This is a genomic window from Pedobacter boryungensis, assembly GCF_013204825.1.
Classification (GTDB): domain Bacteria; phylum Bacteroidota; class Bacteroidia; order Sphingobacteriales; family Sphingobacteriaceae; genus Pedobacter; species Pedobacter boryungensis.
Genome location: NZ_JABMKV010000002.1, coordinates 1,151,594 through 1,209,264 on the forward strand (window position 1 = coordinate 1,151,594; position 57,671 = coordinate 1,209,264).

General features: G+C 33.6%; 54 protein-coding genes (2 of these 54 running past the window's edge). 28 read left to right on the forward strand and 26 right to left on the reverse strand.

Annotated elements, in window-relative coordinates; all coding sequences use genetic code 11:
* The 3 genes in view from guaA to HQN85_RS11850 are tightly spaced (at most 9 nt apart) and all read left to right on the forward strand, a layout consistent with a single transcriptional unit that may run on beyond the window.
* On the forward strand, positions 1-1,505 hold the 3' portion of the coding sequence (gene guaA / locus HQN85_RS11840) for a glutamine-hydrolyzing GMP synthase (RefSeq protein WP_173272388.1). 22 nt of this gene lie to the left of the window's left edge; 1,505 of the gene's 1,527 nt are visible here — the last part of the coding sequence; its start codon lies off the left edge, out of view; the stop codon is at positions 1,503-1,505.
* The gene (locus HQN85_RS11845) at positions 1,462-2,700 is read left to right on the forward strand and encodes an ABC transporter substrate-binding protein (RefSeq protein ID WP_173272390.1); all 1,239 of its coding nucleotides are present in this window, start codon (positions 1,462-1,464) and stop codon (positions 2,698-2,700) included. The genes guaA and HQN85_RS11845 overlap by 44 nt, the downstream gene beginning before the upstream one ends.
* Positions 2,701-2,709: 9 nt before the next feature.
* Complete coding sequence (locus HQN85_RS11850) at positions 2,710-3,873, forward strand: RsmB/NOP family class I SAM-dependent RNA methyltransferase (protein WP_173272392.1); 1,164 nt, start codon at positions 2,710-2,712, stop codon at positions 3,871-3,873.
* Between the two features lie 511 nt (positions 3,874-4,384).
* Here HQN85_RS11850 and HQN85_RS11855 read toward each other — a convergent pair.
* The 3 genes from HQN85_RS11855 to HQN85_RS11865 all read right to left on the reverse strand — a co-directional run bounded on the left by HQN85_RS11855 (position 4,385) and on the right by HQN85_RS11865 (position 9,363).
* Positions 4,385-4,960, reverse strand: coding sequence for a MarC family protein (locus HQN85_RS11855; protein ID WP_173272394.1), 576 nt, complete (start codon positions 4,958-4,960; stop codon positions 4,385-4,387).
* Positions 4,961-5,209: 249 nt separating this feature from the next.
* Positions 5,210-6,934, reverse strand: a complete 1,725-nt coding sequence (locus tag HQN85_RS11860) for an amino acid permease (RefSeq protein WP_173272396.1) — start codon at positions 6,932-6,934, stop codon at positions 5,210-5,212.
* A gap of 137 nt (positions 6,935-7,071) precedes the next feature.
* Positions 7,072-9,363 carry a sodium-translocating pyrophosphatase gene (locus tag HQN85_RS11865; protein WP_173272397.1) on the reverse strand — a complete coding sequence of 764 codons (2,292 nt, stop codon included), beginning with the start codon at positions 9,361-9,363 and terminating at the stop codon, positions 7,072-7,074.
* 315 nt (positions 9,364-9,678) lie between these two features.
* Here HQN85_RS11865 and HQN85_RS11870 point away from each other — a divergent pair, with 315 nt between their 5' ends.
* The 5 genes from HQN85_RS11870 (at position 9,679) to HQN85_RS15930 (ending at position 14,362) form a co-directional block, all read left to right on the forward strand.
* Positions 9,679-11,094: an APC family permease gene (locus HQN85_RS11870; RefSeq protein ID WP_173272399.1), complete on the forward strand. Its 1,416-nt coding sequence runs from the start codon at positions 9,679-9,681 to the stop codon at positions 11,092-11,094.
* A 390-nt stretch (positions 11,095-11,484) separates the two neighbouring features.
* Positions 11,485-11,964: a hypothetical protein gene (locus HQN85_RS11875; protein WP_173272401.1), complete on the forward strand. Its 480-nt coding sequence runs from the start codon at positions 11,485-11,487 to the stop codon at positions 11,962-11,964.
* 147 nt (positions 11,965-12,111) lie between these two features.
* Positions 12,112-12,984 carry an AraC family transcriptional regulator gene (locus HQN85_RS11880; protein WP_173272403.1) on the forward strand — a complete coding sequence of 291 codons (873 nt, stop codon included), beginning with the start codon at positions 12,112-12,114 and terminating at the stop codon, positions 12,982-12,984.
* Between the two features lie 69 nt (positions 12,985-13,053).
* On the forward strand, positions 13,054-13,776 hold the full coding sequence (locus HQN85_RS11885; RefSeq protein WP_173272405.1) for an SDR family oxidoreductase: 723 nt from the start codon (positions 13,054-13,056) through the stop codon (positions 13,774-13,776).
* A 280-nt stretch (positions 13,777-14,056) separates the two neighbouring features.
* The gene (locus HQN85_RS15930) at positions 14,057-14,362 is read left to right on the forward strand and encodes a DUF5763 domain-containing protein (protein ID WP_394353092.1); all 306 of its coding nucleotides are present in this window, start codon (positions 14,057-14,059) and stop codon (positions 14,360-14,362) included.
* 229 nt (positions 14,363-14,591) lie between these two features.
* Here HQN85_RS15930 and HQN85_RS11890 read toward each other — a convergent pair whose 3' ends face one another.
* The 10 genes from HQN85_RS11890 to HQN85_RS11935 form a co-directional block, all read right to left on the reverse strand.
* Complete coding sequence (locus tag HQN85_RS11890) at positions 14,592-15,191, reverse strand: hypothetical protein (protein ID WP_173272407.1); 600 nt, start codon at positions 15,189-15,191, stop codon at positions 14,592-14,594.
* A 310-nt stretch (positions 15,192-15,501) separates the two neighbouring features.
* Entirely contained in the window at positions 15,502-16,272 is a 771-nt protein-coding gene (locus tag HQN85_RS11895; protein ID WP_173272409.1) for a hypothetical protein, read from the reverse strand.
* A gap of 268 nt (positions 16,273-16,540) precedes the next feature.
* On the reverse strand, positions 16,541-16,813 hold the full coding sequence (locus HQN85_RS11900) for a hypothetical protein (RefSeq protein ID WP_173272411.1): 273 nt from the start codon (positions 16,811-16,813) through the stop codon (positions 16,541-16,543).
* A gap of 5 nt (positions 16,814-16,818) precedes the next feature.
* On the reverse strand, positions 16,819-17,004 hold the full coding sequence (locus HQN85_RS11905) for a hypothetical protein (RefSeq protein WP_173272413.1): 186 nt from the start codon (positions 17,002-17,004) through the stop codon (positions 16,819-16,821).
* Between the two features lie 128 nt (positions 17,005-17,132).
* Entirely contained in the window at positions 17,133-17,588 is a 456-nt protein-coding gene (locus tag HQN85_RS11910; protein WP_173272416.1) for a hypothetical protein, read from the reverse strand.
* 4 nt (positions 17,589-17,592) lie between these two features.
* Positions 17,593-19,245 carry a hypothetical protein gene (locus HQN85_RS11915; RefSeq protein ID WP_173272418.1) on the reverse strand — a complete coding sequence of 551 codons (1,653 nt, stop codon included), beginning with the start codon at positions 19,243-19,245 and terminating at the stop codon, positions 17,593-17,595.
* Complete coding sequence (locus tag HQN85_RS11920) at positions 19,238-20,473, reverse strand: O-antigen ligase family protein (protein WP_173272420.1); 1,236 nt, start codon at positions 20,471-20,473, stop codon at positions 19,238-19,240. The genes HQN85_RS11915 and HQN85_RS11920 overlap by 8 nt, the downstream gene beginning before the upstream one ends.
* The gene (locus tag HQN85_RS11925) at positions 20,473-21,027 is read right to left on the reverse strand and encodes a M23 family metallopeptidase (RefSeq protein ID WP_173272422.1); all 555 of its coding nucleotides are present in this window, start codon (positions 21,025-21,027) and stop codon (positions 20,473-20,475) included. The genes HQN85_RS11920 and HQN85_RS11925 overlap by 1 nt, the downstream gene beginning before the upstream one ends.
* A 439-nt stretch (positions 21,028-21,466) precedes the next feature.
* The gene (locus tag HQN85_RS11930) at positions 21,467-22,087 is read right to left on the reverse strand and encodes a hypothetical protein (protein ID WP_173272424.1); all 621 of its coding nucleotides are present in this window, start codon (positions 22,085-22,087) and stop codon (positions 21,467-21,469) included.
* Between the two features lie 564 nt (positions 22,088-22,651).
* Complete coding sequence (locus HQN85_RS11935; protein WP_173272426.1) at positions 22,652-22,861, reverse strand: hypothetical protein; 210 nt, start codon at positions 22,859-22,861, stop codon at positions 22,652-22,654.
* Positions 22,862-23,133: 272 nt separating this feature from the next.
* Here HQN85_RS11935 and HQN85_RS11940 point away from each other — a divergent pair, with 272 nt between their 5' ends.
* The 10 genes from HQN85_RS11940 (at position 23,134) to HQN85_RS11985 (ending at position 30,037) form a co-directional block, all read left to right on the forward strand.
* Complete coding sequence (locus HQN85_RS11940; RefSeq protein ID WP_173272428.1) at positions 23,134-23,553, forward strand: hypothetical protein; 420 nt, start codon at positions 23,134-23,136, stop codon at positions 23,551-23,553.
* 94 nt (positions 23,554-23,647) lie between these two features.
* Entirely contained in the window at positions 23,648-24,277 is a 630-nt protein-coding gene (locus HQN85_RS11945; protein WP_173272430.1) for a class I SAM-dependent methyltransferase, read from the forward strand.
* A 23-nt stretch (positions 24,278-24,300) separates the two neighbouring features.
* Positions 24,301-25,218 (forward strand): AraC family transcriptional regulator, encoded by a 918-nt coding sequence (locus HQN85_RS11950; RefSeq protein ID WP_216847269.1) that lies wholly within the window; start codon positions 24,301-24,303, stop codon positions 25,216-25,218.
* A 29-nt stretch (positions 25,219-25,247) separates the two neighbouring features.
* Complete coding sequence (locus HQN85_RS11955) at positions 25,248-25,760, forward strand: hypothetical protein (protein ID WP_173272432.1); 513 nt, start codon at positions 25,248-25,250, stop codon at positions 25,758-25,760.
* Between the two features lie 108 nt (positions 25,761-25,868).
* Complete coding sequence (locus HQN85_RS11960; RefSeq protein ID WP_173272434.1) at positions 25,869-26,471, forward strand: DNA alkylation repair protein; 603 nt, start codon at positions 25,869-25,871, stop codon at positions 26,469-26,471.
* A gap of 137 nt (positions 26,472-26,608) precedes the next feature.
* A complete protein-coding gene (locus HQN85_RS11965) occupies positions 26,609-27,034 on the forward strand; it encodes an SMI1/KNR4 family protein (protein WP_173272436.1) in 426 nt (141 codons plus the stop codon).
* Positions 27,035-27,053: 19 nt separating this feature from the next.
* On the forward strand, positions 27,054-27,425 hold the full coding sequence (locus HQN85_RS11970) for a hypothetical protein (protein ID WP_173272438.1): 372 nt from the start codon (positions 27,054-27,056) through the stop codon (positions 27,423-27,425).
* Between the two features lie 80 nt (positions 27,426-27,505).
* On the forward strand, positions 27,506-27,964 hold the full coding sequence (locus HQN85_RS11975; protein WP_173272440.1) for a hypothetical protein: 459 nt from the start codon (positions 27,506-27,508) through the stop codon (positions 27,962-27,964).
* A 158-nt stretch (positions 27,965-28,122) separates the two neighbouring features.
* The gene (locus tag HQN85_RS11980) at positions 28,123-28,740 is read left to right on the forward strand and encodes an NADAR family protein (protein WP_173272442.1); all 618 of its coding nucleotides are present in this window, start codon (positions 28,123-28,125) and stop codon (positions 28,738-28,740) included.
* A 343-nt stretch (positions 28,741-29,083) separates the two neighbouring features.
* Positions 29,084-30,037, forward strand: a complete 954-nt coding sequence (locus tag HQN85_RS11985) for a TIGR01212 family radical SAM protein (protein WP_173272444.1) — start codon at positions 29,084-29,086, stop codon at positions 30,035-30,037.
* Positions 30,038-30,371: 334 nt separating this feature from the next.
* Here HQN85_RS11985 and HQN85_RS11990 read toward each other — a convergent pair whose 3' ends face one another.
* Positions 30,372-30,734, reverse strand: a complete 363-nt coding sequence (locus HQN85_RS11990; RefSeq protein WP_246249732.1) for an SRPBCC family protein — start codon at positions 30,732-30,734, stop codon at positions 30,372-30,374.
* A gap of 422 nt (positions 30,735-31,156) precedes the next feature.
* On the opposite strand from HQN85_RS11990, the gene HQN85_RS11995 reads away from it, so the two are divergent.
* The 3 genes from HQN85_RS11995 (at position 31,157) to HQN85_RS12005 (ending at position 34,512) form a co-directional block, all read left to right on the forward strand.
* The gene (locus HQN85_RS11995; RefSeq protein WP_173272448.1) at positions 31,157-32,515 is read left to right on the forward strand and encodes an ammonium transporter; all 1,359 of its coding nucleotides are present in this window, start codon (positions 31,157-31,159) and stop codon (positions 32,513-32,515) included.
* 118 nt (positions 32,516-32,633) lie between these two features.
* Positions 32,634-33,677 (forward strand): porin, encoded by a 1,044-nt coding sequence (locus tag HQN85_RS12000; protein ID WP_173272450.1) that lies wholly within the window; start codon positions 32,634-32,636, stop codon positions 33,675-33,677.
* A 250-nt stretch (positions 33,678-33,927) separates the two neighbouring features.
* The gene (locus tag HQN85_RS12005; RefSeq protein WP_173272452.1) at positions 33,928-34,512 is read left to right on the forward strand and encodes a DUF4468 domain-containing protein; all 585 of its coding nucleotides are present in this window, start codon (positions 33,928-33,930) and stop codon (positions 34,510-34,512) included.
* On the opposite strand, the gene HQN85_RS12010 is transcribed toward HQN85_RS12005, so the two are convergent.
* Together HQN85_RS12010 and HQN85_RS12015 are read right to left on the reverse strand one after the other, a co-directional pair.
* Positions 34,513-35,040 carry a TlpA family protein disulfide reductase gene (locus tag HQN85_RS12010; protein WP_173272454.1) on the reverse strand — a complete coding sequence of 176 codons (528 nt, stop codon included), beginning with the start codon at positions 35,038-35,040 and terminating at the stop codon, positions 34,513-34,515.
* 48 nt (positions 35,041-35,088) lie between these two features.
* On the reverse strand, positions 35,089-35,562 hold the full coding sequence (locus tag HQN85_RS12015) for a ribonuclease H-like YkuK family protein (RefSeq protein WP_173272456.1): 474 nt from the start codon (positions 35,560-35,562) through the stop codon (positions 35,089-35,091).
* Positions 35,563-35,788: 226 nt separating this feature from the next.
* Between HQN85_RS12015 and HQN85_RS12020 the strand changes: the two genes are divergently transcribed.
* Positions 35,789-37,096: a DEAD/DEAH box helicase gene (locus HQN85_RS12020; protein ID WP_173272458.1), complete on the forward strand. Its 1,308-nt coding sequence runs from the start codon at positions 35,789-35,791 to the stop codon at positions 37,094-37,096.
* 86 nt (positions 37,097-37,182) lie between these two features.
* Positions 37,183-37,413: a DUF1456 family protein gene (locus tag HQN85_RS12025; protein ID WP_173272460.1), complete on the forward strand. Its 231-nt coding sequence runs from the start codon at positions 37,183-37,185 to the stop codon at positions 37,411-37,413.
* Between the two features lie 3 nt (positions 37,414-37,416).
* Here the strand turns inward: HQN85_RS12025 and HQN85_RS12030 are convergent, their stop codons facing one another.
* Entirely contained in the window at positions 37,417-37,806 is a 390-nt protein-coding gene (locus tag HQN85_RS12030) for a response regulator (RefSeq protein ID WP_173272463.1), read from the reverse strand.
* Between the two features lie 110 nt (positions 37,807-37,916).
* On the opposite strand from HQN85_RS12030, the gene HQN85_RS12035 reads away from it, so the two are divergent.
* Positions 37,917-39,713: a M61 family metallopeptidase gene (locus tag HQN85_RS12035; RefSeq protein WP_173272465.1), complete on the forward strand. Its 1,797-nt coding sequence runs from the start codon at positions 37,917-37,919 to the stop codon at positions 39,711-39,713.
* A gap of 47 nt (positions 39,714-39,760) precedes the next feature.
* Here HQN85_RS12035 and ettA read toward each other — a convergent pair whose 3' ends face one another.
* Positions 39,761-41,440, reverse strand: a complete 1,680-nt coding sequence (ettA, locus tag HQN85_RS12040) for an energy-dependent translational throttle protein EttA (RefSeq protein WP_173272467.1) — start codon at positions 41,438-41,440, stop codon at positions 39,761-39,763.
* A 274-nt stretch (positions 41,441-41,714) separates the two neighbouring features.
* On the opposite strand from ettA, the gene HQN85_RS12045 reads away from it, so the two are divergent.
* The 4 genes from HQN85_RS12045 to HQN85_RS12060 all read left to right on the forward strand — a co-directional run bounded on the left by HQN85_RS12045 (position 41,715) and on the right by HQN85_RS12060 (position 46,429).
* Positions 41,715-42,545 (forward strand): hypothetical protein, encoded by an 831-nt coding sequence (locus HQN85_RS12045; RefSeq protein WP_173272470.1) that lies wholly within the window; start codon positions 41,715-41,717, stop codon positions 42,543-42,545.
* Positions 42,546-42,814: 269 nt separating this feature from the next.
* Complete coding sequence (locus HQN85_RS12050; RefSeq protein ID WP_173272472.1) at positions 42,815-45,352, forward strand: ATP-dependent Clp protease ATP-binding subunit; 2,538 nt, start codon at positions 42,815-42,817, stop codon at positions 45,350-45,352.
* A gap of 334 nt (positions 45,353-45,686) precedes the next feature.
* Entirely contained in the window at positions 45,687-46,016 is a 330-nt protein-coding gene (locus HQN85_RS12055; RefSeq protein ID WP_173272474.1) for a hypothetical protein, read from the forward strand.
* Positions 46,017-46,093: 77 nt separating this feature from the next.
* A complete protein-coding gene (locus HQN85_RS12060; protein ID WP_173272476.1) occupies positions 46,094-46,429 on the forward strand; it encodes a hypothetical protein in 336 nt (111 codons plus the stop codon).
* Here the strand turns inward: HQN85_RS12060 and HQN85_RS12065 are convergent.
* The 8 genes from HQN85_RS12065 to HQN85_RS12100 all read right to left on the reverse strand — a co-directional run.
* Positions 46,421-47,293, reverse strand: a complete 873-nt coding sequence (locus HQN85_RS12065; RefSeq protein WP_173272478.1) for an ATP-grasp domain-containing protein — start codon at positions 47,291-47,293, stop codon at positions 46,421-46,423. The two genes, HQN85_RS12060 and HQN85_RS12065, sit on opposite strands and share 9 nt — an antisense overlap.
* A gap of 44 nt (positions 47,294-47,337) precedes the next feature.
* On the reverse strand, positions 47,338-48,411 hold the full coding sequence (locus HQN85_RS12070; protein WP_173272480.1) for a PA0069 family radical SAM protein: 1,074 nt from the start codon (positions 48,409-48,411) through the stop codon (positions 47,338-47,340).
* Positions 48,412-48,470: 59 nt separating this feature from the next.
* Complete coding sequence (locus HQN85_RS12075) at positions 48,471-50,891, reverse strand: TonB-dependent receptor domain-containing protein (protein ID WP_173272482.1); 2,421 nt, start codon at positions 50,889-50,891, stop codon at positions 48,471-48,473.
* Between the two features lie 78 nt (positions 50,892-50,969).
* Positions 50,970-52,208, reverse strand: a complete 1,239-nt coding sequence (locus HQN85_RS12080) for a carboxypeptidase-like regulatory domain-containing protein (protein WP_173272484.1) — start codon at positions 52,206-52,208, stop codon at positions 50,970-50,972.
* Between the two features lie 70 nt (positions 52,209-52,278).
* Positions 52,279-53,505 carry a carboxypeptidase-like regulatory domain-containing protein gene (locus HQN85_RS12085; protein ID WP_173272486.1) on the reverse strand — a complete coding sequence of 409 codons (1,227 nt, stop codon included), beginning with the start codon at positions 53,503-53,505 and terminating at the stop codon, positions 52,279-52,281.
* A gap of 67 nt (positions 53,506-53,572) precedes the next feature.
* Positions 53,573-55,225 (reverse strand): DNA repair protein RecN, encoded by a 1,653-nt coding sequence (recN, locus tag HQN85_RS12090; protein WP_173272488.1) that lies wholly within the window; start codon positions 55,223-55,225, stop codon positions 53,573-53,575.
* A gap of 115 nt (positions 55,226-55,340) precedes the next feature.
* The gene (locus tag HQN85_RS12095) at positions 55,341-57,344 is read right to left on the reverse strand and encodes a M56 family metallopeptidase (RefSeq protein WP_173272490.1); all 2,004 of its coding nucleotides are present in this window, start codon (positions 57,342-57,344) and stop codon (positions 55,341-55,343) included.
* Between the two features lie 2 nt (positions 57,345-57,346).
* Positions 57,347-57,671, reverse strand: partial view of a BlaI/MecI/CopY family transcriptional regulator gene (locus HQN85_RS12100; RefSeq protein ID WP_173272492.1) — the 3' portion only. The gene runs 53 nt beyond the window's last position; 325 of the gene's 378 nt are visible here — the last part of the coding sequence; its start codon lies beyond the right edge, outside the window; its stop codon occupies positions 57,347-57,349.

A 57,671-nucleotide genomic window follows, 5' to 3' on the forward strand; every position in this document is an offset into this window, starting at 1 on the left:
TCGATTTTGGATCTCAGTTTACACAGCTTATAGCACGTCGCGTTCGCGAACTTAATGTATACTGCGAAATCCATCCATTTAATCATATTCCTGAGTTAGATTCTACTGTAAAAGGAGTTATTTTATCAGGTAGCCCTTATTCTGTTCGTCAAGAAGATGCACCATTTGTTGATTTATCTACATTTACAGTCTATCCATTGTTAGCAGTTTGTTATGGCGCTCAGTTTATAGCACAACAAAGTGGAGGAGATGTTCAAGCATCAAATACAAGAGAATATGGTAGAGCAAATTTGAGCTTTGTAAATAATGCCAACAAGTTATTTAAAGGTATTAACATCGATTCTCAAGTTTGGATGAGTCATGGCGACACGATTAAAAATGTACCTGAGAATTTCGAAATTATTGCTAGTACATCAGAAGTAGAAGTAGCGGGTTATCAAGTAAAAGGTACTAATACCTATGCTATCCAATTTCACCCAGAAGTTACACACAGTACAGATGGTAAGGTATTATTAGAGAATTTCTTAGTAGATATTTGTGGTTGCTCACAAGATTGGACAGCAGATGCATTTGTTGAAACAACCATTGCAGAACTTAAAGCCAAATTGGGTAATGATAAAGTAGTTTTGGGTTTATCTGGCGGAGTTGATTCGAGTGTTGCCGCGATATTACTTCATAAAGCAATTGGTAAAAACTTGCACTGTATTTTTGTAGATAATGGCTTATTGAGAAAAGATGAGTTTGAGAGTGTGTTAGAGCAATACAAACACATGGGCTTAAACATTAAAGGCATTGACGCGAAAGACAGATTTTTAAGTCAGTTAGCGGGAGTAAAAGATCCAGAATTAAAACGTAAAGCGATTGGTCGAGTATTTATAGAGGTATTTGATGATGCGGCACACGAAGTACAAGATGTAGTTTGGTTAGCACAAGGAACAATTTATCCAGATATTATTGAATCAGTTTCTGTAAAAGGGCCATCAGCCACCATTAAATCTCACCATAATGTGGGTGGTTTGCCTGATTTTATGAAATTAAAGGTAGTCGAACCATTAAACACCTTGTTTAAAGACGAAGTAAGAAGAGTAGGAAAGACCTTAGGTATTGAAGGATTTATTTTAGGCCGTCATCCTTTCCCTGGTCCAGGCTTAGCAATTAGAATTTTAGGAGATGTAACTCCAGAGAAAGTTGCAATTTTGCAAGAAGCAGATGCTATTTATATAAACAATTTAAAGGAAGCTGGGTTATATGATAAAGTATGGCAAGCCGGTGCTATTTTCCTTCCAGTGCAATCTGTTGGAGTAATGGGCGATGAGCGAACCTACGAAAATGTAATCTGTCTTCGTGCAGTAGAATCGGTAGATGGAATGACTGCAGATTGGTGCCATTTACCTTATAACGTGCTCGCAAAGATTTCTAATGAAATTATTAATAAAGTAAAAGGAATTAACCGAGTTGTATATGATATTAGTTCGAAACCGCCAGCAACTATTGAGTGGGAATAAAATTTGGTTGATCATCTTTAGTGTTTGCCTAATCGCCTCTTGTTCACCAAAAGTAAACACTAGTGTAAGTAAACCAAATAAAGAGACCCCACCAGTTGTAAAAGTTGAAAAACCGGTAAAGAGATTTACTGAAGCCGATATATCGGTATTAATTCCTTTCAAGCTAAATCAAATTAATTTAGGGACAGCTACGAAAGCTCAAGTGCAAAGAGCTGATATGGCTATCGATTTTTATCAAGGTTTGAAGCTTGGAATAGATTCTGCTGCGGCTTTAGGCCTCAATTTTAAATTGAATGTTTTTGATACAAGAGATGATAATAGTCAATTATCCATTCTTCAAAAAAAGGGAAGTCTAAAAAATAGTAACCTTCTTATTGGTCCGGTTTTCCCAGAGGGAGTAAAGTACATGACCAACTATGCAATTGCAAATGATTTAGCAATCGTTTCGCCATTAGCAGCTTCAAAACCGAGCGACTTTGCCAATCCAAAACTGATTTCCATTGTAAATAATATAGATCAACATGGGGCTAAGATAGCCGACTATATAGCAGATCATTACCAAAGCAGCAATTCGATTGTGGTTTTAATTAATCCAAAGAAAACAACTGATGAACAGTTTGCTACACCCATCAAAAATCAGTTTAAATCGAAGTATCCATCATTTATTGTGCAAGAATTTACATCAGCTTATGCCTTTGAAACTAGAATGATTAAAGGGAAGCGATATGCTGTAGTAGTTTGCTCATCAGAAATGTCTTTTGTAAAACCCAGCATTGATAAATTGTATAAGTTAAAGAACCTAAAAACGGTTGGCTATGATATTAGCCTTTTTGGTCATCCAAATTGGATAAAACAAACATATAACTTAGATCAATTACAAGGCTTAAATACCATCATCAGTACCTCTTATAAGATCGATTATAAAAGTTCGGCAGTAATTAATTTCATTAAGAAGTATCGTGCTCAATTTAACTTCGAACCAAGTGAATATTCTTTTAAAGGATTTGATATAGGATTTTATTTTGGCAAGCTATTAGCAAAACATGGCGCAGATTACCTTGACTATTTAACTAAAGAAAAATATAAGGGTTTGCATAATTCATTCGAGTTTGGTTTTAATCCGCAGTATGGATATGTTAACAAAGATTTAATGCTAGTGCAGTATAAAAATCTTAATTTGAACATAGTTGAATAATAAACAAATATGAGGGTAGAACATCAGGTAAGGGCATTTGAACAGGTGTTAAAAAGTTACGATGGGGTATTGCCACTGCATCGACACTTATTTACCTATTTTAAGCAAAACAAGCAAATGGGCTCCTCTGATAGGAGATGGGCAGCTCGTTATGTGTATAGCTTTTTTAGATTGGGCAAGGCATTAAGTAAACTCAATGATTTAGAAAGGTTAGCTATTGCTGATTTTTTATGTCACTATACCACAAGCCTGGTTGTTTCAACCTACCTTCCAAACCTAGAAGAATTCATTTCTAAATCGGTTAACGACAAAATAGCCTTAATTCAAAAGCATTACCCGGCATTTAAGTTAGAAGACGTTTTCCCTTTTAAGGCTGAACTTTCAAAAGGAATTAATAAAGATGACTTTTATCCAGCGTTTTTTGTACAGCCAGATTTATTTATCAGGGTTAAGGAAACGCACATTCAAGCTGTGGTTAATCAATTAACAACGAATGATGTTCCAGTTAAAGAGATTTCTTCAACAACTTTAGCTTTACCTAACGGAACAAAACTAGAGCAGGTAATTAACGATCCTAGATTATACCAAATTCAAGATTTATCATCACAACAAACAGGTGCGTATTATGAGCCTAAGAAATATGATTACTGGTGGGATTGCTGTGCTGCATCTGGCGGAAAATCATTGCTATTGCATAGCTTAGAACCTAATTTAGAACTTTTAGTAAGTGATGTAAGAGAGAATAGTTTGGCAAACCTGCAAGAACGTTTCCAGCTCTCTGGAATTAAAAAATACCATTTAAAAGTTATTGACTTGTTGCAAAATAACGATCAGATTTTACACCATTACGAGTTTGATGGCATTTTGTTAGATGCTCCTTGTTCGGGTTCTGGAACTTGGAGGCGTACACCAGAAATGTTGTATTACTTCGAAAACTATAAAATCGAGAATTATGTAAAGCTGCAGAAAGCAATTGCAGCAAATATAGTAAAGTATCTTAAAAAAGATAAGCCCTTAATTTATATGACCTGCTCTGTCTTTAAGGCAGAAAATGAAGATGTAGTTAAGTATCTAGTAGAGAATCTTGATTTGAAACTAGAGAAAATGGAATTACTAAAAGGCTATACAGATAATGCGGATAGTATGTTTGTTGCTCGATTGATAAAGCAGTAATAAACAATTAGCTAGTGATGCCAATGTTTAAGCTTCTCTTTCAAATGCCTTATGGCTTCAAAAAGAATGGCTATTGCGCCAATGATAACCGTAAATTGCTCAAAACTGTTCATTACAAATGCACTACTACTATAAGACTAATATACTAAATATTTGTTACAAACCCAAATAGTTCTAGGTAAACATAATTATAACTTTTCTCGTCAACCTGAATTCGTTAGTCTCATTTTTTTTTGAGAATATGCAATTCAGTGAAATACTTTTTTACTAAAAAACATTTGGCTTTATCGTCCTTTCGAGCGTAGCCGAGAACCACGTTGTGCTCAGCGAAGCTAAATCTTTTAACTTTTCAATAAATATAGGTTCAAAGGTTTCTCCATTTCGCTGTGCTCCAGTCGAAAGGACGGATTGTTATTTACGTTTGATAGAAAGGGTTCATTTCTTCTAATCCAGCATCGCTCTATTATAAAGACCCAAAAATGAATTTGGAGTGACGAGAAAAGTTTAATAATTACAAACCTGTATTAGTTCTAAATAATTTGATGGCAATAGCCAATAGAATAATGCCAAAAGCCTTCCTAAGGATGTTTAATCCGGTTTTGCCGAAAAGCTTTTCTAATTTATCTGTATTCTTTAATACAAAGTAAACGAAGATCATATTTAAGATAATACCTACAATAATATTCTGAGTGGCATACTCTGTTTTCAGGGAAAGTAAAGTAGTCATGGTTCCTGCACCTGCAATTAATGGGAAAGCGAGAGGCACAATAGATACCGTTTCTGGGGCTTCTTCTTTAAAGATAGTTAAGCCTAAAACCATTTCCATAGCTAGGGCAAAAATTACAAAAGATCCCGCAATCGCAAAAGATTGAACATCTACACCAATAATGCTTAATAGGGTTTTGCCCGCAAATAAGAAGACAATCATTAATGCTGTAGCTACAATAGCCGCCTTTTCAGATTGAATATGTCCAGCCTTTTTACGCAATTCAATTACAATAGGAATAGATCCTAAAATATCGATAATGGCAAAAAGTACCATTGTAGTAGATAGAATTTGACTGAAATCGAATTGTAAATGTTCCATAATCGTGATGGTTTGAAACAAATGTAAGAGTTATGTTTAGATATTAATCTGAGTTGGATTATAATAATTGTTTTTATTGGAGTTGCCGTCATTGCGAGGCACGAAGCAATGACGATTTAGCGATGCAATAACCTACAAAACAATCATTTTTTATCAAAAAAATAGTTGAAGGTTAATGTATGAATTGTATAAAAACAAAAAAAGCCACCTCAATTTAATGAGATGGCTCCAATAAGGATTAGCTATTTTTTATCTCGCTTGGATATTTTTCGCAGTGGCAATTCTATAGCCGTAAATTAATACATGCACTACCGCAAAAACTAAAGAGAAGTAGTATAAACCTACATCAGCTTTAACCGTTGCATCCGTTTCCATTGCTTGCAATGATAAATGGTGGTGTAACACTGCTACAATAATTAATAATGCAGCTAAAATTAAACCTACATAAGATACTACTTTATTGCTTTTTACTAAGGTTGCAACTTTATTATCAGATAATGCACTGTTTTTGATACCGTAGAATAAGTAGATGTTAATACCAATAATCATCCATACCAATAAACGTACCCAAGTATCTAATGGTAAGAATACCATCATACCTAAACATACCAATACACCTAAAATTGGAATAAGTGGTACCAAAGGAACTTTAAATGCTCTAGGCAATTCTGGCATACGTTTTCTTAAAATTACCACACCAATACATACTAAGATAAATGCGAATAAGGTACCAATACTTGTCATTTCACCAACCACACGAGCCGGAACAAAAGCAGCGAACAAACTCACAAATACCATAAACAATAAATTGCTTTTTGATGGTGTGCCGAATTTATTATGTACGCTAGAGAATACTTTAGGAATTAATCCATCTTTACTCATTGAGAAGAATACTCTTGATTGACCCATTAACATTACCATGATTACTGAAGCATAACCACCTAGAATAGCTAGAATAATTGCTTTGTTTAACCAAGGATATGCAGGAGTTACAACACCAGCAGCATTTTTCATACCCATGTTATCAATTGCAACCGCAACTGGAGCAATACCATCCTGACCTTTAAATAAGTCGTAGTTAGCAACACCCGTCATTACGTGAGCAAATAAGATATAAAGAATAGTACAAATGAATAGAGAAACTAAAATACCAATTGGCATATCTTTTTTAGGATTTTTAGCTTCCTGCGCTGCAGTAGAAACGGCATCAAAACCGATATAAGCAAAAAATACAATTGCAGCAGCTCTAATTACACCACCCCATCCATTAGTGAAGAACCCTTCATGACCAGGTTTATCAGCAGGAATAAAGTAAGGAGAATAGTTATCTGCATTGATATATTTCCATCCTAAGAAGATGAAAATTAATACAATTACAACTTTAACACCTACAATTAAGCCGTTGATCATTGCAGATTCTTTAGTTCCTTTAATTAGGATTAAAGACATTAATACCACAATAAATACAGCTGGTAGGTTAAACATACCTGATACCGTTGTGCCGTCAGCCAATACTGCAGTGTCAAATGGCGACATTACGACCTGTGCGGGTAGATGTACATTAAAGTAATCGAGGAATTTGACAAGATACCTGCTCCAGCTAATCGCAACTGTAGCGGCACCAACAGCATATTCAAGTACCAAATCCCATCCAATAATCCAAGCGATAAATTCGCCCATGGTAGCATAAGAGTACGTATACGCACTACCAGCAACTGGGATCATTGATGCGAACTCTGCATAGCATAAACCAGCAAAAGCACAACCAATAGCTGCAATAACAAATGAAATGGTAATTGCAGGACCAGCATTATTTGCTGCCGCAGAACCAGTAATAGAGAATAAACCAGCACCAATAATAGCACCAATACCCAAAGCTACCAGATTTACCGGGCCAAGGGTCCGCTTCAGTGTGCCTTCTCCGCTCTCTTCTGCTTCTTTTGTAAGTAAGTCAATCGACTTTCTAAAATTCATAGTTTAAGGTTTAGTTAAAGTGTTTCGATAAAGTTTTCAGTTTTATTAAAATTAGTTTCAAACCTAAATAAAAATTAGGTAAAAATAAAGGGGATTTTTATTCAAACCCCCTTTATTTGGTAACAATTATGCGTAAACTAAGGACGACTTAGTGTATCAATGTTATTTTTTAAGGTATCTACTTTTATATTACCCAAAGAATCCACCGTTTTTCTTACTTGAATTTCTTTTCTAATTTCCATTGGTGCTGCGCTTGATGCGTTGATTGCGATATAAGGTGCAATTACCAAAGAAACGATAGACATTAATTTGATCAAGATATTCATTGATGGACCTGAAGTATCTTTAAATGGATCACCAACTGTATCACCAGTTACAGAAGCCTTGTGTGGCTCTGATTTTTTGTAATGCATTTCGCCATTAATTGATACTCCTTTTTCGAATGATTTTTTTGCATTGTCCCAAGCACCACCAGCGTTTGATTGGAAGATACCCATCAACACACCTGATACCGTAACACCAGCTAATAAACCACCTAATATCTCAGCAGAGCTGACCGCAGGGAAAACACCTTTAAATCCAAAACCAACCAATATTGGAACCAATAAAGCAATTGCTCCTGGTAACATCATTTCTCTGATGGATGCTTTGGTAGAAATCGCAACGCATTTTTCATATTCTGGTTTCGCTTTGTACTCCATAATACCTGGAATTTCACGGAATTGACGACGAACCTCTTGTACCATATCCATTGCGGCTTTACCTACTGCTGCAATACACAATGCCGAGAAGATGAAAGGAATCATAGCACCAACAAACAAACCAGCTAATACCGGCGCTTTGTAAATATCGATTGCTGAAATACCAGCAACACCCACAAAAGCAGCAAATAAAGCTAAGGAAGTTAAAGCAGCAGAAGCAATCGCAAATCCTTTACCTGTTGCTGCGGTTGTATTACCCACTGCATCTAAGTTATCAGTACGTTCACGTACTTCTGGAGGTAACTGACTCATTTCAGCAATACCACCTGCATTATCTGCAATCGGACCAAATGCATCAATTGCTAACTGCATTGCAGTCGTGGCCATCATACCCGCTGCGGCAATTGCCACTCCATATAATCCCGCAAATGAATAGGAACAAATAATACCACCTGCTAACACCAAAATTGGCGCAACCGTAGATTTCATTCCTACCGATAAACCACCAATAATATTGGTAGCGTGACCAGTACCTGATTGTTGAATAATTGAATTAACCGGACCTTTACCCATTGCAGTATAGTATTCGGTAATGATGCTCATTAAAGTACCTACTACTAAACCCACAATAATTGCCCAAAATACATCGATGCTACTAAAATCTACACCTCTTAAATGTAAGGTAGCTGGCAACATTGCTTTCACAATAAAGAAAGAAGCAATACCTGTTAATACAATAGAACCCCAGTTACCTAAGTTTAAAGCAGTTTGTACATTAGAATTTTCGCCTTTAATGCGAACAAACCAAGTACCTACAATAGAAAATATAATTCCCAATCCGCAAATTACCATTGGCAATAAAACAGGAGAGAAACCACCTAAACCATCTGTATAGATTCCATTTAATTTTTCAACAACAATCTCTTGTCCCAAAACCATGGTAGCTAAAATAGTAGCTACATAAGAACCAAATAAATCGGCACCCATACCAGCCACATCACCCACGTTATCACCCACGTTATCTGCAATTGTTGCAGGGTTACGCACATCATCTTCTGGAATACCAGCCTCAACTTTACCCACTAAGTCAGCGCCTACATCGGCAGCTTTAGTATAAATACCCCCGCCTACACGAGCAAATAAAGCGATAGATTCAGCACCTAAAGAGAAACCTGTTAACACTTCAATGGCAGTTTTCATTTCAACGCTGTTAGGTGCAATTACATGGAAGATCTGTAAGAAAACAATAAATAAACCACCTAAACCCAATACTGCTAAACCAGCAACACCAAGTCCCATTACTGTACCACCTGTAAAACTTACTTTTAGCGCTTGTTTTAAACTGGTTCTAGCCGCTTGTGTAGTACGCACGTTTGCTTTTGTAGCGGCTTTCATGCCAATGTATCCTGCAGTTGCAGAAAAAACGGCACCTATAATAAAAGCAACAGCAATAATCCAGCTAGAGTGCATGGCTACACCATTTACTTCATGTATAGTACCCGAGTACGCTAAAATAACAGCAGTAAAAGCAACAAAGATGCTTAATACTTTCCATTCTGCTTTTAAAAAGGCCATTGCACCATCGGCAATGTAGCCAGCAAGTTCTTGCATATTTGCCTCACCTGCATCTTGTTTGTTTACCCACGCACTTTTCACAGCCATAACCAGAATACCGATTAGGCCCAATAGAGGGATGGAATAAATTAAATTGTTTTGTAGAAAATCCATAGTTAAATTTTATATGTTGGTTGTTTAGTTAAGATTCTTTGTCCTTATCTCACTTGTTAAAAATAAATAAACAGATGAAATAAAAATAATACATGGTTTGCAAAAATAAGCGTGTTTAGCTAATAACCAAATTTTTATGAAAATGATTGTTAACATTTTTTCTTTTTAAGCAATAATGTCAAGTCATCATCGTTCCTCACTATTTTTATTCTATTTTATTTCATATATATTAGCCCTAACTAAACCAAACTTATAAACTAGTGGAACTTATCATGAAGTTATTCGCTCATGATCCCATTTAAAAACTAAAAACTAATGGACAACCAAAAAGAAGAAGGATCTTTTAAGAGGGAACTCGGCCTATTTGACGGCACAATGCTTGTGGTAGGCTCAATGATTGGCTCAGGGATATTTATTGTAAGCTCAGAAATGACCCGCTATGTAGGGTCTGCAGGCTGGTTAATTTTAATTTGGGTATTAACCGCTGTCATCACCATGATTGCAGCCGTAAGTTATGGCGAATTAAGCGCTATGTTTCCAAAAGCTGGTGGTCAGTATGTGTATTTAAAAGAAGCCTACAATAAACTAATTGCGTTTTTATACGGATGGAGCTTCTTCGCCGTGATCCAAACCGGAACAATTGCAGCAGTAGGGGTGGCCTTTTCTAAATTCGCCGCCTATTTGTACGAACCCTTAAGCGATAAAAATATCCTATACGAGGTAGGCTCATTTCAATTAAATGCAGCACAATTGGTTTCGATCGTTACCATTGTAATTTTAACCTTTATTAATAGTAGAGGAGTGAAAAATGGCAAGATGTTGCAAACCTTCTTAACTATTATTAAAATACTTTCACTATTTGGCTTAATAATATTTGGTTTTGCTTTGGCAGCTAAAGCAGAGATTTGGAATGCTAATTGGGCCAATGCTTGGGATTCTAAAATGTTCAATGCAGATTCAAATGCTTGGGTAAGTATTAGTGGAGGAGCTTTAATGTCGGGCATTGTGGCTGCTATGGTAGGTTCTCTATTTAGTAGCGATGCCTGGAATGGTGTAACCTTTATTGCTGGTGAAATTAGAAACCCACAACGTAATGTAGGTTTAAGTTTATTCTTAGGAACGCTGATTGTAAGTATCATTTACATTTTAGCCAACTTAATGTATGTAGCTGTTGTACCTATCGACGAAATTGCACATGCGCCATCAGATCGTGTTGCTATTGTTGCCGCACAATATATTTTTGGTAATACGGGTACCATTATTATTGCTGTAATGATTATGGTGTCTACATTTGCTTGTAACAACGGTTTAATTATGGCAGGTGCAAGGGTATATTACACCATGGCAAAAGATGGTCTGTTCTTTCAAAAAGCAAGTCACTTAAACAAATTTAATGTGCCAGCATGGGCTTTATGGGCGCAGGGGATTTGGGCATCGTTATTATGTTTGACAGGCAAATATGGTGCCTTGCTAGATTTTGTGATCATCATTGTATTGATATTTTATATCCTAACCATTTATGGAATCTTTATCTTAAGAAAGAAAATGCCAAATGCAGAACGTCCTTACAAAGCTTTCGGATATCCAGTATTACCATTCTTATATATTCTGGCAGCATCAGCTATCTCTATCGGACTATTAATTACCAAAACAAGCACTTGCGGTTGGGGCGTAGTAATCATGTTAATCGGGATCCCAGTATATTACTTTACAAAAAACAAAACGGATTAGGATTAAATGATTAAAACATTAGTTTGATTAAGTCATATCGTTACAAAGGAGCAATTATTTGCTCCTTTTTCATGTTCTAAATAATTCGAAAAGCAAGTACAGTAAAGTAAGCCCTGATATACTGTCCAATCTTTTTGTGCTTCGACAAGCTCAGCATGATAAAAAGTATCATTTCCTTTCGTATTGATAGTACGAATAACAACTTATTCCATCGGTTATCAATGGATGATGCAAGCTTGAGTACTGGTTCTAAAATTATTATATCTTGCATGTTATTAAACCAAACCTAAAAGCAGATAACTTTTCAAGATAAACAAGACAAGATATGCCTCATACAGACTGATATTCGGTGCGAGATATAATTCTACCACTATATAGAATAAATAAAGAATGATTACTTATAAACGAACCAAGATTTTAGACAAGTACTTTGCCATTGACATTTTTGAATGTCCCATTGCTATTATACAATTTGCAGCAACTTTGGGTGCTAAGCATGTAACCATAGAGAATTACAGACATTATAGAAACCCAAATTCATTAAAAATTCTAATGAAGAACAATGATGGAATAATTGAACCAAAACTGAAGCAGTTTTTAGCGGATTTTCAAATTAGCAATGCAGACTTTATTTCATTACTAAATATTTGGGACACACAAGGTTGTTATGCGATTTTTCATGAAGGGGACAGCATCAAATTTAAAGCAACAGACCTAAACGAATTTTCAAGATATAAGGCGCTTGATAATTTTAAGTGGACATTAGAAATGGCTATCCCTGATAGTGCGTCTGACGGTTGGGGACAACTTGTATCACCGAATGTGGATATAATAGACAAAATTGAAAACTATATACAAGCACTAAGCTAAAAAGCAGTTTTTCTACTAAACAAATACATAGATATTTGTCCCTCAAAAACATTTAGCGTCTTATAGAACGAAGTTAAGCACACTACAAAGTTAACTCTAATAACTAGCACAAAAGATGGCAGTAATTGGTAAAAGATACACTGTAAAATGACAAATACGAAAGATATACTTCAAAGCCTAACTCAGCACCACCAATTGGCAATTAGAGTGAGTACGAATACTAGTGGGCAATTGCCAGAGGAAGTTTATCAACAACTGCTAAAACCGCACAGAAAAGCGCATTATTTTTTCATGTTTATTACCAAAGGACAAGCCACCCATTCGATTGACTTGCAGGAAACAACTATTGAAGGCGGGCAATTGCTTTTTGTTTTACCACACCAAATTCATGTATTACCAACAAAGCAAACCGATGTAGAATGCTTTAAATTAAGTTTTGATAAAACCTGCTTATCATTGCTGCCAAAACCATTCTTGTTTTTAATCAACCCACTCAATACACAGATTATCAAAGTTAACCAAGAAGCAAAACAACGAGTAGAAACCATTTTCGAAATGTTGTCGCAACTTCTTCAACTAAAAAATAACAATACCGATTTGGTACTTGCAAACCTTAATACATTGCTAACCGAATTTAATCAAGCATATTTTGAAAACACCAAACAAGATAGTTCAACAAAAAGTAGTATTTCAAAGTTTGTTCAATTTAAATCCATCGTTGAAACCGAACTAACCGCACATTATAGTATTCAGGCAATTGCCGAAAAATTAGCCTTAACAAGCAACAGTTTATACTACATCGTAAAAAATTACGCTGGCGTATCACCCAAAGAATTTATCACCAATCGTTTAGTTTTAGAAGCACAAAGGAAGTTATACTATTCAGAAACATCGGTAAAAGAATTAGCTTATGAACTAGGTTTTTCAGATCCGGATTATTTTTCAAAACTCTTTAAAAAGAATACCGGAAAAAGCATTACCGAATTTGTAGAACAGGTTAAGGATTTGTCGGGCAATTAAAGAGAATTGACCAACTCATTTAAAAATAGGATAGCGACTTTTGGTTCACCACTTAAAAAAATTAGAACTATGAAGATCGCTTTAGTTACAGGAGCAAATAGAGGTATTGGTTTTGAAACTGCAAAACAGTTAGCACAGCTCGGACACTTTGTGTACATAGGTTGTAGAGACAAAATTTTAGGCCAACGAGCTGTTATTCAACTTCACGAATTGGGGCTAACAAAAACGGCAGTGCTAGAAATAGACGTGACCAAAATAGACACTATTGTAGAAGCTAAAAAACTGATTGAAACAACATCAGATAGACTTGATATTTTAGTAAATAATGCAGGTATTTTGGGAATAGTTCCACAACCGGCGGCTACAACTTCGGTTGACGAGCTTAGGCGAATTTTCGACACGAATTTTTTCGGAACGATACAAGTAACTCAAGAATTTATTCCTTTATTAGAAAGATCCGAAGGAGGAAGAATAGTCAATGTTACAAGCGATCTTTCATCGCTCACACTTCATAATGACCCCGCTTGGAAATTTTACCATTTTAAATCGGCAGGTTATAGCATTTCTAAAACAGCACTAAATGGCTATACTATTATGTTAGCCTACGTACTTAAAGAAACGAATATAAAAGTAAACACAGTAAACCCAGGGCACACTGCTACAGATTTTAATCAATATCGTGGCGAAAAAACACCAGATCAATCTGCAAAGGTAATTGTAAAATATGCAACCATTGATAATGAAGAAGAAAGTGGTAAATTCTTTAGTGAAGATGGAGAAATGCCTTGGTAAAAACAACAAACTGTTAATTATCAGTTTCCATCAGAAGATTTACCTGCACTGGTTGAAACTTAAGTTAACCTTTGTATCCATCAAGATTAAAGGAAAAATCAATAAGGGTTAATCTACACTCGGCTATCAAGAGGTAAGGAAAGCTGTAGTATAGAGAAATAAACATACAATTATTTTTACTCGTTGTAAATCAACAAATTAAATCGTAAGTTTAAACAAATTAACCCTCAAAAACCAAATATTGAAAACGTTTCTCCTCCTCTGCATCAGTAGCTTGCTATTGTTTAGTGCACCACCAAGCAAAACCAGTACCCTCCATTTTAGCGGAACAGTAGCTACCTGTTATGGAAACTCACCATGCAAAGCCTGTTCTAATTGTTCGGGTTGTAAATACTGTAACAACGGTGGCACTTGTGGCATTTGTGCCAAGGCTAAAACAACGAAGCCAAATACCTTAACTTCCGACAAAAGTTCCGCAAATAAAACAAGTGTCTATGTTGGACAATGTAAAGCACTCACCAAAAAAGGAGCGAGGTGTAAAAGAAGCGCTAACAGTAATGGGTATTGCTGGCAACATGGGAAGTAGAAATGGGTGTTAGAAGTAGTAAATACTATTAACAAGAAAGTGCTTACATCTTATAAAAGACATATGAAAATTGCTAGTTTATGTGGACAAAAACACTTGCAAAAAAGACCTAGGTATTAGTTTTTTCATGTTGTTTAAACTGAAAGACACTCAAATTAATTGTATCCTTATGTAATCTAAAATAACTCCACTCAAATACAGTGGAGTTACTAAAATAAAGAGTTTAAGTTTATTTTTTAGACTTAGTATTATTAATTCTCTCCTTCTCAACAATAAACCTGTCGAATAACTTTAAGAAAGCATCAGAATCCTTTGGATTTAATCTTTCAATCTTCCAGTATGTTTCTCTTCTCTGCCGATCAGGAGACTTAATTGCACTTTTTGGAGTTGAATAATGAATTACTCCAATTTTATATAGCTTACTGTGTGCCTTTGCATCAAATTCAGGATTGAAAGAAAAATTAATATCAGAAATTTCTTTGCTATAATAGCGATAAAGAGAGTCGGGTTCTTGTTCTCCTTTAAGTTTGTTTTCAAATTTCTCGATTTCAATTTCTTTTGTTTTTGGATTTATCTCTATTTTATCTGGTTTCCCTAAATCTAGTTTAAAGAAAGCGTAATCATTGAAGTTTAATCCATTAAACTTTAGAAAATCATCATGGTTGAAAACTTTCCACTTGTTGGATGTGGATAGCATCAAGCCATCGTTTTCTCCTTTTTTAAAAAAATAATACTGATATGATTTAACTCCAGTTGTATCATCAAGATATATGTCAGTATTTAGAGAAGTGCCTTCTGCGTTGCTCGTTATAACTGTAGTTTTATACATTATATGATCCTTATAATAAGCAATATCAATGCTATTTTTACTTCGAAAATTTTACCAGATTCAAAAGAGAAGCCGTATGATGTAAAATTTATTACAGAAACTCTACTAATTTCTTTAACATTTGGCTTTTGTGAATAAGTTCCTATTGAACATAAAGTAAACATTAAAAGTATGATTAGTTTTTTCATTGTTATACTAAGTAAAGCCACTCTATCTGAGTGGCTTTATTGGGTATATTATTTGAACTTTATCTGAGATATAAACTTAACATCACTAATCTATCTAATTAAAGAGATGCTGTCGGTTTGCTCTATAATTTTGAATCAAGCACCTCTTTTTCATATTTGTTAAATATTTTCTCATATTTCTCTACATTTTTATCCTTTACTTTATTTATTTCATAAAATATTTCTGTTCTTGGTATTTCAGGGTTGGAAATGCCTGAACCTTTAGAAATGGAGTTAAAAACAAATATGGTTTTAAATAGTTTACTTTTCTTCTGCTCATCTAATCTTTTGGAAAATGAAAAGTCAAAGTCCATTAGGTCACTATCATAGTAACGATAAATGGTATCGAGATTGGATTGATGTACAGCAAATGCTTCCACTATCACCTTTCCTTTTTTTTGCACATAAGTAGGCTTACCTAAATCAGTATCAAAATGTTTCAAATCAGCAGGACCAATCAATAAGTCAGATAAAAGACTATCTACTGAAAAATAAGTACCTTTTTCGGTTTCAAATGTCTCCAAATTATATTTCAACCCATATTTTTCGCCCTTTCTTGTAACAAAAAAACGATATAATGTATCAGCTCCAACAACTTTATCATTAATCACCTGCCCGTTTTTATCTAAGATATTTTTCAAATGAAGTTTGATGTAAAGGCAAACGTATATTTTAAGATTTTTTTTGAATACAATCTTAAATGAATTATTAATATTACGAATAGCTTTGTCTTTCATAGCATAAACTTCACCACTTGAGGTCAATTCTAATATTTTGATCTTGTTTTGTCTTTTGTTCTTTATGCCACAGCTAATTAAAATTGAAAACAAAAAACATATTACATATTGCTTCATTTGGAAAAATTATTGTTTAACAAAATATATGTCCCAACTACCGATGGAGTTAAACATCTGAGATCTTACGGATGGCGGAGTAACATCTCCTACTGGACTAGGTTTATATTTTACTTGATACTCAACATCTACTAATTTCTTTAACATTTTGCTCTTGCGAAGAAGTTTCTATTGAACATACTGTAGACATTAAAAGTATGATTTGTTTTTTCATGTTATACTAAGTAAAGCTACTCTATCTGAGTAGCTTTTATATTTCAAGGCTATGTTAATTCCCTGAAATTATATCCTTTACAATCTGCTTTCCGTAAAATGCTGCTTCTGCAGGCAGCCATTCTCCATTGCTTTTTTTATATAAATCCGTTACATCTGTATATAATGAAACTGGTTTCTCAAATTCAACATAAACTTTTTTAACCTTAACTTTATTTTCCCACTTCGTGTTTATTAAAGTTTTTTCTTCAAAATAGATAAATATCCCTTGAATTTCACCTAGTTTTTTACCTCTAACAAAGTCGTATGATTTTACTCTTAATTTCAAATTAGCTAGGAGGTATTAAGCGCTCTATGCTGAAATTTTGTCTTTTTATTTACAAAATAATCTTTCAGATACTTAGAGGTATCCTGAACAGTTTGCTGAGTAGTTTGATAATTATCTTTTAAGTTAAATGAACTTTTCAAGTTTAGGATAATGTAGATGCTAAGTATAGCAACAATAAATAATTTTGTCATAATTTTAGTTGCAAGGTTGCTATTTAAGATTACCGACTTGTAGGCTTATATTAATTTGAAAAAAGCCACCCATGAAAGTGACTTTTTTTCTTTTTGAATTAGTTGAAATTTATTTGAAGTTGATTTTGCTAATTTATATCCTTTACAATCTGCTTTCCGTAAAAGGCGGCTTCTGCGGGTAACCATTCTCCATTACTTTTATTATACAAATCGGTTACATCAGTATATAAAGAAACTGGTTTTTCAAATTCAATATACATTGCCTTTACTGTAATCTGTTTTTCCATTTTAGTGCTTACTAATGCTTTGCTTTCAAAATAGATTATTATTCCCTTTCTTTCACCTACTTTTTTTAGGTTTCTTACAGGAGTGTATGATTTTATGGTTAATTTCAATCTTGCTAGGAGGTGTTTTAACTCTTTGTGCTGAAATTTCGCCTTGTTATTAACAAAATAATCTAGATATTTAGATGTATCCTGTACAGTTTGTTCATTAGTTTGGTAATTGAGTTTAAGATTAGTTGAACCGTTTAGATTTAAGATAGTGTAGATGCTAAGTATAGCAACAATAAATAATTTTGTCATAATTTTAGTTACATGGGGTTACAGTATAAGAAGTTACTCCGTTAATTGTTTGTTTGGTATAGTGTAGTGCTTTCCAATTGCCATTAGAATCCCTTTTTAAGAGCGTAGCTCCTCCCATGGCCAAGCTCATTAATTTGGTAGTTGCATATTCATTGGCAGCTATTTCTGCTGCAACTCTTTCGGTTGGTGTACCATTACGTCTTGGATCAACATCATAAGCTTCCTGACCCCAGTCCTGAAATTGGTTCCCAAGAGTCCCTTTACCTTTTTTAAAGTCCCCTGTGTAATCGCCATTTTGGTCTTTTGCAAGCGTACTACTCATAGGGTAGTTAATTAAAAATTGGTTCATCAAAGTAGTATTATTAATAACAATGGCATAACTCGCCGATGGGCTAAATGTATAATCTGTAGCTAATTTTCCATTAGATTGTATAGCTAATAAGCCAGCTTGATAGAAATCGAAAGGAGAAGGTTGAGGAAACCCACCCTCAGGATGATCATGTCCTATAGCAATTGTATTAGAATTGGTCGAAGTGCTAGCTTCAAGCTCGGCTTCTTCAATAGGCGTTGAGGCAGTAATTGTCCCAGCATTATCATCTACCCTAAACGCAGCTTCTATATTGTTGGTTGAGCTATTTAAAACAGAAGAAACAGCATTAGCAAATGAAGTATTTCCTGCTGTCATGGCATTTGCCTTGGTTGCTGCCGCAGTTTTTGACGTAGTACAACCATCGTCTTCTTGCTCAGTGCCAGTATCGCAATCATTGCAACCTTCGTGCTCGCATTCTGGATTGGTAAAGTTAACAGGATCTTCGCAATCAACCTCCTCTGGATCATCTGGACAAACCGTATATAACCAAGTTTGAAATGTGATTACAGGGTCGCTACAGTAGTAAGGAATAGGATCATCACCCAAAAAATAACAAAATATTTCATAATCGAATTCATACCAATCTGCGCATCCAGGTTCACCTTCATAACCTGGGCGTTCAGATACAGTTCTGTCTGTGCTGGCGGACTTGTTGAGTTTAAGTGATGGAGATGATTTTGAAGATTTTTTTAAGCTAATTGCTTTTCCGTTTATAATTCGCAGCCTGCTTACGGTTACATCATCCCATGTTTTATATACAAGGAAACCATTAAAATCAGAATCTAGGTGATCGATCTTATTATGGCTAATATCTCCATTATGCCTTTGTAGATAGTCTTTGTCAGGAATAAATGAAACAATCCTTTGATCGATTTTCCCTTTTTTATCCTTGAAAATAATCAATCGATTGAAACTAGCCTTTATTATTTCAGGATCTATTTTCATATCTTTTGGTCCGAATAACGTTACAATTTTCCTGTTATAAGATAAAGGTACTTCAACAAATTCATATAAGGCTGTTTTACCAAGGGATGCCCGAGTCCACAAAGGTGTTTTTTGATTTGGTTTTCTTTCCCTCTCCTTTATAGAGGACAACTTGTTAGCCACTCTATATGAGACCTGGTTACCAGCCTTAGGTAGAAGTACATCGTTAAAATAGCTTTTTGCCCATTGAGCTTCAGGCTTCATTTCGGGAATATTTGGCATTTCCTTTCGACAGGAATAGATGCCAATGGAAAGCATAAAGATTGCCATGCTAACAATGTACGGATTTTTGTTTTTAATCATAGGTTTTAGTTTTTAGGGTTAATAAATGTTTTGATTTTACATTTTGCTTAATAGCCTCAATCCTTTCTGAAGGGATCTTGATTGGCATTGTGAGTATAATGTGGCGCCAATGGGCAGCTTGCTTGTATTGCTGATGTTTGAGATAAAAATTAAAGAGCGCTTCTTTTGTTAGAAACTTATTAGGAACCATATAAACAGCTTTCAGAAATGCATTTTCGGCCTCTTTCCTCATTCCTATGTCATCGTAAAGCCTTGCCATTTCTAAATAGGAAACGTGATTAGTATACCGTTTAAGAATTTCTTTTAGCAGAAATATCTTTTTACCAGTGTTGTTAGGCCCAAGCACACCATTGTAGTTCTGAAGAAATTCTACATTGTTATGAAACTCCTCATACAGATTTTCGTATATTTTTTGGCTTTCTAAAATGTATCCAGTTGAAGACAGAATCTTTGCCTGCTCCCATTTTTTGTAATTGTTGATGTTTTTAAGCTCAAAGTAATAATGATTAGTAGCGTATATTACAGTAACAGTTAGTGCAACAACGACTTTAAACTTTCTGAAGTTTGCTAGAAACAAATAAGACAAGATAAATACAAGCATTATTTTAAAAGGACCATGCTCAAATACATGGGTAAATAGTGCTGCAATACAAATTACAAGTAATAGCGCTAACAGCAGTTTTAAAAGTTCATCATCTGGATTATCTTTTAAGCGATAGTAGGAGATTCGGACTAAGAAATAAATGGAAATAAATAAAGAACTTGCCCCAATAATCCCTGTTTCAACAATGAGCTCCCAATAATCGTTAAAAGCATAAAATGAATTGTCGGCTAAAAGAAATTCCTTTTGAGTATAGTTTCCCGTTTGGAAATACATGCCTTGATATAAACCATATTCTCTTTGAAAATTACCCCAACCAATTCCTGAAATTGGATGTTCAATAAACATGTTCCAAGAAATTTTATAGATGAGCAATCTACCTAAGCTTGAATCACTTTTTAGAAAAATAGCAACGACTATTGTTGCAACCAATACAAAAAGTAAGGAGAGACCAATTGTTTTTTTGTTTATGGCTACCTTTTCAAAAGAGAATAACAGAAAAATGACGCCTAACAACGCACCAACAATAAATGCCCTATTTAACATCATTATACATACAGCAAGTACTAAATAAAGTAAAGTAAGGCTTATTGCGAACGAATAATGCTTTAAGTATTCCTTAATCATTAGCTTGTGATAAGGGATTTAACTGGATCGAGGTAAAACATTTTCATCCAGCCTTGAGACTCTTTTCCACTATAATACTTCACAATAGGGAAGAAAGAAAATATAGAGAAATGTAGATGATATGGTGAACTAATTGCGTTACCGGAATTACCAACTATCCCTATATGCTGCCGTTTCTTAATAAAAGAAAAGGAATGCTTTTCTTGGGTGTTGAGATGAGCGAAATAATATATTCTTAATTTTGGGCCCAGGATATAAAGGTAATTTCCTCCATTTTCACTATAACCAGCTGAGAGTATAAAGCCATTAATAGGGCTTAGTATTTCAGTTTTGTGTTTAGCAAATATATCGATCCCTTTATGAACTTTAGATTTTCCCCAAGGAGTACACCAATAGCTCTTGCTATCCCAACTCTTTATATTGGCGCCAACAACTGGTATGAATAGCTCTTTTTTTTGTCCAATAATATTTACATAAGAAACGCCACAAATAGTTAGTAAAATCAACGAAAGAAACAAGAGCTTGATTTTTTTATATTTTGTGGTAATCGGCATATAAGTTGTATTTCGAATTAAACTCAAGTTAAGTATTATCTAATTTTTGTTTTCTAGTCTTTTAGGGGGGTAACGGTGCAATCATCTAGAAGCACAAAGTGCCCAACATAGTGCGTATGCGAAGGAGTTGCTTTGGCGACTGTGATAATCTCATTGTTTTAATCAAAAGAAGAAGATTTCTCCGCTGCGGTCGAAATGACGATACTTCTTCTTGTTTACGTCATACCAACTTGATTGGTTATCGTAATGCTGCACTCGGTCTAAAACGTAACGCTTTACGATTAGCTACGCTGAGCACTGCGTGGTTCCCGTTTTCACGGGAATGACGCAATGAGCACACGAAGCAGAATCGAGTTAAGCCTCTGCACAAGTTAGAGAACAAATAACCAAAAAATGAGTAAGGGGCAGACAGCCACCTTACATCATCACATACGATTAACTACTGCACCATTCTAGAAATAATATCAGAATCTGCCATTTGACCTTTTCTGCCCACGGCAGTGATACGACCATATAAACGCGTACCACTTTTTAAACCCTTAAAAGTAAACTGACAAGAACTGCAAGGTTGAGTTTTCCATTGACTATCTGCTGTAGGCAATTCATCCGTATATTGGAAATTATAACTCAACGCACCCTTTACGGCTTTGCAGCAGAAAATCATTTCCCCTGGGTTAGCGCCATCGCTCATCGAAAAATCTATTGGATTTTCTATGGCACTGCTCCCTTCACCTTCTTTCGCAATATCAAAACCACTACTAATTAACTGAGCTTTATCGCCATTAGCTTGAGAAGAAATATCCAATGCCATTTGGCGCATATCGGAGATTAAAGTTAGTCTTGTTTGATTTTTTAAGGCAATCTGTTGACGATCACCCGTAGCTGCTTTATTGAGCGCTAAATTGAACGCAGTTACATTCGAAGTAAGTTGCGCCAAAGAGGGCGTGGTAGTGGGGAAATAAGCATTGTTGGTTAATGCATCTACAATGTTTTGTGCTTTCAAGTTCAATTGTGCATCCGATAGCTTCGAATAGCTTAAAATTAATTTTGCAATTTTCATGTTTTTCATATTAAGGTAGGGGTGTATTCCCCTAAGCCGATACCAAAGTAAATAAGAGGATGTGATTGCACAACATACTGATGCATAATGCATTACTATTAATACCATTTTAATCAATTCGTTTAAAATCAGTATATATTGGGTATAAATAGTCAAAATTTGTTGTTTATGTATTATTCCTATACCATTCGCTACAAAACCAGTTTAATTTGATCAAAACCCTGTAGTTAAAGTACATTTCGATACAGAAATTTAGGTTTTCCTATTGAGAAATGTCAATTTCCTATTACGCAATTGACATTTCCTATCACGCAAAGGACTTTTCCCGTCATGCAAAGGGCTTTTCCTATCACGCAATTGACATTTCCCATCACGCAAAGGACTTTTCCCGTCATGCAAAGGGCTTTTCCTATCACGCAAAGGAGTTTTCCTATCATGCAAAAGACATTTCCCGTTACGCAAAGCCCTTTTCCCCTTGGGAAAAACCAAAAGATACAGAAGAAATAGAGTGCAAGCACTAAAATTTAGGGCTTAGATTTTTTAAATAGGTTAAGAAATGCCGACTTAGGCAAACAATTTCTTAGCGATGTCTTCTGTCGAAATGCCAAAGTATTCGCTTAAATGGAAAATGGTGAGCGGTCGTTTACCAACGATGCCCATTGCTTTTTTAATTTCGCGATGCTTAAGATAGGCACTTCTTGACAACGGATCATAGCCGTACCAGCGCATGATATCTGAAGGATAAATAATTACTCGGTCTTGTTGATTTTCCATATTGAGCTTAATTGAAATAATTTAAAGTTCCTATAACGGAGCTTTTATATTTTTATTTAAAGGTGATTTGATGTAGCCTTAATCTTAACTATTTAACATATACAACACACCATTCAGACATTATTTTGCCTTCATGTGGTTGGAAAGGAATGGTGTTAACACCGAACGTTTCAATGAGTTATTTTACTGGATAGAAACAATAGTGAAAACAAATATTTATAATTGATAAAAATTTAACAACTAAAGTAATTGCTTATCAATGGAGATAAAAAATGAGTATAATAAATCTTCAAAATGGAAATTTCCAAATACCCGACAAAATAGTTTTTAGTAAGGATAAGAATTACAACGACATATTAAAGCTTGTACAACCTAATAAAATCTGGGACATACAAAACGGTTATAAATGGATTTATTTCGATGATATAGAAATTGACAAGTTGTTTTTTCACATCGGTGTTTGTTTTTATAACGACAAACTCTTTTGCATTGATTTTAGCTTTACCGAGAAACAAGAAAAAAACTTAACGTGGGACAATTGGAATGAAAAAGAGGAAGTAAATCGGAAAGAAACGTATGATAAGTGGTTAACAAAAAACATGGGGTCAAAAAGAAATTTTGAATGGGGAAAAGTTAGCGCATATTTTGATCGAAAAGCAGGAAGTAGTTCGATCGTTATTAAATATCAATAACAAAACGAACATACTTTGTATGCAGCGTTTCACAGATGTAAAATTTAGTGTGAAAACCTCAAAACATTATCAGGCAGTTTAAAACGACAACAACATGGACAGATATAAAGAAACATTTGAAACTTGGAACAACATAGCTTCTATTTACCATGATAAGTTTATGGACTTAACCTTATATAATGACACTTATGATTATATCTGTGTTTCTGTTTCTAAACAAAAAGCAAAACTGTTAGAAATTGGTTGCGGACCTGGAAATATAACTAAATATCTACTGTCTAAAAGATCAGACTTTGATATTTTCGGAATTGACATTGCATCAAATATGATTGAACTTGCAAGGAAAAATAATCCACAAGCAGATTTTGCCGTTATGGACAGCCGGGAAATCAAAAGTCTTAGCAGCAAGTATGATGGAATTATTTGTGGGTTTTGTTTGCCATATTTATCGCCTACAGAAAGTAATGAATTAATTTTAAACGCCTACAATTTACTAAACGAAAACGGATTGATTTATTTGAGTTTTGTTGAAGGAGACCCTGATAAATCTGATTTTAAAGTTGGTAGCGGTGGGCGAGTTTACTTTCAGTTCCATAATTTAGATGACTTAAAGACGCAATTGATTAAAACAAAATTTGCTGAAATAGAGACTTTTAAGGTTAAGTATAAAATATCAGAAACAGACTTTGATATACACACTATATTGACAGCTAAGAAGAGATGAGCCTATAATAGAGGTTTTAAAAAATGACAATTATAGCTAAAGAAATACAAGCTGACTATAAGAAACGGATCAATCGAGTTTTTGAATTTATTGACGAAAACTTAGAATCGGATCTGTCCTTAAATACAGTTTCAGCAATTGCCTTTTTTTCGCCATTCCACTTCCACCGAGTTTTTAAATTCGTTACAGGAGAAACCTTAAATGACTATATCATAAGGCGAAGGATAGAAAAGTCAGCATCAGACTTGTTGCATAAAAACATCGCGGTAACAGCAATTGCTCACAAATTTGGATTTGGTGATAATTCTTCATTTTCCAGAGCATTTAAAAAATATTATGGAGTAAGCCCAATCGAATTTAAAAAGCAAAACCCAAATAGACATAGCAAGATTAGTCAACTGAAAAGCAAGAAAGGACAAGAGTATCCAGACTATGACCAATACATTTGCATCATTGATCACCTTAAAAATTGGATAAAAATGAATGCAAAAATTGAGATTAAAGAAATGCCAAAAATGGATTTGGCTTATGTTTCAAGTATCGGGCCGCAAAACCTTGAAAATGCTTATGCAACATTAATTAAATGGGCAACACCACAGGGATTGATGAACGACCAAACAAAAATGGTAACCATTTATCACGACAGCTTTAAAGTTACTGAGGCCAGCAAAGTTAGAATGAGTGCTTCAATTGTGTTAAACAAACCTGTAGAAACGACAGGAGAAATTGGACTGACCTCAATTAAAGCAGGTAAATTTATAATGGGTAAATATGAGATAGGCTTGGATGAATTTGAAAAAGCGTGGACAGGGCTATATTTATGGATGAATGAAAACGGATATAAAAAGGCTGATAGTAATCCTTTTGAGATTTATCATAATAACTTTAAGGAACATCCTGAAAGAAAGGCCATTGTTGATTTTTATATACCAATTGAATAAAAACGCTGTATACTATTATAAGATCTTATATGCCAAAAATAACAGATATCAATCAAGGTGACTTGCTCACATTTAAAGCGAATGATAATAGATATAAAGTGTTGCTTTGTACCAGCACCTACAAAGACAAAAGCCCACAGAACTTTACTTTCTCTGCGCTAACCTACGATAGTTTAGAAAAGCCGACAGTTGTAAATGTTATGGATACCGAATTCTTTGGGATAGGAAATGGAAAGAATGATTATTTCAAATATTCAGATAATGAACTTCATAAAATGTGGTCAATTCATCCTGAGATTGAACCATGCCTCTTAGGCTCTTATGGATTTATAATTTGGAGAAAAGACTTTATGATGTTTCGAGATAATTTTGAAGTCATTGGTAACTTAAATATTGTAGATAACCTTGACAAAAACGGTAATGGCAACATGAACGCAAGTGACTGGGAATTTATGAAAGACTTTTTTGCAAATAGAATTAATTCGGTAATGTCTGATAGGGGACAGCAAACTTTTAAGCTAAAAGCAACTATTAAAGATTGACACTAATTTTTAGATTTCAGATAAGCGAACCTATTCTATACCTCAAATAGCAGAGTTAAGGTCATTGTGATGGAGTAGATTTAAAATAAAGGCAAATAAACACTTATAATGAAAAAACTCATTGAAGACATAAAGAAAATCGAACATGGTTTTAAACATATTATAGAAGCGTGTGACCTTATTTTGGCTGACAAAACACAAAATCATTTTGACCTTGCAACAAAATTTTTAATTGATCCCGCTTATCAGGTTAGAATGTTGGCAACATATCTTTTAGGTCAACTTTCAACCAACAACGAAAGCGCTCTCAAACTTCTTGAAACAAAAGTCGCAGACGACAAAAATTGGCGAGTGCAAGAAATGTTAGCAAAAGCATTTGATTATTATTGCAATACAATTGGCTATGAAAAAACTTTGCCCAAAATTAAAAAGTGGCTTACAGACAAAAATCCAAATATTAAAAGAGCAGTTATTGAAGGACTTCGCATTTGGACAAGCCGACCATACTTCAAAGACAATCCAATAACTGCAATCCAACTCATCAGTGAACATAAATCAGACAGCAGTGAGTATTTACGAAAATCAGTTGGCAACGCACTTCGAGATATTAGCAAAAAACATAAAGACAAAGTGCTTAACGAAATAGCAACTTGGGATTTAACAAACAAAAACATAGCATTTACTTATAAATTAGTAATACCGAAAGCATAAACAACTAACCGATAACAGGCTGTTTTGCAATAGTGGTTGAAGAACAAATGCCTACTTTTGTACTGCTTAAGCTTTTGTGCTATATTAGGTCAACTTGATTTACTGCAAGCGTAAAACAAAAACATATAATCATAGAGATGAAAATATTTGAGGAAATTCTCAATAAATATAATTTCCCTAAGCGGACTGAAAAACCTTCGACGACAATTGCTCAAATTGAAAGTGTCGTAAAATTTAATCTACCAACCGATTATAAAACTTACATTCAGAATTACTCAGGTTTTGAAACCTACATTGGAGAAGCGTTTGTGAGACTATGGGATTTAGATGAATTACTAGCAACAAATAAAGACTATGAGATTTTTGATAATCTACCAAACACACTTGCAATAGGTGGGAATGGAAGTAGTGAGTTTATTGCAATCGAACTAATTAACATTAGCGATTATAGAATTGTTCTTTCTCCTTTCATTGACTTGGACAAACAATATCACATTGAAATAGGAACTTCTTTCTCGGACTTTTTACTTCGACTGGACAAAGGACAAGAATGGTTTAAGTAATAATTAAGAAAAAATACACATGGAAACAATGCCATTCAATCATGACAAAATTATTAGCCGCCTAAAACTATTTAATTACAAATACGAACTCAATGGCCAAATACTGAAAATATTCTTGCCGATGTTCTGTTATTTAAAAATTGATTTCGCTGCGGGTAGAGTTAAAATGACTTCTCATTTAAGTTTTGGTATTCGATCTCTTGCGCTCGAGTATAATTTTTTACTATACGGACTTGGACTTTATGTTCTTGCTTGGTATTACTGGACGATTCTAAACAAAGCCACTTTTTTGCTGTTTGGAATTTTTCTTGTCCACTTTGTGATTTGCTTTATTAAAATTGAGAGCTTAAAAGTAAGCATCCATAATTGGATAGAAAGCGATAACAAGTAATCAACCAACAGAAAGCACTAAATTTATATAGGTATTCTTAAATGAACTTTAGGAAGAAATTCACTAATCAATAACAGTAAATGAACAAAGAGAAATCTAAACTATTTAGGAAAGTAAATACTACAGCGTATAATGTTCATCATAATTTTGGTGGAGATTTTAAGAACACTCGAAACAGTAAAAAGGAAACATTAGAACAAACTAAAGGTAAAATGTTTGGGAAAAAGGAACGAGGTTTAGATTATACTCCGCTTTACAGATTCTTATTATCAAAAGTTGGAGCCAATTGGAATGAAGTTTTTAGTGAGGCAAAATCCCGATTAGATAAACCTGATCCAATATTTGAAATAGTTGCTTTAAATGAAAGTGAGAAAAAAGATTTGATAAGAACAGGGGAGTCTTCTTATTTTTCTGGCTTGTATGTCGACGATGATAATCTCTTGCAATTATCCAACCCAAATCTTAATGCAAAAGATATGGAGCCCTATTGTAACTGTTGTACCCATACCTTTAACGGAAAGTTATTTGGAACGGGTTAAAAACTATAGTTAACAAATCTTCTTCTTCAGAACTAATTTTACAACTCAGCAGAATAATTAAAAAGCCATCCAGATTTAAGAAGTGTATAACTTGAAAAGAAATGTGACGTTGCCCCTTAAGTAATAAACTAAAGGTAAACATTAGTTACAATAATAAAATGGAGAAACACTACGACATAAAATGGTTAAGACAAAAATACGAAAGTGGCGAGAATTTGAAATATATATTCTTTTGGGGCCATACTCCTGAGTACAAAGAAGAAGTAGGAAAGTATTGTTTTAGCCAATGGTTTAAATGCCCTTTTATTGTTAATAATATCACTTATAAAACCGCAGAGCATTGGATGATGGCTCATAAAGCTTTGTTGTTTAATGATAAAAATGCGTTTGATAAAATTATACAGTGTGAAAAGCCTGGAGAAGCTAAAGAAATAGGAAGGGAGGTTTTAGGTTATAACGAGCAGATATGGTCTGATAAAAAATTTGACATAGTAAAATTGGGTAACATCCATAAATTCAATCAGAATCCAAAACTTGCAGATTTTCTTTTAAAAACACAAAACAGGATTTTAGTAGAAGCGAGTCCAATAGATACAATATGGGGAATTGGTCTGTCTCCAGACAGCAATGACATAGAGAATATTTATGCTTGGCGAGGAGAAAACCTTCTTGGTTTTGCACTGATGGAAGCCAGAGATTTTTTAAAAAACTTTGGTCATTTCAAACAGCCTGATAAGTCACTTCAAATCCAACTAGATAAAATTTATAAACATTGATACGATGGGTTTGAATTCTATGCTTTATTCAGCGCACAACGCTTGCTAAAGATTGCAGGTCGCTATTAACAAACTAGGGTAAAAATACTATACCAAACCATCATTCAAATTCTTATACTTCCAAAAGTGATGGGTAGAACGACGTTCTACCTTAGGTTGTGGACAGAAGCATCATTTTTTCTTGATGTTATCCATTTGAATGTTTTTTTATTGGTATTCCCGCTCGTAGAGGCATAATGGTTTGCATGAAGATTACTTGGTTGTTCCATCTAGTAATGAAGAAATGTGTAACCTTTTCTAATAAAATCCCCTATCTCAAACAAAATCAGTATTTTTGCTCCCAATGGGAACAGCATTAGATTCGGGAATAAAAGGATATAAAAACTACGGTGTACACTTACGTGAAAAATATAACGGACAACGTGTGTTTAAAGTGATTGTAGATGGAGGTTTTACCTGCCCTAATCGTGATGGAAGTAAAGGTTATGGCGGTTGCACTTATTGCAATGTAGATTCATTTACACCAGAACCATCTCGCAAAAACCCTAACATTAAAGAACAGTTGGAAGAAGGGATGCGCAGAGCAAAAACTTCGTACAAAGCCGATAAGTTCATTGTTTACTTTCAACCTAATACCAATACCTATGCGCCGGTACATTATTTAAAAATGATGTACGATGAAGCCTTATCCATACAAACAGAAGATGTAGTAGGCTTTGCCGTAGGTACACGACCAGATTGTATAGACGCCGAAAAGGTAGCTTTATTAGAAAGTTATACCGATCGTTTTGATGTGGATTTAGAAATGGGGATGGAGTCGATATATGATGAAACCTTAGATCAAATTAACAGAGGTTGCAGTCATGGAGAATTTGTTAAAGCAGTTGAATTGCTGGAGAACTCTAAACTAGATCTTTGTGTACACACTATTTTTGGTTTCCCGTGGGAGACTAGAGAAATGATGTACGGTTACATTCACGAAATCAATCGTTTCCCACAAATCAAGTTTGTTAAATTTCACCATTTGCACATTGTGGAAGGTTCTATTATGGGCGCTAAATACAAAAAGAACCCTTTTAAGTTATTTACACTCGAAGAATACACCGATTTATTATGTGAATTAATTCCCTTGCTACGACCAGATATCGTGATCCAGCGTTTATTTGGTATTTCAGACTGGGATTTATTAATTGCTCCTAACTGGGGATTAAACAAATCGGCTATCCAAACCTACATTGATAAAGAAATTGAACGTAGAGGGATTGTACAAGGCTCAAGTTATACCTCAACTCACTAAATTTAATAAAGACATTTTTTGTTGCTGCACTTAAAATACCTTAGTGCTTAATTTTGTTGTGCTTTCGTGTTTGCGAGAAGATACGACAATGCAATCTTAATGCTAAGGTTTTTTTGCTCGTCATTCCCGTGAAAACGGGAACCATAAAGCGCTGTAAAAAAAACTACTTATGCATTACGATGCCCAGTCAAGCTGAGCATGACGAGTATTGTTATTTCCGTGAAAACCGGAACCGTAAAGCGATGATAGCCTACTACAGCATTAAGATTGCTTCGTGCCTCGCAATGACGAAAAAATAGCGCTATTGCCCAATGAACTAATAATACCAATGATACTATTGATCAAATGAACCAAATAGTTCAATCACCTTGTTTTCTCTAAATGTAAATATCTCTTTTACTTTATTTTTTACCATCAAGTTATGCGCTATTGTACCTAATACACCTAGCGGCAGTGCATATGTTAAAATGTCGGTCATTTCAACACCACCTTCAATTGCTTTAAAATGATGTTGATGATGCCAAAACTTAAAAGGTCCGAAGCGTTGTTCGTCGATAAAGTACTTTTCTGGCGCAACTTGAGTAATTTCTGTCATCCAATTTAAATGTATGCCAAACAAAGGGGAGACTTTATAAGTAATAATCATCCCAGGGTACATTTTTTCCTGACTATCGTCGGAAGTGACGATGAATTCCATATCATCTGGGGTTATCTTGGCAAGATTGGCTGGTGACGAGAAGAAATCCCAGGCGGCTGACAGCGAAATTGGGAGTACTTGCTTGAACTTTAGTTGGTATGATTTCATGAAATAAAGGTACAATTTGTTTTAAGTATTGAAAATTCAGTAAAAATTAAGTTTTTATTGGTTAAAATTTTATTTTTTCAATAAAAATTAGCATTAATTGATGATAAAATGATAAAACACATCTTTATTTTAGATAATTATGTTTCATTTTGTTGTTTTTGCTGTGGTATTTATGTTTTATTTTACTTTTTTAAGTTGTTTTTTGTTTAAAATGAATATATTTAATGTTTTTTGGTAAATAATTATGATAATTATTAAAAATTTATAGTTAATTTTAAATAATTAATAAAAAATCAACGATAAAACTAAAAACTATGGGTAAAATTTTATTTAAACAGTATTCTCCATTTGTGATTTTGATGATAATCGCAGTGTTAGCTCTTTTTATTCCATTACTTCCTAATTTTGATGAAGGAAAGTACAGTGCTCCCGATATTGCATTTGTATTATTCTCTGCTGCCCTTGTATTTCTAATGACTCCAGGGCTTGCTTTCTTCTATGGCGGAATGGTTCATCGTAAAAACGTACTTTCTACCATGATTAAAAGTGTAGTAGCTGCGGGTGTAATTACAGTACTTTGGACTGTTGTAGGTTTCAGTCTTGCTTTTGGAAAATCAATTGGAGGATTTATTGGAGATCCTAGAACGTTCTTGTTTTTTCAAGGTGTTAATTCAGGTCCGGCATGGGGAACCATTCCACTTTCACTGTTCGCTGTTTTTCAACTAATGTTTGCCATCATTACGCCAGGTTTGGTAGTAGGAGCAGTTGCAGAGCGTATCCGCTTTACATCATATATTTTATTTATTGTGCTTTTTGCCTTATTTGTGTATTCGCCTTTGGCACACATGACATGGTCGCCAGATGGTTTCTTATTAAAATTAGGTGTGTTAGATTTTGCTGGTGGCACAGTAGTGCATATTTCGGCAGGTATGGCTGCACTGGCTGGAGCGCTAGTATTAAAACGCAGAAAATCTCATATCGAGCACCGCGAAGTACCGCCTGCTAATATTCCATATGTATTAATAGGTACAGGTTTATTATGGTTTGGTTGGTTTGGTTTTAATGCGGGTTCTGCCCTAGGTGCAAATAGTTTAGCTGTTTCTGCTTTCTTAACTACCAATACAGCTGCGGGTGCTGCTGGTTTATCATGGATGTTTTTTGATGTAGCTAGAGGTAAAAAACCTTCGGTGTTAGGTTTCTGTATTGGAGCGGTTGTCGGTTTAGTTGCCATCACGCCTGGTGCAGGTTTTGTGAGCATTCCATCAAGTATTTTTATTGGAGCGGTTGCAGCTGTTATCTCTAATTTAGTTGTTTCTTGGAAACAAAAAACAAGTTTAGATGATACCTTAGATGTATTTCCTTGTCATGGTGTGGGTGGTATAGTAGGTATGTTACTTACAGGGGTTTTTGCTACTAAAACAGTAAACAGCTTGGGCGCAGACGGCTTGTTGTATGGTAATCCTGAGTTTTTCTTTACGCAGTTAAAAGGTGCATTTATTGTTGTAGTATTCAGTTTTGTAGTTTCATTTGCCATTTTTAAACTGATCAACTTAGTACAACCAATTCGTGTAAGTGCCGAAGAGGAGGAAGAAGGATTAGATGCAAGTCAGCACGATGAAAAGTATACACAAGGTACTTTAATTGTTGCCGGACAAGAAGTTCCAAACATTTAGGCAAACATATTATTCGGGCTATTCATAAAAATTGGAACCACATTTTTAAGTGGGTAGCCCGACTATTGCCCTTTCAATTCGTAGATAATGGAATAATATAAACCTTAAAACTAAAATTATGAAAATTAAAGCTCTACTTTTTATCGCTACCCTCGGATGTACAACAACTGCTCTTGCGCAAGAGGCAAGTTCGCCTTTGCAAATATCTGGTTCAGTAGACACCTACTACAAATATGATTTCGCTAAATCGGCTAACATTAATACCTATTTTGCGAACGAACAGAATTCTATTTCATTAGGAATGATTGATCTGGCCTTGAAAAAGACGACAGGTAAGGCATCTTTTGTGGGTGAGTTATCTTTCGGTCCACGCGGACAGTCGCAATCTATACCCAATGCAGCAGGTCTTTACGATGAAGCTACAAACAGTTTTAACATTCAGAATTTATACGTGAGTTATGCTTTTACAGATAAGTTCAGTATGACTGCAGGCTATATGGGTACTTTTATTGGGTACGAAGTGATTTCGCCAGCAGCTAATTTTAACTATTCTACATCTTATTTATTCGGTTCTGGCCCTTTTCAAAATGCAGGGATAAAAGCGAGTTATGCATTTTCTGATAAGGTGAGTTTAATGGCAGGTTTGTTTAATGATTGGAATGTATATCAAGATTTTAATGGGGTTTCTCATGTTGGTGCGCAATTAACTGTATCACCGGTTACTGGTTGGACAGCTTATTTGAATGTGCTTTCTGGTCGTTCTGCAGGTGCGGCAGGAACAGGCACAATTCTAGATTTAACTACTGCTTATCAAATTACCGAACAATTTAAGTTAGGCTTAAACGCAGCTGATTATACTGTTTCAAATGATAATGGCGGTTATTCTGGTGTGGCGTTATATCCGCAGTATGCATTTACGAAAGCAGTCGCTTTAGGTTTAAGAGGCGAATATTTTAACTATAAAGGAGTGGGTACTGCTGCAGATGTAAGTGTAGCTTCGTTAACTTTATCTGCCAATATTAAATCTGGTGGTTTAACATTTATTCCGGAAGTTCGCTTTGATAGTGATAAAGATTTTTCTCAAGGATTTACCAAAACTAATGGAATAAACCCTGCAAAGTCGGCTTCTCAATTTTCTTTGGCTGCAGTTTACGCTTTTTAATAACCAAACAAACTATGACGCAAGAGCTGAGTTCTGGCATTTTTTTATAGAGAAAGAATGGAATTCTTTCTGTCAAACTTAAAATAATAACTCGTCCTTTCGACTAAAGCAGTGAAATGGAGAAATCTTTGAACTAAGTGATTAAAGTTCAAAGATTTCTCCACTGCGGTCGAAAGGACGATCACAAAAATATTTTTAGAAAAGAAAGTCTTGCACTAAAAGTGCATAGTTTCAAAAACGAATGAGACTAATGAAATTTATAACTAGCGTCTTCTTATTGCTTAATTGTTTTGTGTATGCATATGCGCAAAGCGAAAGTTTATTGCCTGTAGATGAACAAGGTAAATTCATTTATTATGAAGTAGTGCCATTAGAAGGGACTACTAAAAATGCACTTAAGGATAGAGTAATCAATTATCTCAAAAAACAACATAAGGAAATTCAGTTTAAGTCTCTACAGGGCGATACGGCATTCATTGCCACTGGCAAAATGGTCATTAACAAAACTTTATTGGTGATGTCACATCCATCCGGAGAAATTTTGTATCGCTTTCAGGCGGAAGTAAAAGAAGGAAAGTATCGTTTTTGGTTAAGCGATTTTAGTTTTATTCCTTATCAACGCGATCGATATGGAAATTTTGTAGCGAGCACAACTATTGGTGCATCTTTAGAAAGAGACCCGGGTAAATTAAATGCGGCTCAGTGGAAAGAGTACCAGATGCAAGCAGCAAAATATGCGAAAGAATTTGCAAGTAAATTTAAACAGTTTATGGTAAGTAAAATCTCAATAGCTGAGTCAGTACCCGAGAAAAAGGTGATTAGTAAAAGTTGGTAATTACTTAGCGCTTTTTAAGTCTAGTTGTTTTTCAATCAACTTTAACATCACCTTAAATTCCTTTTCTTCATATCCCATCGACTGGTAAATAATTTTCCCCTCTTGATTTATTAGAATATTTCTGGGAATGGATTGCTTAGCAAATTTGCTGAAAACACCTCTATCTACATCTGGTAAAATAGGAAAAGTGAAACCTCTGCTTGCTTTGTACGGAATCAATTTATCCCATCCTTCTTCTCTTCCAAAAACAAAAAATGCAAAATCTTTATGGTTTTTATATTTATCCCAGATTTTAGTTTGTACTTCAGGTAATTCTACATTGCATGGTGGACACCATGTTGCAAATAGATTAATTAAAATTAATTTCCCTTTATAGTCTGCTATGTTTACGGTTTTGCCTTTTTCAATCTCGAAAGTAAATGATGGAACAGGATCACCAATTTTTGTATAGCTGTCTTTATCTACCGTTTGAGCGAAAACAGTAACCGAATAAACGATGACCATTAGAGATAAGAATATCTTTTTCATAAACTAATTTTATGAATCAAATATACGATATCTTGTTGATTTGCAATCTTAGTGAACCATCTTATCGGCACAGGTAGAACTTGCAAAAGCTTCTGGTTTAGCCTTAAAAATAAAACCCATACTTAAAATATAACCCATTGCCTCATTTAATGCTTTGTTTGATTTGAACATAGGATTGGTGTTAATATCTGCATGAACTTCTAAATCTACATCATAAATATCCAATAAATCGCAAATAGAATAAGCTGTTTCAATAGATTTTTGCACTTCTACTAACATTCTTTCTTTAATGCCCATTTGTTGCGTGGTTTTATCTTGGTTAATGTACATAAAACCACCATGATGTTCTCTAAGCAAAACAATTACGGTTGCAAAATCGGTCGTTGCACCTTTAACTTGTGAGTCGGTGCCAATACAAACTTTTAATTTATAACCGCTTTCGGTTTCGCGGATAATCGCTTGTTCAACTTCTTCCAAAATAGACGAGTGGATAACTTCGCCACTAAATTTTTTCCAGGTCATACGTTATTGGTGTTAAGGTTAACAACCGTAATCAGGTTTCTTAAAATTAAGAGGTTAATATTAGATAATGATTAAATCTATGTTGTTTATTTGTCAACATTAAATTGGTTATCAACAAGATACGATTAAAGAATGTAAGGTGGAACCAATAAAAAGAGAAATCTAAGACAGGGAATAAACTAAAAACTGAAACTGTGAACTGGAAACTTATCTCTACCTTTGCAGCATGATGCTACAACCCATACTCGATAACCTAAAAATTACTGCACTTAATCAAATGCAAGAAGCAGCGATTTCTGCAACACAAAAAGGTAACGATATTTTGGTATTAGCACCAACTGGTTCTGGTAAAACCTTAGCCTTTTTGCTACCAGTTTTAACTAACCTAGTAAAAGATAGTAAAGGAGTTCAGTGTTTAATTTTAGTTCCTTCAAGGGAATTAGCGCTGCAAATAGAGCAGGTTTTTAAGCAAATGGGTACAGGTTTTAAAGTGAATTGCTGTTATGGTGGACATCCAATTAAAACTGAACGAAATAATTTAGAACAAGCGCCGGCAGTACTAATAGGTACGCCTGGTCGCATTGCTTATCATTTGCGTCATCAAAATTTTGATGAATCTACTATTACCACTTTGGTATTAGATGAATTTGATAAAGCTCTCGAGTTTGGATTTACGGAAGATATGTCTTACATCATTGGTAATCTGCTGTCTTTAAAAAGACGGATTTTAACATCAGCTACTGCTATGGAAGAAATTCCTGCGTTTACTGGTTTAAAAGATCATACAGAAATTGATTTTTTAAAAGATGTTCAGATTGCTCCAGATTTAAAATTGAAAAAGGTACAAACTACAGCAGAGGATAAGTTAGATACTTTATTTGAACTAATTTGTAAAATAGGAAGTAAAACCACTCTAATCTTCTGTAACCATAGAGAAACCGTCGACCGAATTAGCGATTTGTTGATTGATAAAGATTTAGCGCATGATATTTTTCATGGTGGCATGGAACAAGATGAACGTGAAAGAGCCTTATTAAAATTCAGAAATGGGAGTATTAAAATTTTAATAACTACTGATTTAGCGGCTAGGGGTTTAGATATTCCGGAAGTAGAATATATTATCCATTATCAATTGCCATATACTGAAGATGCTTTTTTGCATAGAAATGGACGTACGGCAAGAATGAATGCAAAAGGTACAGCTTATCTGATTTTAGCAGATGATGAGAAATATCCATTCTTAAAAGCTGATATTGAAACGGAAAAATTAAAAGGACCATATAAATTACCCCAGGATAGCGTTTGGCAAACCTTGTACATTAGTGCAGGGAAAAAAGATAAGGTCAATAAAATTGATATTGTTGGTTTATTGCTCAAAAAGGGCGGATTGGAAAAAGATGATGTTGGATTAATTGAAGTAAAAGACCAGGCAAGTTATGTGGCAATTAAAAGGAAATTGGTTCCGCAAGTTTTAAGAACTTTGGTCAATGAAAGAGTAAAGAATAAAAAAGTAAAAATAGAAACAGCAATGTAAGGGAGTTGGAAGTCGGGAAAGTCTAAAAAAACAGGAAGTCTGAGTGGAAATTTCTAACTACTATACATTAATTACTAAATACTAAAATGAGCAACAACGATATCATGAAAAAACTAAGGGTAGCTTTATCCTTAAATAGCGATCAAATTATAGAAATTTGCAAGCTGGTAAACTTTACAGTTACTAAAAGTGAACTAGGCGATATTTTTAGAAATGACGAGCATCCCAATTTTAAAAAATGTGGCGACCAAATTTTACGTAATTTCTTAAACGGCTTAGTAATTTATAAACGCGGCCCAAGAGAAGAGAAAAAGTAAGTGTTAATTAATATCGTATCTAGATATGATTTTTTTATTAACGAGCTTCTCGATCTTTTCTAAAAGTACATCCATTTTAAAAGGCTTCGACATAAAATCATCTGGAGCACATTCCATTTCTTGTACTTCTTTTAAATCATAAAGACCCGACATCATTAAAATCGGAATATACTTAGTGTCCTCATGAGATTTGAGTTGACTACATATTACTCTTCCGTCGATTCTTCCTAAAACAACATCAAGTAAAATTAAATCTGGTTTAAACTCATCTATACGATCAAAAACGAGTTCTGCATCGTTTAGGGGTTCAACTTCGTACCCACCAATTTCTAAAATAAGTTGAATAGTTTCTAAAACTTCATCATCATCGTCAACTACGAGTATTTTCTTCATAACGGCAAATATATACTATTGTAAGATGAATATATAACAACATAAATACAATAGGGTTTAATTTAATTTGCACTTAATTTTTTCTAGTTTAGATCATTAAAATTTTTATAATGAAAATATCCTTTCTCTATATCTTATTCCTCGGCTTAATTGTGTTTAATATAGACAATATAAAAGCACAGCAGAAGACATTTATTAATTATACAGTATCAATGGAAAACCCTGAACAACACAAATTTCAGGTATCTATGGAAACAACAATAACCGAAACTTCAGATTTTGTAATGCCTATTTGGACTCCTGGCTATTATCAAAAGATGAATTTTGCCCAATATGTATCAGATTTTGATGTAAGGGATAAAGCTGGCTCAGCAGTGACATGGAAAAAAAGAGATGAAAATACTTGGACGATTAGTGCTGATAAACAGACTTTGGTTACTATTACCTATAATGTTAAAGCAACAAGAGCTTTTGTTGCGTCGAGTTATTTAGGCATAGATAGGGGATATATTATTCCAGGAGCTTTATTTCTTTATCCAGAAGGTAAAATAAATGAAGCGTCTAAGGTTCAAATTAAGCCCATTAATAATTGGACTGTAGCTACTGGTTTGTTAAAACTAAAGGATAAACCATTTACTTATTATGCATCAGATTATGATATTTTGTATGATAGTCCATTATTAGTAGGTCCTTTGGAATCTTTGCCTTCTTTTACGGTTAAAGGAATTCCCCATTATTTTGTAGGTTATAAAATGGGTGATTTTGATAAGGAAAAATTTATTGCCGATGTTAAAAAAATTGTTGAATCTGCTTCAGATTTAATCGGCCATATTCCTTATCAAGATTATACTTTTATTGCTATTGGTCCAGGACAAGGAGGTATCGAACATTTGAATTCTACAACTATTAGTTTCGACGGAGGAGGGCTAACTACTGCGGATGGTAGAAATAAATTATACAATTTTATTGCACATGAATATTTTCATCATTATAATGTGAAAAGAATAAGGCCAATTGAGTTGGGTCCTTTTGATTATAAAAAAGGTAGCAGAACCAACATGCTGTGGGTTTCTGAAGGATTATCTGTTTATTATGAATATTTAGTTGTTAAAAGAGCTGGTTTAATGACAGAAGGTCAATTGTATGATAATTTTAAAAATAATATCATCGCTTTTGAAAATAAGCCTGGTAGACATTTCCAATCTCTTATACAAGCGAGTTACAATACTTGGTCTGATGGACCATTTGGTAGAAACGAAGATGAAATAAATAGAACAATATCTTATTATGATAAAGGACCAGTTGTAGGGATGTTGCTTGATTTTAAAATTAGAAATGCCACTAACAATCAGAAATCTTTAGATGATGTGATGAGGAAAATGTATACTAAATACTATCAACAATTAAAAAGAGGATTTACAGAAGCAGAATTTAGAACTGAAACTGAAAAAATTGCGGGAACAGATTTAACCGAACTTTTTGAATATACTACCACAACAAAAGAATTAGATTATCAGAAATACTTGAATTATGCAGGTTTAAATATCGATACAGTAACTAGAGTATTACCTACAAGTTATACAGGAATAAAAACACGTATGCGTAATGATAGTTTAGTGGTTAGCAATGTAGATTATGAATCTCCCGCATGGATAGCAGGAATAAGAAACAGAGATGTTATTTTAACCTTGGGACAAACTGCAGTGAATGTGCAAAGTATTTTAGATATTGAAAAAAATAAAAAAGCTAATGAAATTATAACATTTAATATTTTACAAGGTGGAGTAAAAAAAGAGGTAAACCTGAAATTGGAAAATAAGTTGAATAAATCATTTACCATTAGCAGAAAAGAAAATTTAACTGAGTTACAACGAAGAATATTAGAAAGTTGGCTTACAAAAAATTAATACAGTTTTGATATAATAGAAAAAGCTCCATTTGGAGCCTTTTCTATTTAAACTAGTTTTTTGTATCTAATTCTATGTGGTGTTACATCTCCTAATCTTTTCTTACGGTTTTCTTCGTAATCCGAATAGTTACCTTCAAAAAAATAAACTTCTGAGTTTCCTTCAAAAGCTAAAATGTGTGTACAAATACGATCTAAGAACCATCTATCGTGACTAATTACTACTGCACAACCCCCAAAGTTTTCCAAAGCTTCTTCCAAAGCACGTAAAGTATTTACGTCGATATCATTCGTAGGCTCATCCAGTAATAAAACGTTAGCACCTTTTTTTAATGTTATTGCTAAGTGAACACGGTTTCTTTCTCCACCAGATAAAATGCCAACTTTCTTTTGTTGATCCCCACCATTAAAGTTAAATTTAGAAACATAAGCACGACCATTTACAGCCTTATTACCTAATTGAATGTTATCTAAACCATCAGTAATGTTTTCATAAACTGTTTTTTCTGGCTCTAAATCATTATGCATTTGATCTACATAACCCAATTCAACAGTTTCACCCACTCTAAAAGTACCTTTGTCAGGTGTCTCTTGTCCAGTAATTAAACGGAACAAGGTAGTTTTACCAGCACCATTTGGGCCAATAATACCCACAATCCCGGCAGGAGGTAAAGAAAAGTTTAAGTTTTCGAATAAAATTTTGTCACCATATGCTTTGGTTACGTCTGTAGCTTCAATTACTACATTACCTAAACGCGGCCCAGCTGGAATAAATAATTCCAATTTATCTTCACGTTCTTTCCCGTCTTCAGATGCCAATTTATCATAGTTTGCTAAACGAGCTTTAGATTTTGCATGTCGAGCTTTTGGCGCCATACGTACCCATTCCAACTCACGCTCTAATGCTTTCTGACGTTTGCTTTCTGTTTTATCTTCTTGTGCTAAACGTTTTGCTTTTTGATCTAACCATGAAGAATAATTCCCTTTCCAAGGAATACCCTCACCACGGTCTAATTCTAAAATCCAACCTGCAACGTTATCTAAGAAATACCTATCGTGAGTAACAGCGATAACTGTTCCTTTATAGTTTTGTAAAAATTGCTCTAACCAATCGATGCTTTCTGCATCCAAGTGGTTGGTAGGCTCATCTAACAATAAAACATCTGGTTCTTGTAACAATAATCGACACATTGCTACTCTACGACGCTCACCTCCAGAAAGTACACCAATCTTTGTATCTGGCTCTGGACAACGTAAAGCATCCATTGCTCTTTCTAACTTGGTATCTAATTCCCAAGCATTTACTGCATCGATTTTATCTTGCAACTCGCCTTGGCGAGTCATTAATTTATCCATTTTATCGGCATCAGAATAATTTTCTTCTAAGCCAAATGCCTCATTAACTTCTTCGTATTCTTTAAGGATAGCAGTAATTTCTGCAACACCTTCTTCTACAACCTCACGAACGGTTTTGCTCTCGTCTAAAATTGGTTCTTGAGCTAAGTAACCAACGCTATATCCAGCATTAAAAACTACTTCGCCTTGAAACGATTTATCTAAACCAGCAATAATTTTTAATAAGGATGATTTACCAGAACCGTTTAAACCTACAACGCCGATTTTAGCACCGTAAAAGAATGATAAGTAAATATTTTTTAAAACCTGTTTTTGTGGTGGATAGATTTTACTCACTCCAGCCATTGAAAAGATTATTTTCTCGTCTGACATAATTTTTTGAATCTTGAAGCAAAGATAGTTGATAAAACGGAAGATGGAAGAGGTAAGATGGAAGATGTTTAGCGAATAGAAATTCTGATTTTGGTTGAGAAGATTTAAACACGGAGATTTGTGAGTATTCAGTACTGATAAGAACTTATACTTTAAACTCCAAGAAAACAGCATCGCGAAGTAGTAAAGAATAAATTCTTTTAATTGATCGTAGCCTTTCTTGATATTAGATATTATAGATTCTGTTTATATTAGAAGAATAAATCGCTCACAAATGTTATCACAAAACTTAAAAATTTCTCAAATAGTTAAAATTGATACAATTAGAACTATAAAGACAGTACATGACACGGTTTTTGTAAACTCTAAAGATTCTCAGTCATTAGATTTAATCAATAAAGTAGATACTTTTTACAATAATGCGTGGACAAAGCTAGCAGTCACAGTTACTCTTTTGTTCATAATAGTCGGAATAGTTGTACCTCTTATTATTCAATGGTATCAAAAAAAACAGCTCAAATTAAGTGAAGATAGACTATTGGCTGATATTAGTGTTAAAACCTCGGAATCCTTAATACAACTTGAAAAAAACATTGATGCTAAATCAGCTCAATCCTTAGAGCAGTTAAAAGCTGATATTGTTAGAGAATCTCTAGACAATCTAACAAAATTGAAAGAAGAAATTCAAAATGAATATCAGGAGGCATTGGTGGAATTGAGAAAAGAGAATGATAAGAATATTGAAGAGCTAAAATTGATAATTACAAACAAAGGAATATCATCTATGACTCATTTACAAGGTCTAATGGCGGGAGAGAAAGAAGAATATGAAGAAGCTACATATAATTTCATTTTCGCACTATTATATAGTTTAAAATCGAATAGTAAACCTCATCAAACTTTCTTCAATAATATAGGCTACTCATTGAAGCGGTGTTCAAGGAAAAATCTTGATAAATACTTTAAACATAAAGAAAAAGATTTTTTGGAAACCATTAAACAGATTTTAGAATTATTAGAAGACGATGGGTTTAAGGATGAATTAAAGGAAATTGAAAAAATATATATTGATATGCCTGAGATTGCTAATGAAAAAGGTAAGTAGTTAAACATCAATAATTGTTAACAGCATTTAAAGAGAATCTTGTCTTCTTACTAACCCATCAAAATCTAATCAAACCACCTGCCATTATTGCGTATTTATCTTACTAAAATTGTATATTTAGTCAGAAGATGGTAAGTTTTAGGAAATATCGTCATCCTAGAAATCTTTATCCACCAAAATGGCGTAATTGTTGATAAAATATAAAAATTGGGAAGCTATATTTATAAAAGTAATTTATAGTTTAGAGTCAACCCGATTACACACATATTATGGAAGCTAAATTTTCTCCACAAGTAAAAGACGTGATTTCTTTTAGCAGGGAAGAAGCCCTGAGATTAGGACACGATTATATAGGCGCAGAGCATTTGTTATTGGGCCTTATTCGCGAAGGTGATGGTATGGCCATAAAGATTTTAAGATCTTTAGGGGTAGATACTGCGAAACTTCGTCGCTCTATTGAAGAAGCTGTTCGTGGCACATCTAGCGTTACAGTTAATTTGGGTAATATCCCATTAACAAAACAGGCTGAAAAGGTATTAAAGATAACTTATCTAGAAGCGAAAATATTTAAAAGCGATTTAATTGGTACAGAGCATTTATTGTTATCTATTTTAAGAGATGATGATAATATTGCTTCGCAAATTTTATTGCAATACAGCGTTACCTACGAAATTTTTAAACAGGAGGTCGAAGTCAACAAAAATGGCTTTAGAGACGAAGCGCAAGGTGGTGGTACTGCTGGTGGTGGCGATGACGATTTTCAAGAAGAAGAAAGTTTTAGCACACCTAAAAAGGTTTCGGATATTAAATCTAAAACCCCTGTATTAGATAATTTTGGTCGTGATTTAACACGTGCTGCCGAAGAAGGTCGTTTAGATCCAATCGTTGGTCGTGAAAAAGAAATTGAACGTGTTTCTCAAATTTTATCACGTAGAAAGAAAAACAATCCAATTTTAATTGGTGAACCAGGTGTTGGTAAAAGTGCCATTGCAGAAGGTTTAGCATTGAGAATTGTACAACGCAAAGTTTCTCGTGTTTTATTTAATAAACGTGTTGTTACGTTAGATTTAGCGTCATTAGTGGCTGGTACAAAGTACCGTGGTCAGTTCGAAGAACGCATGAAAGCGGTAATGAATGAGCTAGAAAAATCTACCGATGTAATTTTGTTTATAGATGAAATTCATACCATTGTTGGTGCAGGTGGCGCATCTGGATCTTTAGACGCATCGAATATGTTTAAACCTGCATTAGCCAGGGGCGAAATACAATGTATTGGCGCAACTACATTAGATGAATATCGTCAGTACATTGAAAAAGATGGAGCGTTAGATCGTCGTTTCCAAAAAGTAATGATCGAGCCAGCTTCACCAGATGAAACGATTGAGATTTTAAATCGTATTAAAGAAAAATATGAAGAACATCATGGTGTTACCTACACAGATGAGGCTATAAATGCTTGTGTTGCATTAACATCTAGATATATTACTGATCGTTTTTTACCAGATAAGGCGATTGACGCATTAGACGAAGCGGGTTCTAGAGTGCATTTAACCAATATTCATGTTCCAGAAAATATTATCACTATTGAAAGTAAAATAGAAGATATTAAGATTGAAAAGAATAAAGTGGTTAAAAGCCAGAAATACGAAGAAGCTGCTAAATTGCGTGACACAGAGAAAAACCTCTTAGAGGAATTAGATCGTGCCAAAGCAGAATGGGAAGCTGAAACAAAAACTAAACGTTACGAAGTTTCAGAAGATAATGTAGCTGAAGTAGTTTCTATGATGACTGGTATTCCTTTGCAACGTGTAGGCCAGACAGATAGTGTGAAACTATTAAATATGTACGATACTGTTGCAGAGAAAATTATTGGTCAAGATGATGCAATTAAGAAATTAACGAAAGCAATACAACGTACAAGAGCTGGATTAAAAGATCCTAAAAAACCAATTGGTTCATTTATTTTCTTAGGTCCAACAGGTGTTGGTAAAACTGAATTAGCAAAAGAATTGGCTCGTTTTATGTTTGATAGCGATGATTCGCTAATTCAAATTGACATGAGTGAGTACATGGAAAAATTTGCCGTTTCTCGATTAGTAGGAGCGCCTCCTGGATATGTTGGTTATGAAGAAGGTGGTCAGTTAACAGAAAAAGTTAGAAGAAAACCATATGCGGTTATCTTATTAGATGAGATTGAAAAAGCTCACCCAGATGTATTTAATATCTTGTTACAAGTATTGGATGAAGGTCAGTTGACAGATAGTTTAGGCAGAAAAGTTGATTTTAGAAATACAATTATCATCATGACATCTAACATTGGCGCCCGTCAATTGAAAGATTTCGGAGCAGGTGTTGGTTTCTCTACTTCAGCAAAGGTTAATCAGAGCGATGCGCATAGCCGTGGGGTAATTGAAAATGCATTAAAACGTGCTTTTGCTCCTGAATTTTTAAACAGGGTAGATGATGTAGTTGTGTTTAATAGTTTGGGTAAAGATGAAATCTTTAAAATTATTGATATCGAATTAAAATCATTATTTGGTCGTGTACATAATTTAGGTTATGAAGTAAAATTGACTGATGCTGCAAAAGAATTTATTGCAGATAAAGGTTTCGACAGTAATTTTGGTGCACGTCCATTGAAAAGAGCTATTCAGAAATATTTAGAAGATCCAATTGCTGAAGAAATCTTGAAAGGAGATATTCATGATGGAGATACTTTAGAAATCGATTACGATAAAGAGAAAGAAGAAATTACTGTTGCCCATAAAAGTGATGGTAAGAAGAAGAAAAAAGAAGAAGGAGCTTAATTTAGTCCACTTTAGAGAAAACCCTGTTTAGATGATTCTATACGGGGTTTTTTTGTTTAAGTCTAAGCCATAGCCTCTTAGTACTGCAGAGTTCTTCTATATCTTCGTTAGATCTAATCACTTCTTAACATAATCTAGTCTATTTTCCGTATAAATACGTAATTATTTCGTTAAATACGTGTTTTTTATTCTAACAAGTTGTAAATTTGTGTAGTTAAATTTAAAGTTAAGACTACAGATTTAATTATCACGTATATGATTGATATTAACTTATCCATTAACGCTTTTCTCCCTAGGCATGGATTTTTTAATAAAATAGATTGAATTAATAACCATGCTAAAATATATAATTCTACTTTTATTTACTTTGTCTTTGTCAAACAATGTTAAGGCAGCAACTGGCTGTATTCTTAATTCTAACTTGACAAAGATTTATACTTCAGTGCAAAATGGTACTAATTATAAATCAAATTCTTCTTCTACTGCGTTAACAGGCTGTACCTATAAACAAACTACAAGTCCTTGTACAGTAAGTGGTGCTGGACCAGCGTTTTTAGGTGATACAACAATATTAAATTGCCCATTAGATTATTATACTTGGTTAATCTTGCTAGTTTTTAGCGGGTTTGGATTTTTCTATATTCGCAATAAAGCTTTGATTTGAATTAATTTTCACAGAAATATTATGACATTTAATAAAAAGGAATAGCTATCTTAGTATAGCTAATTTAGCTTGCTCTCATGTCAAAATTTTTCATCGTATTATTGGTCGCTTTTGGACTTTCTATTTCCGTAAATGCGGCAACTGGTTGTGTCCTTAACTCTAACCTATCAAAAATTTATACTTCATTACAAAGTGGCACAACTTATAGGTCAACGACTTCTTCTAACGCACTTTCAGGTTGTGTATATAAACAAACCACAAATCCTTGTACTGTAAGTGGGTTAGGGTCAGGATTTTTAGGTGATACAACTATATTAAATTGTCCAATAGATGATTATAATATGTTAATCTTGCTCGTTGTAGCGGGATTAGGTTTCTTTTACATTCGTAAAAAAAACTTGATCTTAAATTAGTTTCATTAATGCTTCATAATAATTCTCCAAAGCTTTTTCTTCTGTAGCTAGGAAAAGAAAAGGCTCAATAAGCTCTAATTCCATCAATAAAAACTCGTCATTCACAATTGCGCCATCAACTCTAGCATACAAACAATCTTTTGCAAAATGATTAACATATTGCTGCGCTGTTGCTAATAAATGTTGAGAGGGATGCTGCGGATGTATTGTTCCACCAAAGGTGTGTTGTACTCTAAAATCTCCAGATTTTGCTTTTTTTAATAACGCATGACTAAATTCTCCACCAAAAAACAGCAAGGACCATTCACCAGTTTCTTCGATTTCACTTAGAAATGGTTGAAGAATAAAATCTTCCTTTTGAAGTAAATCGTTAAGTTTTGTGCTGATCTCTTCAGCGTTTATTGCTGTAACTTTAAATGTATTTTTAGAGCCACCGCTTACAGATGGTTTAACAATAATTTTATCTGTACTTAGTTTTTCAAAGTAATCTTGTAGGTTGATTTTTTGTCCTTTATCAATAAAAATACTTGGTGTTACTTTCAATCCAGCTTTTTCAATATCCTGCAAATAATGTTTGTCTGCATTCCACTTTACAATATCGATTGGATTTAAAAGTTTAACGTTTTTGTTTTTCAAACTTTCTAACCATTGATAAAAGTCAGTGATTAAATCAAAATAATCCCAAGGAGATTTTAGAATGGCTATGTCATAACATTCCCAATTCACTTGAGGATCGTTCCAAATTACTTTCTGAATATTTAAGTTTTTCGATTTTAGAAACCTTAAAAGAGAATCGTCTTCATTTTCGACAGTTGGAGAAGTGTAAGCTCCTTTATCCTGATAAGTAACTAAGGCAATATTCATGTAATTGATTTAAGATTTGAAGGTAATAAATTCTTTTTCTGATATTAAAACAAATTTAACTGTGCGCTTGGAATTCTGAATAAAGAACTATCCAATTCAATATTTTCAATATTTAGTCCATTTAATCTGCAGTGAAGTTTGAATGTGTTTCTAATCATTTCTGCAAAATTACCTTCACCACGCATTCTTGTTCCAAAACGACTATCATTTACATTTCCATTATGACAATTTTGTATTTGATGCCAAACTTTGTCAAATCGATCTGGAAAATTTTTGCGCAACCAGTCTTCAAATATTTTGTTAATCACGCCATTTAATCTTACAACCGTATATCCTGCACGTTTGGCTCCATTGGTTGCACATGCTTTTAAAATTGCAGGCATTTCGTAGTCATTTAATCCTGGAATCATCGGCGCTGCCATTACGCCTGTAGGTAAACCAACTTTACTTAGTTCTTCAATAATTTTTAAGCGCTGCTTAGCTGTAGTTGTTCTAGGTTCGAGTTTTAAACGTAGTTTTTCATCTAAACTAGTAATGGAAACATACACCGTGGCTAAATTTAGCTGTGCCATTTCCTGTAAAATATCTAAATCCCTTAAGATTAACGCATTTTTTGTAATCATAGAAATAGGTTGCTTATAGGCAAAAGCAATTTCTAAAAGCTGACGAGTAAGTTTAAACTTGCGTTCTGCTGGTTGATAACAATCAGTATTTCCAGATAAAGATATCGGATAGGCATCCCAACTCTTTCTTTCTAAAAATTTCTTGAAAAGTTCTGGTGCATCTTTTTTTACGATTATTTTTCGTTCAAAATCTAATCCTGCACTAAAGCCCCAATATTCATGAGAATTACGGGCGTAACAATAAATACATCCATGCTCACAACCTTGGTAAGGATTAAGAGAATAAGCCATGCCAACATCTGGACTATCAACTTTGTTTACAACAGATTTAGATGTTCCAAAAATGAAAGTTGTTTTAGCATTTGGTTCTTCCCAATCATCAATCCCTTCTACATGCTCTTTTGCTAAAGAATTTTTTAAGAATTTATTAGAAGTGTTAAATTGTGCTCCACGACCTGTTAAATAATTATCTGGACTTCCTTCCTTGCTGCTCATGAACTAAAATTACTAATATTTTTAGTAAATTTAGTTTTGAATTTTCAACAAAATGTTTATTATTTAATACGACCATTCTCGTTTTCTAAGGCAGAATTCCGAGATCTTGGGCCTTTAGCTTTACTATCTGCAAATTTATATGTGAAGTTTAGTTTAATTTGACGAGTTTCAAAATAGCTGTAATTCTTCATATAAAAACCCTCAAAATTCTGAGTAGAATATCCTTTACTTCCCTTGTAAATATCTGTAAATGCCAATCTTAATGTTGCACTATTTTTTAAAAAGTTTCTTTGTAAACCTAAATCGATTTGACTTGTAGGCTTCATAATCTGATTTCCTCCAATCAATCTTCTCGAAGTTAAAAATCCTAAAACTTCTCCAGTAATTTCATAAGGCATTTTAAAGCGTTGCTGAATATTTAATCTACCAGCAAACTGTTTTAGGTTTAAATTTCTGTATTGATCAAAAGCAATTTTGTTTTGAATATGATACACTGATCCATTAAAGGTAATATCCCACCATTTGGTAGGATTATATATTTGAGTTATCGAAAGTGATATATTTCGTTGTATGCCTAGATTTCTAGGAATCATTACGATGCTAGTTTTAGCTACTGTATCTGTAATGCTTGCGCTGAAATCAGATGTGTGAGCGAAATTTAGACTTACTATTGTATTGCTTTTATACGCATATTGTAGTGTAAAACGATGACTTAATTGCGGTTTTAAAAATGGATTACCTTGCCAAAAAGAAAGTTCATCTAATAAATAAACAAAAGGATTTAAGTCGTTGTAAGCTGGTCTATCTATCCTCCTTGAGTAACCAAATGAGAAATTATGGTTTTCTGATGCTTTAACTGATGCACTAAAGGATGGAAAGAGATTAGTGTAATTTCTCTTAATATTTTCTAGTGAATCTTTTCCGTTCATTTTAAAAGCTAACTCACCTTCTGAATCAGAATTTTCCACACGTAAACCTCCTTGTAAAACCCATTTTCCAAATGGCTTTTTGTAATTTACATAAGCACTTGTAATGTTCTCATCAAATGTAAATGTATTAGATATTCGTTCATCAAACACTTCATTTTGATTAAACACTTGGAAGAATCTAGAGTTATTCGTGGTTTCAATTGCAGAATATTTAGCGCCGGTCTCTAGCTTTCCTTTCCAAAGATTTGTTGTATAATCTGCTTTTATAGCTTTTAAATAAATCTTTGCTCCATTTAAAGTTCTGTAGTAATTTTCTTGCGTAAGTGTATTTTGTGTGGTGTAAATATTAGATTGTAAGTTGCCAGCGCTTTTTTCATAATAACCGTAATCTGCATCTATATTGATAATTTTACCTAAAGAATCTTCATATTTATAATTTAGGTTTACATTATACCTTTGCGTATTTTGATGATAATAGTCATTTATTGCGCTTAACGTTTGGTCTATTGTTGAAGAATTTGGTAAACCGATATCTGTTTTAGTATCGGTAATTCCTCCACCAAAAATAAAATTACCATTCACTAAAATGCCGACTGTATTTTTATCATTTAAATTGTAATCGATGCCCAAACGAGTACCCATTTTTTTTCGTTTATCTATATCATCAGTAAAACTATTATAGGTTTTACCATTCTGAATTCTATCAGACCCATATAAATAAGAATAGTAACCAAGAAAATGATTGTAGCTACCATAAATATTTAATTTATCATTTCTATAATTAAAAGATAAATCTTGATTTTGTCTTAAATATACACCATATGAAAGACCGGTTGTTGTTGTTCCATTAAAACCTACATTTTGAGATTTCAATCTTTTAATATTGATTATTCCTGAAGAACCAGCAGCATCATATTTTGCTGTTGGACTATTAATAATTTCAATGGATTTAATTTCTGATGCTGGCATCGACCTTAATAAATCTACAATTTCTTTACTGGATAGATAGGTCTGTTTTCCATCTAATAATATCATCGCACCCTGCTTGCCATTTAAGGCAATAGAATTATTATTGTCAATAAAAATTCCTGGAGCATTTTTTAGCGCATCAAGTGCATTTCCACCTTGTGCAGTAATACTCTTTGCAACATTATACGTAATGCTATTTGCATCAACTTCTATTAAATTTTGTTTTTTTTGGACCACAACCTCATTTAGGGTTTGAGAATTGCTTGTTAAGTAAATTTCACCTAAATCTTTATTGTCAAGTTCAAATATTGATTTATAAGTTTCAAAACCAATATGCTTAATTATTAGGGTGTATGTACCTTTTAAATTAAAACTTAATTCAAATATTCCATTAACTGTTGATACAGTCTTTGCGATTTCTTTATTATCTAAATTGATAAGAGATACAGTTGCACCATTTATTGTTTGCTTATTTTCAGTTAATATTTTACCTTTTATTTTAAAGGATAATGCTTGAGCAAACAGCGTGATATTTGTGATAAGGAAGATAAAAACGAAAAGTAAAATTCTAAAAGAGTGCATCTAGTAAGTCATGTATGTTAACCTAAGATGCAATTTATAATCTAATAATTGGATGAAATAATGTAACAATTAAGACAATTACAAACGTTTCACCAAAGGAACATAATCCATTGGAACCATATCAGCTACTTTTTCGTATGCCCAAAATCCTTCAAATAAAAGAGAACGAGAATCTAAAATCCCTCCCCCTTCATAAAAACGAATTGGACCACCTGTTAGTTTCGCAATCGAAAGTTCATAATCTGGAATATATAAAGGTCTAAAAATCCAAAACCCAGAATTAGAATATGCCGTAGATTCCCTTTCCTTGGTGTAGATGACACATAAAGAATTTGTATAATTTAATAGCTTTAAATCTTTATTGTAATAATGAACTAAGGTATCTGGCAGCACTTCTGCATTATTAAATTTATCAAGGAATTTTGGTAAAGCTTGTTGTTTTTGCCAATATGCCAATAATGAAGTATCGATTTTCGCTACATTTTTGCGAATTCCAGTTTTGCCTGGTGGATTTTTAAGGGCTAAAATATTTTTATTGATAATACTATCTTGAGCTCGATTTTGGTTAGGAACTTTTATCATCTTGTTGATGATAAAACCTTCCTCTTTACTAGTTCCTTTATAAAGTGATTTGAAAAAATGTTGAGCAGAGCCGTAATAGGCAATTTCTCTCAAATCAATGTATTTCTTGTTTTTAGCATTAGATGGTTTTAATTCTTCGAAAAAAGGTTTACCTGAATAATAAATAATGTTTGTACGCTTGTTATATTCAAAATAATCGAGCATGTATTTTATTCTATAGCCAAGTGCTTTATTTTCTATAATTAAAAATTCATCCGTTTTAACTGTTAATGTACTTGTTGTAATATCATAATCAACTCTCAATACCTGAGGATTTATTATTTTACAAGCTTTGGCATTTGGTGATGTTCCTATAAAATATTGTTTAAACTGATTGATATATTTTTGTCGATTAGGATCCGCTCTAATTACAACTTCATTTAACATTACTGCATTTTCTTTTAAAACAAACTCCACATGAACAGATTTATCAGAAATGATAATGTTTTTTGAGAAGGGCAGATACCCCATCATTTGCACCAAAATATCGTAGCTGCCAGGTTTTAAATTCGGAAGGTGAAATTTTCCATCACTATCTGTAGCAGTAGCAATTTTATATCCGCTTACATACACACCAGCTCCAGGCAAAGTTTCTTTTTGATCTTTTACAACGCCAGTAATAGAAAATGTATTTTGGGAATGGCCTTCAATACTAAAAAATAGGAGAATACAAGATAACAAGAGCGCTTTAAACATGGCAACTAATGTAATAAATAGGCTATATATTATTTAGTAATGAGAAGGAATTTAACTTTTTTAACATTTGCTATTTTTTGCTGGAAGGTATGTAATCCATAGGGACTAAGTCTGCAACTTTTTCATAAGCCATGTGGCCTTTGTAAAGCAAACTTCTAGGGTCGTAAATGCCACCATTTGCATAAAAAAGGATACGAGGCTCCAATAAATCAATAACAGAAATTTGGTAACTCCCTATATCTGGTGGGCGAGATTGTTTAAAACCAGAGCTATTAAATGAAGAAGTTTCAACTTCGTTTTTGTAAATGATATATAAAGCATCTTTATAGTTCATCATTTTTAAATCTGAACTAAAGGGTTTCACTAAAGTGTCCACTAAAACTTCTCCACGATTTAAGATATTTACTTCTTTTGGCTCATTTCTCTGCTTCATCCAATACGATAAAGAATCGGAACTATTAAAAGTAATAGCTATCCCATTTTGTGCACTAATTAACCTTTTTATAGTAGTATTTATTAAGCTGTCTGGCTTTCTTGCAGGATTTGGGATTGTACCTAATTTGTTTATAACAAAACCTTCTTCCTTAATTGTATTTGAATATAATGATTTAAAAAAATGTTGGATAGATCCATTATATGCAATCTCTCTATTCTTTTTCCATTTATTTTGTTTGGCTCTACCTCCTTTTAGCTCTTCGAAAGATGAATTACCAGCATAATAAATTATTTTAGTTCTATAGTTATACTCAAAGTTTTTCAATAAATATTTTATGCGATAACCTAGTGCTTTATTTTCAATTATTAAGAAGTCACTGGCTTGTATAGTTAGTAAACTATTTTGAATATCATCGTTTATGCCTAAAACATTTGTGTTTAAGATGGTACATTCATTAGCATTTGGAGTTTTCCCAAGAAAAAAATCTTTAAATAAAGCAATATAATAAGCTCTATTTGGATCAGGTTTAATTAGCACTTCTTTGAGCAAAGTTGCATTTTCAGTTAGTATAATATCAATATTTACAGATTTATCGGAGATAATTATATTTTTAGAATAAGGGAGATACCCCATCATTTGCACTAAGATATCATAATTGCCAGGTGCAAGTTTTGTCAATGAGAATTGCCCTTCGCTATTAGTTGAGGTAGCTATCTTATAACCACTAATATATACTGAAGCACCAGGAAGCGTTTCCTTATTGTCTTTAACTATCCCGCTAATAGAATAGGTGTTTTGAGCAAAGGAATAAACACTAATACAAGCAATTAAGATGAAATTTAACAGCAGTTTTTTAAGCATGCTGTAAATTTAACTAAATAATTAGGTGTTAAAAAAATAAAAATAAATCAAGCAGATAAAAGTTGAATTATCCTATTAATTCTTTTGCATTTTGCAAAGCAGATGCGCCTGGGTTTTTACCTCTTAACATTTCTGCAATGGCGTAAATTCTATCTTCAGCATTTAATTTACGGATACCTGTGGTAGTTTTATCGCTTTCTTCATTTTTATAGACAAAGTAATGCGAATTACCTTTTGCGGCAATTTGAGGTAAATGGGTAATTGATAACACTTGCATATCCAAACCTAAACTTGCAATAACTTCACCAACCTTGAGTGCCGTTTCTCCAGAAATTCCAGTATCGATTTCATCAAAAATTAAGGTTGGGAGTGAGGTATGTTTAGCAAGCAAAGCTTTAATCGCTAACATTAATCTCGATAATTCACCACCAGATGCAACTTTATTTACTGGTGCGGGAGCTTGTCCTGCATTAGCAGTGAAGAGTAAAGCAATTTCATCTAAGCCATCCTTATTCAACTCTATTAGTTGGGTTTGATTTAAAACCAGTTTTACATTTGGCATCCCTACTTTTTTTAGTGTTAAAGTAGTTTGCTCTTCAACTAATTTTATTGCTTTTTTACGATTTACACTTAATTCTTTTGCTTGTTGAGTTAATTGAGTTCTAAGCAAATCGATCTCTTTCTTCAATTGTTCAATTTGCTCATCAGAAGAAAGTAACTGACTTAAATTATCTTCCAATTGTTGTTGTATAGCCAACAATTCTGTATTATTTACTACGCGATGTTTCTGTTGTAGGGTATATAAAATATCCAACCTTTGTTGAATAGTTAATAATCGTTCTGCACTGTGTAAAGTTTTTTCCTCTATGCTAGTTGTTTCATTAGCAATATCTTTAATCTCAATAATACTTGAACGTAAGCGCTCATATAGCAAATTAACTTCTGGATCAAACTTTTCGATACTTTGCAGTTGCAAAGATGCCTCTTTTAAAATACTTGTTGCAGAAACTTCATTTTCTGTAAGTAGGGAAGTAGTAGCCAATAAACTTCTTTTAATGCTTTCGGCATGAGTTAATCGCTCTAACTCTTGCTCCAATTCTTCTTGCTCACCTTCTTTTAATTGCGCTTGTTCCAGTTCATTGAATAAAAATTGCTCATAATCTTGTTTACTATGGGCGTCATCAGCTTTGTTAATTAACGCTTTTAACTGCAAATTATGTTGGTTTAGCTTTTTAAAGCCAGATCTATATTCTGCTAAAAGAGATGAATGATTAGCTAAAGAATCTACAATCAATAACTGAAAATCTTTATCATTAATTTCCTGTGTAGCATGCTGCGAGTGGATATCAATAAGTTGCTCGCCAATTTGCTTTAAAATAGAAAGATTTACAGGTGTATCATTAATAAATGCCCTCGATTTTCCATCCATAGAAATCTCTCTGCGCAAGATGCTTTCTTTAAAAAAATCTAAATCATTAGTTTCAAAAATGGGTTTTAGCTTTTCATCAGCCAATAAAAAAATACCCTCTATTACACACTTTTTATTTTGATTAAAGAAGTACTTGCTTTCTGCCCGCTGACCTAAAATTAATGAAAGTGCACCTAATATGATAGATTTACCAGCACCCGTTTCACCCGTAATAATATTTAAACCTTGATCAAATTCAATGTCTAAACTATCAATTAAAGCATAATTATGTATAGAAAGTTTTTGTAGCATATCGTGATGCTAAATTAACATAAAAGCGTTTAGCTTTCAAGAAGAGATTTAGGTTTACTAAAATAAAAAGGGTAAGAAAATCATTCTTACCCTCGGTTGTCATTTGTTTGGTATATTAATTCTCTTTAAGTTTTAACTCAAAAGCCTTTTGCAGTTCAAGTTTTAGTGGTGCGGTAGCATCGAGTTTTAAGGAATTTAATTTTTCTAATTTTAAGCTTGGGTTTTCCAAAATAACATCTGGAGTATTTAATTTTAAATTGGTAACAGTTGCAAGTTTAGCAGTTAATGGTAAAAATGCTTTTTGTACATCTAAATTACTATCAAATAATAAGAAGGCTTTGTCGGTTTTAATTCCTTTGGCTTTTTTTAATTCCTCTAAATCCTTTTCATATTTTTTTCTTAACTCTTTGTACTCTGGCGAATCTTGAAGCTTTTTCATTTCTTCCATTTTATCTTTCCATTCTTTAGAGTTAAACTTTTTATTCATTTCTTCAGCATTTTTTTGAATATCAGCCATTTTGCTTTTCCATTCTGGAGAGTTGAACTTTTTCTCTAATTCTTTTGAATTGAATTCAATCTTAGCCATCTTATCTTTCCATTCTGGCGAATTAAATTTTTTCTCCATTTCTTTAGCATTAAACTCAATCTTAGCCATTCGATCTTGCCATTCTTTTGATTGGAATTTTTTAGCAATAGTTAAACTCTCTTCTTGTACTTTAGCCATTTGGTCTTTCCATTCCTGCGATTGGAATTTTTTTGCCAATACTTCAGCATTTTGCTGAACTTTAGCCATTTTATCTTTCCACTCTGGAGAGTTAAATTTTTTCTCCATCTCTTTAGAGTCGAATTCAATTTTAGCCATCTTATCTTTCCATTCAGGAGAGTTGAATTTTTTCTCTATTGCAGCTATTTTTTTCTTCAAGCTATCTGGCATATCATCAATAGATGTATAGGTCACTTCTTTACCATCATTGCTTTTAAAAACCATTTTAAATTGTTTTTTCTTTTTGGTCGTATCAGTGTCGGCTTTAACTATTAAATGGTTTTTTAAATCTTTTGTTTCCTCAGGTGACGTTTTAATTAACGTAAGTGAAATAGGTTTTTTAGCTTTTTCTGATGGTTTTTTAGTTGGATTTATCCATGCCAAGGATGCAACAGTGGCAATGGTTAATGTGAGGATTAAGAATTGCTGTTTAGCATTCATATAATTCGTTTTCATATCTGTAATTCTTTTAATTCGTTGGTACAAATGTTGATTTTTTCCCGTTGCGGCAAGTGACAGCGACGGTGTTTGTTTGTCTTTTAATAATTCTAACTTTAGTAGTGCATGTGCATAGGTTAACGGTGTACCTGTGAAATTAACCACCAAGTCATCGCAGGCATGTTCTCTTTCTATATGTATGAATTTGGTGGTAAGCCATACAAATGGATTGAAAAACAATAACGTTTCTATGCAGGTTTTAACAAGGTTGATCAGATAGTCATTACGACGAATGTGTGATAATTCGTGTATTAAAATCGCTTCAACTTGTTTCAGATCCAATTGCGTAGCTAATGCAACTGGAAATAATACAACAGGTTTAAAAAATCCAATCACCAAAGGCACGTTAACTTTAGATGATAAGAAGAATTTAACTGTTTTATTAATCTTTAATTGAGTAAGAGTTAATTCGAAAATTGAACTCCACTCTGCAGGAACCGATAGAGTATTTACCTGCTTTAATTTTTTGAGCTTTATATAGCTTGATAGAAGGATGATTAATTGAAAAATAATCCCAATTAAATACGTAGTAACAACTAAAGGAAAATATGCTTCAGTTTTAAAATTTAAACTTTTACTTAGCTGAGTTAAATTCTGATAAGCCGTTTCGTTAAATGCAATATTTTTTATTGATGAAGTTGTTGTTGGCAATTCAAATATTGAGAAAAAAGTAAAACAGAAACTTGCAAAAATTAGAAATAATGAACCAAAGGCAAGATTATGCTTCAATTTAGCATTCATTTTAGGCCAAGCCATTAAAACGATAAAAAGAATAACATAAATAATAGCACCTTGCCATAAAGAATGAAGAATACTCCATCCAGTAGCCTTAATTAGATTATTTATCATTGCTTCCATGATTATTTGTTTTCAAGTTTTTCTAAATATTCTTTAATCAAATCTATCTCCTCCTGGCTTGCTGTTTTATTTCCTAAGGCCTGCATTACTAAACGAGCAGCAGAGCCATTAAAAACATTATCTATCATTTTATTAACCAACTGTTGCTGAGTTTTTTCCTGATTGATTAAAGCACGATAAATATGTGTTTTAGCACTTGTATCTCTATCAACTAAACCTTTCTCATGCATAATTTGCATTAATTTTAATGTTGTGGTATAGCCAGCATCTTTTTTATTTAAATCTTCATGAACTTCTCTAACTGTACAGTTGCCTTTTTGCCAAAGC

Coding starts and splice junctions, on each gene's coding strand:
- HQN85_RS12035 (WP_173272465.1), top strand. CDS start 37,917: ATGAAAATATCCTTTCTCTATATCTTATTCCTCGGCTTAATTGTGTTT.
- HQN85_RS12045 (WP_173272470.1), top strand. CDS start 41,715: ATGTTATCACAAAACTTAAAAATTTCTCAAATAGTTAAAATTGATACA.
- HQN85_RS11885 (WP_173272405.1), top strand. CDS start 13,054: ATGAAGATCGCTTTAGTTACAGGAGCAAATAGAGGTATTGGTTTTGAA.
- HQN85_RS11930 (WP_173272424.1), bottom strand. CDS start 22,087: ATGAAAATTGCAAAATTAATTTTAAGCTATTCGAAGCTATCGGATGCA.
- HQN85_RS12050 (WP_173272472.1), top strand. CDS start 42,815: ATGGAAGCTAAATTTTCTCCACAAGTAAAAGACGTGATTTCTTTTAGC.
- HQN85_RS11970 (WP_173272438.1), top strand. CDS start 27,054: ATGGAAACAATGCCATTCAATCATGACAAAATTATTAGCCGCCTAAAA.
- HQN85_RS11845 (WP_173272390.1), top strand. CDS start 1,462: ATGATATTAGTTCGAAACCGCCAGCAACTATTGAGTGGGAATAAAATT.
- HQN85_RS11950 (WP_216847269.1), top strand. CDS start 24,301: ATGACAATTATAGCTAAAGAAATACAAGCTGACTATAAGAAACGGATC.
- HQN85_RS12005 (WP_173272452.1), top strand. CDS start 33,928: ATGAAATTTATAACTAGCGTCTTCTTATTGCTTAATTGTTTTGTGTAT.
- HQN85_RS11975 (WP_173272440.1), top strand. CDS start 27,506: ATGAACAAAGAGAAATCTAAACTATTTAGGAAAGTAAATACTACAGCG.
- HQN85_RS11915 (WP_173272418.1), bottom strand. CDS start 19,245: ATGATTAAAAACAAAAATCCGTACATTGTTAGCATGGCAATCTTTATG.
- HQN85_RS11855 (WP_173272394.1), bottom strand. CDS start 4,960: ATGGAACATTTACAATTCGATTTCAGTCAAATTCTATCTACTACAATG.
- HQN85_RS11945 (WP_173272430.1), top strand. CDS start 23,648: ATGGACAGATATAAAGAAACATTTGAAACTTGGAACAACATAGCTTCT.
- HQN85_RS11960 (WP_173272434.1), top strand. CDS start 25,869: ATGAAAAAACTCATTGAAGACATAAAGAAAATCGAACATGGTTTTAAA.
- ettA (WP_173272467.1), bottom strand. CDS start 41,440: ATGTCAGACGAGAAAATAATCTTTTCAATGGCTGGAGTGAGTAAAATC.
- HQN85_RS11890 (WP_173272407.1), bottom strand. CDS start 15,191: ATGTATAAAACTACAGTTATAACGAGCAACGCAGAAGGCACTTCTCTA.
- HQN85_RS12060 (WP_173272476.1), top strand. CDS start 46,094: ATGTCAAAATTTTTCATCGTATTATTGGTCGCTTTTGGACTTTCTATT.
- HQN85_RS11980 (WP_173272442.1), top strand. CDS start 28,123: ATGGAGAAACACTACGACATAAAATGGTTAAGACAAAAATACGAAAGT.
- HQN85_RS12085 (WP_173272486.1), bottom strand. CDS start 53,505: ATGCTTAAAAAACTGCTGTTAAATTTCATCTTAATTGCTTGTATTAGT.
- HQN85_RS12010 (WP_173272454.1), bottom strand. CDS start 35,040: ATGAAAAAGATATTCTTATCTCTAATGGTCATCGTTTATTCGGTTACT.
- HQN85_RS11875 (WP_173272401.1), top strand. CDS start 11,485: ATGATTACTTATAAACGAACCAAGATTTTAGACAAGTACTTTGCCATT.
- HQN85_RS11910 (WP_173272416.1), bottom strand. CDS start 17,588: ATGACAAAATTATTTATTGTTGCTATACTTAGCATCTACACTATCTTA.
- HQN85_RS11925 (WP_173272422.1), bottom strand. CDS start 21,027: ATGCCGATTACCACAAAATATAAAAAAATCAAGCTCTTGTTTCTTTCG.
- HQN85_RS11955 (WP_173272432.1), top strand. CDS start 25,248: ATGCCAAAAATAACAGATATCAATCAAGGTGACTTGCTCACATTTAAA.
- HQN85_RS12055 (WP_173272474.1), top strand. CDS start 45,687: ATGCTAAAATATATAATTCTACTTTTATTTACTTTGTCTTTGTCAAAC.
- HQN85_RS11995 (WP_173272448.1), top strand. CDS start 31,157: ATGGGTAAAATTTTATTTAAACAGTATTCTCCATTTGTGATTTTGATG.
- HQN85_RS11870 (WP_173272399.1), top strand. CDS start 9,679: ATGGACAACCAAAAAGAAGAAGGATCTTTTAAGAGGGAACTCGGCCTA.
- HQN85_RS11940 (WP_173272428.1), top strand. CDS start 23,134: ATGAGTATAATAAATCTTCAAAATGGAAATTTCCAAATACCCGACAAA.
- HQN85_RS11905 (WP_173272413.1), bottom strand. CDS start 17,004: ATGACAAAATTATTTATTGTTGCTATACTTAGCATCTACATTATCCTA.
- HQN85_RS12020 (WP_173272458.1), top strand. CDS start 35,789: ATGATGCTACAACCCATACTCGATAACCTAAAAATTACTGCACTTAAT.
- HQN85_RS11935 (WP_173272426.1), bottom strand. CDS start 22,861: ATGGAAAATCAACAAGACCGAGTAATTATTTATCCTTCAGATATCATG.
- HQN85_RS12030 (WP_173272463.1), bottom strand. CDS start 37,806: ATGAAGAAAATACTCGTAGTTGACGATGATGATGAAGTTTTAGAAACT.
- HQN85_RS11985 (WP_173272444.1), top strand. CDS start 29,084: ATGGGAACAGCATTAGATTCGGGAATAAAAGGATATAAAAACTACGGT.
- recN (WP_173272488.1), bottom strand. CDS start 55,225: ATGCTACAAAAACTTTCTATACATAATTATGCTTTAATTGATAGTTTA.
- HQN85_RS12070 (WP_173272480.1), bottom strand. CDS start 48,411: ATGAGCAGCAAGGAAGGAAGTCCAGATAATTATTTAACAGGTCGTGGA.
- HQN85_RS11850 (WP_173272392.1), top strand. CDS start 2,710: ATGAGGGTAGAACATCAGGTAAGGGCATTTGAACAGGTGTTAAAAAGT.
- HQN85_RS11860 (WP_173272396.1), bottom strand. CDS start 6,934: ATGAATTTTAGAAAGTCGATTGACTTACTTACAAAAGAAGCAGAAGAG.
- HQN85_RS12075 (WP_173272482.1), bottom strand. CDS start 50,891: ATGCACTCTTTTAGAATTTTACTTTTCGTTTTTATCTTCCTTATCACA.
- HQN85_RS12080 (WP_173272484.1), bottom strand. CDS start 52,208: ATGTTTAAAGCGCTCTTGTTATCTTGTATTCTCCTATTTTTTAGTATT.
- HQN85_RS11965 (WP_173272436.1), top strand. CDS start 26,609: ATGAAAATATTTGAGGAAATTCTCAATAAATATAATTTCCCTAAGCGG.
- HQN85_RS12015 (WP_173272456.1), bottom strand. CDS start 35,562: ATGACCTGGAAAAAATTTAGTGGCGAAGTTATCCACTCGTCTATTTTG.
- HQN85_RS12095 (WP_173272490.1), bottom strand. CDS start 57,344: ATGGAAGCAATGATAAATAATCTAATTAAGGCTACTGGATGGAGTATT.
- HQN85_RS11990 (WP_246249732.1), bottom strand. CDS start 30,734: ATGGAATTCATCGTCACTTCCGACGATAGTCAGGAAAAAATGTACCCT.
- HQN85_RS12000 (WP_173272450.1), top strand. CDS start 32,634: ATGAAAATTAAAGCTCTACTTTTTATCGCTACCCTCGGATGTACAACA.
- HQN85_RS11880 (WP_173272403.1), top strand. CDS start 12,112: ATGACAAATACGAAAGATATACTTCAAAGCCTAACTCAGCACCACCAA.
- HQN85_RS12025 (WP_173272460.1), top strand. CDS start 37,183: ATGAGCAACAACGATATCATGAAAAAACTAAGGGTAGCTTTATCCTTA.
- HQN85_RS11920 (WP_173272420.1), bottom strand. CDS start 20,473: ATGATTAAGGAATACTTAAAGCATTATTCGTTCGCAATAAGCCTTACT.
- HQN85_RS11865 (WP_173272397.1), bottom strand. CDS start 9,363: ATGGATTTTCTACAAAACAATTTAATTTATTCCATCCCTCTATTGGGC.
- HQN85_RS11895 (WP_173272409.1), bottom strand. CDS start 16,272: ATGAAGCAATATGTAATATGTTTTTTGTTTTCAATTTTAATTAGCTGT.
- HQN85_RS12065 (WP_173272478.1), bottom strand. CDS start 47,293: ATGAATATTGCCTTAGTTACTTATCAGGATAAAGGAGCTTACACTTCT.